This is a genomic window from Pseudomonas sp. (assembly GCF_040514055.1).
Classification (GTDB): Bacteria; Pseudomonadota; Gammaproteobacteria; order Pseudomonadales; family Pseudomonadaceae; genus Aquipseudomonas.
In genome coordinates this window covers 1-56,990 of the sequence record NZ_JBEVDL010000076.1, presented here as the reverse complement: position 1 = coordinate 56,990, position 56,990 = coordinate 1, and the positions used below count along the sequence as shown (strand labels likewise).

At 64.2% G+C, this 56,990-nt stretch carries 51 protein-coding genes and 1 pseudogene (1 of these 52 running past the window's edge); 25 read left to right on the top strand and 27 right to left on the bottom strand.

All coding sequences use genetic code 11. The features are described 5' to 3' along the window. The 3 genes from ABWY06_RS19820 to ABWY06_RS19810 all read left to right on the top strand — a co-directional run. A protein-coding gene (locus ABWY06_RS19820; protein WP_353927297.1) for an acyl-CoA dehydrogenase crosses the window boundary here: on the top strand, nt 1-912 show its 3' end. It extends 1,563 nt beyond the left edge of the window; the window shows 912 of its 2,475 coding nt (coding positions 1,564-2,475); its start codon lies beyond the left edge, outside the window; the stop codon is at nt 910-912. A 73-nt stretch (nt 913-985) separates the two neighbouring features. Beyond that, a complete protein-coding gene (locus ABWY06_RS19815; RefSeq protein WP_353927296.1) occupies nt 986-1,396 on the top strand; it encodes a PA2817 family protein in 411 nt (136 codons plus the stop codon). 55 nt (nt 1,397-1,451) lie between these two features. Further along, on the top strand, nt 1,452-2,183 hold the full coding sequence (locus ABWY06_RS19810; protein WP_353927295.1) for a glycerophosphodiester phosphodiesterase: 732 nt from the start codon (nt 1,452-1,454) through the stop codon (nt 2,181-2,183). Between the two features lie 138 nt (nt 2,184-2,321). Here the strand turns inward: ABWY06_RS19810 and sthA are convergent, their stop codons facing one another. The 3 genes from sthA to ABWY06_RS19795 form a co-directional block, all read right to left on the bottom strand. Next, nucleotides 2,322-3,716 (bottom strand): Si-specific NAD(P)(+) transhydrogenase, encoded by a 1,395-nt coding sequence (sthA, locus tag ABWY06_RS19805; RefSeq protein ID WP_353927294.1) that lies wholly within the window; start codon nt 3,714-3,716, stop codon nt 2,322-2,324. A 114-nt stretch (nt 3,717-3,830) separates the two neighbouring features. Next, nucleotides 3,831-4,049, bottom strand: coding sequence for a hypothetical protein (locus ABWY06_RS19800; protein WP_353927293.1), 219 nt, complete (start codon nt 4,047-4,049; stop codon nt 3,831-3,833). After that, complete coding sequence (locus ABWY06_RS19795) at nt 4,046-5,086, bottom strand: FAD:protein FMN transferase (protein WP_353927361.1); 1,041 nt, start codon at nt 5,084-5,086, stop codon at nt 4,046-4,048. Before ABWY06_RS19795 ends, ABWY06_RS19800 begins: the two co-directional genes overlap by 4 nt. A 294-nt stretch (nt 5,087-5,380) precedes the next feature. On the opposite strand from ABWY06_RS19795, the gene ABWY06_RS19790 reads away from it, so the two are divergent. Beyond that, complete coding sequence (locus ABWY06_RS19790) at nt 5,381-5,938, top strand: chalcone isomerase family protein (protein WP_353927292.1); 558 nt, start codon at nt 5,381-5,383, stop codon at nt 5,936-5,938. Nucleotides 5,939-5,953: 15 nt separating this feature from the next. Here ABWY06_RS19790 and ABWY06_RS19785 read toward each other — a convergent pair whose 3' ends face one another. After that, nucleotides 5,954-7,351: an amino acid permease gene (locus ABWY06_RS19785; protein ID WP_353927291.1), complete on the bottom strand. Its 1,398-nt coding sequence runs from the start codon at nt 7,349-7,351 to the stop codon at nt 5,954-5,956. A gap of 121 nt (nt 7,352-7,472) precedes the next feature. Beyond that, complete coding sequence (locus ABWY06_RS19780; protein ID WP_353927290.1) at nt 7,473-8,921, bottom strand: glyceraldehyde-3-phosphate dehydrogenase; 1,449 nt, start codon at nt 8,919-8,921, stop codon at nt 7,473-7,475. 152 nt (nt 8,922-9,073) lie between these two features. On the opposite strand from ABWY06_RS19780, the gene mfd reads away from it, so the two are divergent. After that, nucleotides 9,074-12,520, top strand: a complete 3,447-nt coding sequence (gene mfd / locus ABWY06_RS19775) for a transcription-repair coupling factor (protein WP_353927289.1) — start codon at nt 9,074-9,076, stop codon at nt 12,518-12,520. A gap of 84 nt (nt 12,521-12,604) precedes the next feature. Continuing rightward, the gene (locus ABWY06_RS19770; RefSeq protein WP_353927288.1) at nt 12,605-13,129 is read left to right on the top strand and encodes a CsiV family protein; all 525 of its coding nucleotides are present in this window, start codon (nt 12,605-12,607) and stop codon (nt 13,127-13,129) included. An 83-nt stretch (nt 13,130-13,212) separates the two neighbouring features. On the opposite strand, the gene ABWY06_RS19765 is transcribed toward ABWY06_RS19770, so the two are convergent. From ABWY06_RS19765 to ABWY06_RS19750, 4 genes are all read right to left on the bottom strand, one after another. Further along, nucleotides 13,213-13,965 carry an S-methyl-5'-thioinosine phosphorylase gene (locus ABWY06_RS19765; RefSeq protein WP_353927287.1) on the bottom strand — a complete coding sequence of 251 codons (753 nt, stop codon included), beginning with the start codon at nt 13,963-13,965 and terminating at the stop codon, nt 13,213-13,215. A gap of 20 nt (nt 13,966-13,985) precedes the next feature. Further along, nucleotides 13,986-14,984, bottom strand: a complete 999-nt coding sequence (gene nagZ, locus ABWY06_RS19760) for a beta-N-acetylhexosaminidase (RefSeq protein ID WP_353927360.1) — start codon at nt 14,982-14,984, stop codon at nt 13,986-13,988. A 29-nt stretch (nt 14,985-15,013) separates the two neighbouring features. Beyond that, a complete protein-coding gene (locus ABWY06_RS19755) occupies nt 15,014-15,538 on the bottom strand; it encodes a L,D-transpeptidase (RefSeq protein ID WP_353927286.1) in 525 nt (174 codons plus the stop codon). A gap of 108 nt (nt 15,539-15,646) precedes the next feature. Next, nucleotides 15,647-16,354, bottom strand: a complete 708-nt coding sequence (locus tag ABWY06_RS19750; RefSeq protein WP_353927285.1) for a TetR/AcrR family transcriptional regulator — start codon at nt 16,352-16,354, stop codon at nt 15,647-15,649. 266 nt (nt 16,355-16,620) lie between these two features. On the opposite strand from ABWY06_RS19750, the gene lexA reads away from it, so the two are divergent. Together lexA and sulA are read left to right on the top strand one after the other, a co-directional pair. Beyond that, a complete protein-coding gene (gene lexA / locus ABWY06_RS19745) occupies nt 16,621-17,229 on the top strand; it encodes a transcriptional repressor LexA (protein WP_353927284.1) in 609 nt (202 codons plus the stop codon). A 10-nt stretch (nt 17,230-17,239) separates the two neighbouring features. Next, nucleotides 17,240-17,710: an SOS-induced cell division inhibitor SulA gene (gene sulA, locus ABWY06_RS19740; RefSeq protein WP_353927283.1), complete on the top strand. Its 471-nt coding sequence runs from the start codon at nt 17,240-17,242 to the stop codon at nt 17,708-17,710. 183 nt (nt 17,711-17,893) lie between these two features. On the opposite strand, the gene ABWY06_RS19735 is transcribed toward sulA, so the two are convergent. From ABWY06_RS19735 to ABWY06_RS19705, 7 genes are all read right to left on the bottom strand, one after another. Beyond that, the gene (locus ABWY06_RS19735) at nt 17,894-18,130 is read right to left on the bottom strand and encodes a hypothetical protein (RefSeq protein ID WP_353927282.1); all 237 of its coding nucleotides are present in this window, start codon (nt 18,128-18,130) and stop codon (nt 17,894-17,896) included. 202 nt (nt 18,131-18,332) lie between these two features. After that, nucleotides 18,333-18,845 (bottom strand): DUF6586 family protein, encoded by a 513-nt coding sequence (locus ABWY06_RS19730; protein WP_353927281.1) that lies wholly within the window; start codon nt 18,843-18,845, stop codon nt 18,333-18,335. Between the two features lie 50 nt (nt 18,846-18,895). Then, entirely contained in the window at nt 18,896-21,502 is a 2,607-nt protein-coding gene (topA, locus tag ABWY06_RS19725) for a type I DNA topoisomerase (protein WP_353927280.1), read from the bottom strand. A 112-nt stretch (nt 21,503-21,614) separates the two neighbouring features. After that, nucleotides 21,615-21,851 carry a DUF1653 domain-containing protein gene (locus ABWY06_RS19720; RefSeq protein WP_353927279.1) on the bottom strand — a complete coding sequence of 79 codons (237 nt, stop codon included), beginning with the start codon at nt 21,849-21,851 and terminating at the stop codon, nt 21,615-21,617. 101 nt (nt 21,852-21,952) lie between these two features. Further along, the gene (gene fadA, locus ABWY06_RS19715) at nt 21,953-23,128 is read right to left on the bottom strand and encodes an acetyl-CoA C-acyltransferase FadA (RefSeq protein ID WP_353927278.1); all 1,176 of its coding nucleotides are present in this window, start codon (nt 23,126-23,128) and stop codon (nt 21,953-21,955) included. Nucleotides 23,129-23,158: 30 nt separating this feature from the next. Next, nucleotides 23,159-25,306: a fatty acid oxidation complex subunit alpha FadB gene (gene fadB, locus ABWY06_RS19710; RefSeq protein WP_353927277.1), complete on the bottom strand. Its 2,148-nt coding sequence runs from the start codon at nt 25,304-25,306 to the stop codon at nt 23,159-23,161. An 818-nt stretch (nt 25,307-26,124) separates the two neighbouring features. Next, on the bottom strand, nt 26,125-26,562 hold the full coding sequence (locus ABWY06_RS19705) for a hypothetical protein (RefSeq protein WP_353927276.1): 438 nt from the start codon (nt 26,560-26,562) through the stop codon (nt 26,125-26,127). Between the two features lie 85 nt (nt 26,563-26,647). On the opposite strand from ABWY06_RS19705, the gene ABWY06_RS19700 reads away from it, so the two are divergent. Next, the gene (locus tag ABWY06_RS19700; RefSeq protein ID WP_353927275.1) at nt 26,648-27,085 is read left to right on the top strand and encodes a universal stress protein; all 438 of its coding nucleotides are present in this window, start codon (nt 26,648-26,650) and stop codon (nt 27,083-27,085) included. Nucleotides 27,086-27,153: 68 nt separating this feature from the next. On the opposite strand, the gene ABWY06_RS19695 is transcribed toward ABWY06_RS19700, so the two are convergent. Together ABWY06_RS19695 and ABWY06_RS19690 are read right to left on the bottom strand one after the other, a co-directional pair. Next, nucleotides 27,154-27,840 carry a DUF6901 family protein gene (locus ABWY06_RS19695; protein WP_353927274.1) on the bottom strand — a complete coding sequence of 229 codons (687 nt, stop codon included), beginning with the start codon at nt 27,838-27,840 and terminating at the stop codon, nt 27,154-27,156. Nucleotides 27,841-27,862: 22 nt separating this feature from the next. After that, nucleotides 27,863-29,770, bottom strand: coding sequence for an ATP-binding cassette domain-containing protein (locus ABWY06_RS19690; protein WP_353927273.1), 1,908 nt, complete (start codon nt 29,768-29,770; stop codon nt 27,863-27,865). 188 nt (nt 29,771-29,958) lie between these two features. On the opposite strand from ABWY06_RS19690, the gene ABWY06_RS19685 reads away from it, so the two are divergent. Next, complete coding sequence (locus ABWY06_RS19685; protein ID WP_353927272.1) at nt 29,959-31,884, top strand: transglycosylase SLT domain-containing protein; 1,926 nt, start codon at nt 29,959-29,961, stop codon at nt 31,882-31,884. A gap of 69 nt (nt 31,885-31,953) precedes the next feature. Here the strand turns inward: ABWY06_RS19685 and ABWY06_RS19680 are convergent, their stop codons facing one another. Continuing rightward, nucleotides 31,954-32,757, bottom strand: a complete 804-nt coding sequence (locus ABWY06_RS19680; RefSeq protein ID WP_353927271.1) for an MOSC domain-containing protein — start codon at nt 32,755-32,757, stop codon at nt 31,954-31,956. Between ABWY06_RS19680 and ABWY06_RS19675 the strand changes: the two genes are divergently transcribed. Then, nucleotides 32,756-33,253 carry a DUF1499 domain-containing protein gene (locus ABWY06_RS19675; RefSeq protein WP_353927270.1) on the top strand — a complete coding sequence of 166 codons (498 nt, stop codon included), beginning with the start codon at nt 32,756-32,758 and terminating at the stop codon, nt 33,251-33,253. The genes ABWY06_RS19680 and ABWY06_RS19675 overlap by 2 nt on opposite strands. A gap of 28 nt (nt 33,254-33,281) precedes the next feature. Here the strand turns inward: ABWY06_RS19675 and ABWY06_RS19670 are convergent, their stop codons facing one another. After that, a complete protein-coding gene (locus ABWY06_RS19670) occupies nt 33,282-34,217 on the bottom strand; it encodes a chemotaxis protein (protein WP_353927269.1) in 936 nt (311 codons plus the stop codon). A gap of 742 nt (nt 34,218-34,959) precedes the next feature. Between ABWY06_RS19670 and ABWY06_RS25980 the strand changes: the two are divergent. The 10 genes and pseudogenes from ABWY06_RS25980 to ABWY06_RS19620 all read left to right on the top strand — a co-directional run. After that, nucleotides 34,960-35,526, top strand: a pseudogene (locus tag ABWY06_RS25980) (methyl-accepting chemotaxis protein); the annotation flags it as partial. A 13-nt stretch (nt 35,527-35,539) separates the two neighbouring features. Then, complete coding sequence (locus tag ABWY06_RS19660) at nt 35,540-35,905, top strand: response regulator (protein WP_353927267.1); 366 nt, start codon at nt 35,540-35,542, stop codon at nt 35,903-35,905. 1 nt (nt 35,906) lies between these two features. Beyond that, nucleotides 35,907-36,230: an STAS domain-containing protein gene (locus ABWY06_RS19655; RefSeq protein ID WP_353927266.1), complete on the top strand. Its 324-nt coding sequence runs from the start codon at nt 35,907-35,909 to the stop codon at nt 36,228-36,230. Nucleotides 36,231-36,244: 14 nt separating this feature from the next. After that, nucleotides 36,245-38,464 carry a chemotaxis protein CheA gene (locus tag ABWY06_RS19650; protein WP_353927265.1) on the top strand — a complete coding sequence of 740 codons (2,220 nt, stop codon included), beginning with the start codon at nt 36,245-36,247 and terminating at the stop codon, nt 38,462-38,464. Then, nucleotides 38,461-40,095: a methyl-accepting chemotaxis protein gene (locus ABWY06_RS19645; RefSeq protein WP_353927264.1), complete on the top strand. Its 1,635-nt coding sequence runs from the start codon at nt 38,461-38,463 to the stop codon at nt 40,093-40,095. The genes ABWY06_RS19650 and ABWY06_RS19645 overlap by 4 nt, the downstream gene beginning before the upstream one ends. Nucleotides 40,096-40,155: 60 nt before the next feature. Beyond that, on the top strand, nt 40,156-40,677 hold the full coding sequence (locus ABWY06_RS19640; RefSeq protein ID WP_353927263.1) for a chemotaxis protein CheW: 522 nt from the start codon (nt 40,156-40,158) through the stop codon (nt 40,675-40,677). Further along, nucleotides 40,674-41,480 (top strand): CheR family methyltransferase, encoded by an 807-nt coding sequence (locus ABWY06_RS19635; RefSeq protein ID WP_353927262.1) that lies wholly within the window; start codon nt 40,674-40,676, stop codon nt 41,478-41,480. The genes ABWY06_RS19640 and ABWY06_RS19635 overlap by 4 nt, the downstream gene beginning before the upstream one ends. Then, nucleotides 41,477-42,022 carry a chemotaxis protein CheD gene (locus ABWY06_RS19630; RefSeq protein ID WP_353927261.1) on the top strand — a complete coding sequence of 182 codons (546 nt, stop codon included), beginning with the start codon at nt 41,477-41,479 and terminating at the stop codon, nt 42,020-42,022. The genes ABWY06_RS19635 and ABWY06_RS19630 overlap by 4 nt, the downstream gene beginning before the upstream one ends. After that, entirely contained in the window at nt 41,997-43,049 is a 1,053-nt protein-coding gene (locus tag ABWY06_RS19625; RefSeq protein ID WP_353927260.1) for a protein-glutamate methylesterase/protein-glutamine glutaminase, read from the top strand. Before ABWY06_RS19630 ends, ABWY06_RS19625 begins: the two co-directional genes overlap by 26 nt. A gap of 257 nt (nt 43,050-43,306) precedes the next feature. Continuing rightward, nucleotides 43,307-43,945 (top strand): response regulator, encoded by a 639-nt coding sequence (locus ABWY06_RS19620; protein WP_353927259.1) that lies wholly within the window; start codon nt 43,307-43,309, stop codon nt 43,943-43,945. 57 nt (nt 43,946-44,002) lie between these two features. Here the strand turns inward: ABWY06_RS19620 and yegS are convergent, their stop codons facing one another. From yegS to ABWY06_RS19585, 7 genes are all read right to left on the bottom strand, one after another. Next, nucleotides 44,003-44,917 carry a lipid kinase YegS gene (gene yegS / locus ABWY06_RS19615; RefSeq protein ID WP_353927258.1) on the bottom strand — a complete coding sequence of 305 codons (915 nt, stop codon included), beginning with the start codon at nt 44,915-44,917 and terminating at the stop codon, nt 44,003-44,005. A gap of 114 nt (nt 44,918-45,031) precedes the next feature. Beyond that, nucleotides 45,032-46,357, bottom strand: coding sequence for an ATP-binding protein (locus tag ABWY06_RS19610; protein WP_353927257.1), 1,326 nt, complete (start codon nt 46,355-46,357; stop codon nt 45,032-45,034). 33 nt (nt 46,358-46,390) lie between these two features. Continuing rightward, entirely contained in the window at nt 46,391-47,005 is a 615-nt protein-coding gene (locus tag ABWY06_RS19605) for a hypothetical protein (protein ID WP_353927256.1), read from the bottom strand. Beyond that, the gene (locus ABWY06_RS19600) at nt 47,005-47,364 is read right to left on the bottom strand and encodes a response regulator (protein ID WP_353927255.1); all 360 of its coding nucleotides are present in this window, start codon (nt 47,362-47,364) and stop codon (nt 47,005-47,007) included. Before ABWY06_RS19600 ends, ABWY06_RS19605 begins: the two co-directional genes overlap by 1 nt. Nucleotides 47,365-47,738: 374 nt before the next feature. Beyond that, nucleotides 47,739-49,298: an FGGY-family carbohydrate kinase gene (locus ABWY06_RS19595; RefSeq protein ID WP_353927254.1), complete on the bottom strand. Its 1,560-nt coding sequence runs from the start codon at nt 49,296-49,298 to the stop codon at nt 47,739-47,741. Between the two features lie 121 nt (nt 49,299-49,419). Beyond that, nucleotides 49,420-51,030, bottom strand: a complete 1,611-nt coding sequence (locus ABWY06_RS19590) for a glycerol-3-phosphate dehydrogenase/oxidase (RefSeq protein WP_353927253.1) — start codon at nt 51,028-51,030, stop codon at nt 49,420-49,422. Continuing rightward, nucleotides 51,027-52,616 carry an FAD-binding oxidoreductase gene (locus ABWY06_RS19585; RefSeq protein WP_353927359.1) on the bottom strand — a complete coding sequence of 530 codons (1,590 nt, stop codon included), beginning with the start codon at nt 52,614-52,616 and terminating at the stop codon, nt 51,027-51,029. Before ABWY06_RS19585 ends, ABWY06_RS19590 begins: the two co-directional genes overlap by 4 nt. Nucleotides 52,617-52,755: 139 nt before the next feature. On the opposite strand from ABWY06_RS19585, the gene gliR reads away from it, so the two are divergent. From gliR to ABWY06_RS19565, 4 genes are all read left to right on the top strand, one after another. Continuing rightward, entirely contained in the window at nt 52,756-53,778 is a 1,023-nt protein-coding gene (gliR, locus tag ABWY06_RS19580; RefSeq protein ID WP_353927252.1) for an AraC family transcriptional regulator GliR, read from the top strand. A gap of 199 nt (nt 53,779-53,977) precedes the next feature. Then, the gene (locus ABWY06_RS19575) at nt 53,978-55,414 is read left to right on the top strand and encodes an undecaprenyl-phosphate glucose phosphotransferase (protein WP_353927251.1); all 1,437 of its coding nucleotides are present in this window, start codon (nt 53,978-53,980) and stop codon (nt 55,412-55,414) included. A 12-nt stretch (nt 55,415-55,426) separates the two neighbouring features. Continuing rightward, entirely contained in the window at nt 55,427-56,800 is a 1,374-nt protein-coding gene (locus tag ABWY06_RS19570) for a sugar phosphate nucleotidyltransferase (protein WP_353927250.1), read from the top strand. Next, nucleotides 56,800-56,990 (top strand): glycosyltransferase (locus ABWY06_RS19565; protein ID WP_353927249.1); only part of this gene is annotated, 191 nt, incomplete at its 3' end. The genes ABWY06_RS19570 and ABWY06_RS19565, both read left to right, overlap by 1 nt.

The window sequence follows — 56,990 nt, the reverse complement described above, 5'->3', positions numbered from 1 at the left end:
TATGTACTCAAGGAAATGGCCCTGGCCAGCCGACCCGACCAGGATCAGGCGCTGCTGGAATTCGACGCGCTGCTGCTGCAGCATATCGGCTTCGCCGTCAGCAACGCCGCCAGCTCGCTGTTGTTGAGCCTGAGCTTCGGCTTGTTCGGCGCGGCGCCGGGCGACCGCGTCAGCCGCCCCTACTTCCGTGCGCTCAACCGCCTGGCGGCGGCCTTCGCCATGCTGGCGGACATGAGCATGATGCTGCTGGGCGGTGAACTGAAACGCCGCGAGCGCCTCTCGGCGCGTCTGGGCGACGTGCTCAGCCACCTGTACCTGGCATCCGCGGCCCTCAAGCGCTACCACGACCAGGGCAGTCCGGAGCACCTGCAACCGCTGCTCGACTGGGCCATGGAAGAAAGCCTGGGCAAGGCCGAACAGGCGCTGGACGCACTGCTGGCGAATTTCCCCAACGCCCTGATCGGCGGACTGCTACGGGTCCTGGTGTTCCCCTTCGGCCGCCGTCACGCCGGGCCCTCGGACGCCCTCGACGCCGAGGTGGCGGGTATTCTGGGACGCAAACGCGGCGACCCCGCGCTGGAGGAACTGCTGACCGGTTGTTTCCGCCCGCAACAAACGGAGGCAGTGGCCGGCGATACGGTGGCCGGCGACCCGGTGGCGGCACTGCAGTACGCCGTCGACCAGCTGGACGCGGTGCAGCCCTTGCAGAAAAAACTGCACAAGGCGGTGCGCGACCAGGTGCTGCAGCCCGCCCCGGGCGAGCCCTTGCTGGCGGCCGCCCTGCGCCAGGGCCTGCTCACGGCCGATGAAGCCGAACGCCTGGGCGCCGCCGAAGCGGCCCGACGCGTCGTCATCGACGTCGACGACTTTGACCCCGAAGTGCTGCAACTGGCGGCCGGCAAGGTGCGTTAGGGCTCAGCACGCAGGACAGCGGGCGTGTGGGGTTTTATACTCGCGCGCCCGTTTTGCATTCAGGATCACCACCATGGCCATGTCCCACCTCGAGCACCACCTCGCCCTGCTCGCCCACCTGCGCAGCATTCTGGTCGCCCTGGGCGAAGCCGAACAGGTCCCTGAGGAAAGCCACGACCTGTTCCTCGAGCGCTTCGACGAGCTGCTCGGACAACTGCCCGCCGACCCCGAGGGCAGTCTCTACCTGGGTCAGGACCTGATCAGCCAGGTGTTCCATCGCTACCCGCAGATTGCCCATCTGGTGCCACGCGACCTGCTGTGGTTCTTCGGCGGCGACTGCCTGCACTTTATGCCCGACGAGGAAATCGCCCTGTTCCAGGAGCTGGACGAGCGCCGGTTCACCGCCGAAGAGGACGACCTGCCGTTCGACTGGAACCAGGAAAAACAACTGCTGGCGATGCCTGTCGACAGCAGCAAGCACTGATAACCGACCCGGCACGGCGCCCCCCTACCGTCCATCTTTGAGGCAGATTCCCGCAATGGATACCCCCAAGACCCTGATCTACGGTCACCGCGGCGCCAAAGGCGAAGCGCCGGAAAACACCCTGGCCAGTTTCCAGCGCTGCCTGGAGCACGGCGTACGCCGCTGTGAACTGGACCTGCACCTGTCGCGCGACGGCGAGCTGATGGTGATCCACGATCCGACCCTCAAGCGCACCACCGGCCGGCGGGGCAAGGTGGTCGAGCACGAGGCCAGCGCCCTGGCGACCTATGATGCGCGCAGCAGCGGTCCGGCCTGGCCGCAGCCCTGTCCCATCCCGCGCCTGGACGAGCTGTTCGAGCAGTGCGCGTTCGATCACTGGCAGCTGGAAGTCAAGAGTGCCTCGCGGGTTCGCGCGGCGCGCACCGTGCAGGCCATCCAGGCACTGGCCGAGCGCCATGGCCTGCTGGACAAGGTCACCGTCACCTCCAGCTCGCGGGAGGTGCTACGGGCGCTGAACGAGCTGACGCCCGACCTCTCCCGCGGGCTGGTCGCCGAGTACGCCTGGCTGGATCCGCTGAAGGTGGCGCGCCATTACGGCTGTGACCTGCTGGCGCTGAACTGGACCCTGTGCACCCCGGAACGCCTGCAAAAAGCCCAGCGCCAGGGGCTGCACGTGTCGGTCTGGACGGTCAACGAACCGGCATTGATGCGGCGATTGGCCGATTTTGGCGTGGACAGCCTGATCACCGACTTCCCGGGCCTGGCCGTGAAAACGCTGAACGCCTGAGCCCGACCCGAAAAAAAACCGGCCCCAGGGCCGGTTTTTTTATGCCGCCTGTTCAGAAACTCTCGCGGTTTGGCCAACGCCAGTGGCCAGAGTCACTGAAACACTCCCCGACCGGCTCAGGCCACCGGTCGGAGCCGCTCAAAAAAGCCGGTTGAGGCCATCGAACGCTGCCACCCGATAGGCCTCGGCCATGGTCGGGTAGTTGAACGTGGTGTTGACGAAGTACTTGATGGTGTTGGCCTCGCCCGGCTGGTTCATGATCGCCTGGCCGATATGGACGATTTCCGAAGCCTGGTAGCCGAAGCAGTGAACACCCAGCACCTGCAGGGTCTCGCGATGGAACAGGAGCTTGAGCATGCCCACCGGCTCACTGGAAATCTGCGCCCGCGCCATGCTTTTGAAAAATGCCTTGCCCACTTCGTAGGGGATTTTCGCCTGGGTCAGTTCGCGCTCGTTCTGGCCGATCGAGCTGATTTCCGGAATGGTGTAAATGCCGGTCGGCACATCGTTGACGAAGCGCCAGCTGTCATTCTCGATAATGCTGCCCGCCGCCGAGCGGCCCTGGTCGTAGGCGGCGCTGGCCAGGCTCGGCCAGCCGATCACGTCGCCGGCGGCGAAGATGTTCGAGACGCTGGTGCGGTAATGCTGGTCGACCTCGATCTGGCCGCGGCCGTTGACCTTGATGCCGATGTTTTCCAGGCCCAGCTTGTCGGTATTGCCGGTGCGACCGTTGCACCAGAGCAAGGCGTCGGCCTTGATCTTCTTGCCGGACTTGAGGTGCAGAATCACCCCGTTATCCATGCCCTCGATGCGCTCGTACTCCTCGTTGTGACGGATCAGCACGTTGTTGTTGCGCAGGTGATAGCTGAGCGCGTCGGAGATCTCCGCGTCGAGAAAGCTGAGCAGTTGGTCGCGGTTGTCGATCAGGTCGACCAGCACGCCCAGGCCGCTGAAAATCGACGCGTACTCACTGCCGATCACCCCGGCGCCGTAAATGATCAAGCGCCGCGGGGTGTGACTGAGGGTCAGGATGGTGTCACTGTCGTAAACCCGCGAATGGGTAAAGTCCACATCCGCCGGCCGATAAGGCCGCGAGCCGGTGGCGATGACGATTTGCGGCGCCACCAGCTTTTCCACCACGCCGTTGGGACAGACCACTTCGATGGTCTGCTCGTCGGCGAAACTGCCGGTGCCGAAAAACAGGTCGATGCGGTTACGGGCGTAGTAGCCGGTGCGCGAAGTGACCTGCTTGCCGATCACCCGCTCGGCGCTTTTCAGTACATCGGGAAAGGAAAACCAGCGCGGTTCGCCGATCTGGCGAAACAGCGGGTTGGTGTTGTACTGCATGATCTGCCGCACCGAATGGCGCAACGCCTTGGACGGGATGGTCCCCAGGTGGGTGCAATTGCCGCCGACTTCGCGCCGGGTGTCGACCACCGCCACTTTCTTGCCGGCCTTGGCCGCGTTCATCGCCGCGCCCTCGCCCGCGGGCCCCGAACCCAGCACCACCACGTCGTAGTTGTAGACAGCCATGCTTACTCCTTTGAGAAAACCCAGGATGCCACAGCGTCCTGGAAATGCCTCAGCCCTGGGCCGTCGGCAGGTTGAGCGGTGACGCGGTCTGGGCGCGTCATTTTGCGCTGCACATTAGCGCTTGCTGGCAGCGTAGGCGAGGCCTGTCTGCACTACATCCTTGCCCGATTCGTCGTCAGCCGCTGGGGCCTCGCATTGCTTCGGGGGCCGCCCCCAGATCGACCCGATGTTTTTCACTGCCCAGGACGCGATGTCGCCGCAGGAGCCAGAGACCGGTTTACACCCAGCAGCACCAGCCCCGGTTTCAAAAAAAAACACCAGTTGCCCGATCATGGCCGCGCTCCTTCGCCAAAACGTAGATTGAAGAACGAAGTACCATGGGCAACGAACCCCTGCCCGGACCGACTGACGAAAAAAGCCATGATGCCGGCCTGTTCGGCAAACGCCAAACCGCGCTCGGGCCCCAGCACCATCAGTAAAGTCGACAGGCCGTCGGCGCGCAGGGCCGAGGCGTCGACCACCGTGACCGCCGCCAGGGGATGACGGATAGGCGCACCGGTCTGTGGATCTAGGGTATGGGAAAAACGCTGGCCGTCGCGCTCGAAATAGTTGCGGTAATCGCCCGAGGTCGAGACCGCCAGGCCGTCCAGCGCCAGGATCCTCTGCGCCGCCTGCCGGTCGTCCCGCGGCGCCTCGAGGGCGACCCGCCAGGGCGAGCCGTCGGGTTTGCGGCCCACGGCTTTAACCTCACCGGTGATATCCAGCACGTAGCTGCGAATCCCCAGCGCCTGCAAACGTTCGCCCAGGCGGTCGACGGTGTCGCCGGCGGCGATGCTGTTAAGGTCCAGCTGCAGCGCGACATCCTTGCACAGACGCTCGCCTTCGAGGCGCAGGTGCTGGTGGCCGACGCGGCTGCGTGCTGCGGCAATCTGCTCGGCGCTGGGCACCTGCTGGTCGCGGGACTGCGGTCCGAACCCCCAGAGGTCGAGCAAGGGTTCCAGGGTCAGGTCGAAGGCACCGTCGCTGTCCTGTGACAAACCTTCACCGAAACGCACCAGCGCCAGCACCGGGGCCGGCATGGCCTGGCAGGCGCCCGCGGGAAGCTGATTGAAGCGCGACAGGTCCGAGTCTGCGCGCCAGGTGGACATCTGCCGGTCGACCTCGTCGAGCAACTGCCGGACCTCGGCCTGCACCCGCTGCGGCGCCGGCACGCCATCGGCGACGACATACTTGAGCGAGTACTGGCTGCCCATCGTCGGTCCGCTAAGGGTTTCGATTCGTTGCTCACAGCCGCTTAACAGCAGGCTGAGCAGCAGGCCCGCGCCCGTGCCCCACAGGCGCGGCGTCAAACCGCGGCCGTCGCCCGCCATCGGCACAACGCTGCCTGGCGCACGGAGCGTTTGCAGGCGTGCCATCAGCCCACGGGATCCGCCGTTGTTGTCGATCACAGGAACGTCTACATAACTCAATCGATGTTTGTCCTGACTGGCCACTGGTTGTTGGACACCACTTGCCTGGCACGCGCGGAATGCTGAGTGACCGCGGCTAAACCGGAGGGTAAACACGCCTGGTAAAGCGAATCTCCCGGGGAGGCTGCCGTGCTCAGCCGGGAAGGCTATGATGGGCCGCCGGTACACGTGATCAGTTTCCCGCTGGAGTCGACCATGCGCCCTTTGCTGTTCTCCCTGCTACTGGCCAGCGCTCCCCCGCTCGCCCAGGCCACTCAGCCGCTGGAACAAGCGGCCTTCGCCCCACGGTATGAGCACGTCGGCATGGCCCTGGAACGGCGCAACCAGACCTTGCTCAACTACTTGTGGGTGGATGTCTACGCCGCCGCCTTCTACACCGCGCCCGGAGTGAGCCCGCGGCAGGCAATCGAACGCCCCGCGGCCCAGCGCCTGGAGCTGTACTACTTTCGCGCGATCGACCGCGAGGACGTGATCAAGGCGGCCTGGACCACCCTGGAGCGGCAATACAGCCCGGCGCACCTGGCGCCGTTGCGTGCCGAAATCGATCGTTTGCACCAGCAATTCCAGGACATCGCCCCGGGCGACCGTTATGCCCTGGACTTCGACCCCCGCAGCGGGCTACGTCTGGAGCGCAACGGTCAGACCCTGTTCAGCAGCCCCGACACTGCCCTGGCCAAGACCTACCTGGGCATCTGGCTGGCAGCGGACGGCCTGTCCGAGGTGCTGCGCCAGGCCTTGCTGGCAGGCTCCTGAGCTGGCTTCCCGGGTTCAGGCCTGGACCGAGCGGGCTGCCGAGCGTTTGGCCAGGTAGCACAGGCCGATAAAGCCCAGCCAGAACGGGATGGCGTAGACCGACACGTTAATGCCCGGAATCTGCAGCATCACCCAGAGGATCAGCCCGACGAACGCCAGGCACAGGTAATTGGCGAAGGGGAACCAGAACGCCTTGAAGAACGGCTCGATGCCCTGCTTGCGCATGGCCTTGCGGAACGCCAGGTGCGCCAGGCTGATCATCGCCCAGTTGATCACCAGCGCCGCCACGGTCAGCGCCATCAGCAGTTCCAGTGCCTGCTGCGGCGCCAGGTAGTTGACCAGCACGCAGAGCAGGGTTACCAGGGCCGACACGCCGATGGCCAGCACCGGCACGCCGCGCCGATCGACCTTCATCAGCGCCTTGGGCGCATCGCCCTGCTCGGCCAAGCCGTAGAGCATGCGGCTATTGCAGTAGACGCCACTGTTGTAGACCGACAGCGCGGCGGTCAGCACCACGAAGTTGAGGATATGCGCGGCGGTGTCACTGCCGATCAGGGAGAATATCTGCACAAAGGGGCTGGCACTGTAGGGGTCGCCCGCAGCGCCCAGGGTTTTCAGCAGTTCATCCCAGGGATAGAGCATCAGCAACACGCTAAGGGCGCCGATATAGAAAATCAGGATCCGGTAGATCACCTGGTTGATCGCCTTGGGGATGACTTTCTTCGGCTCCTCGGCTTCGGCCGCCGTGATGCCGATCAGCTCAAGGCCGCCGAAGGAAAACATGATAATGGCCAGGACCATCACCAGCCCTTCGAAGCCGTTGGGGAAAAAGCCACCGTGACTCCACAGGTTGCTCACCGCCGCCTGGGGCCCGCCGTCACCGCTGGCCAGCAGGTAGATCCCCAGCAGGATCATGCCGATGATAGCCACCACCTTGACCAGCGCGAACCAGAATTCGGTTTCACCGAACACCTTGACGCTGGCCAGGTTAATGCCGTTGATCAGCAGGAAAAACACCACGGCGGTCGCCCAGGTCGGCACCTCCGGCCACCAGAACTGCACGTATTTGCCGACCGCGGTCAGCTCCGCCATGCCCACCAGGATATAGAGCACCCAGTAGTTCCAGCCGGAGAGAAAACCCGCGTAACCCCCGCAGTACTTGTGCGCGAAGTGCCCGAAGGACCCCGCTACCGGCTCTTCTACGATCATTTCGCCGAGCTGGCGCATGATCAGGAAGGCGATAAAACCAGCAATGGCATAGCCCAGGATCATCGAGGGGCCGGCCGACTTGAGCACCCCGGCCGAGCCGAGGAACAGGCCGGTGCCGATGGCGCCGCCCAGGGCGATCAGCTGAATATGACGGTTTTGCAGACCGCGCTTGAGCGGGCCGGTGTGCAGCGATTGTCCATCCATCGAGCGGTCCTCAGGCGGGGTGCCTAGTACGGAGGAGAAACAGGCAGGGGCATAGTGAAATAAAAGCCATAACCGAATAAAAACGGGAGCTCGAAAGCTCCCGTGTACTCACTGCCTCAGCTTAGCGCGGGAAGGCTGGCGGGTTGACCCCGGCCATGTCTTCCATCACCCGCACGACCTGGCAGCTGTAGCCGAACTCGTTGTCGTACCAGACATAGAGCACGACGCGGTTGTCGTTGCAGATGGTCGCCTCGGCGTCCACCACACCGGCATGGCGCGAGCCGACGAAGTCGGTGGAAACCACTTCCTGGGAATTGACGAAATCGATCTGCTTGTGCAGATCCGAGTGCAGCGCCATGTAGCGCAGGTACTCGTTCATTTCCTCACGGGTGCTGGCTTTCTCCAGGTTCAGATTGAGAATGGCCATGGAGACGTTCGGCGTGGGCACCCGGATCGCGTTGCCAGTCAGCTTGCCGGCCAGTTCCGGCAGGGCCTTGGCGGCGGCGGTGGCGGCACCGGTCTCGGTGATCACCATGTTCAGCGCCGCGCTGCGGCCGCGACGATCGCCCTTGTGGAAGTTGTCGATCAGGTTCTGGTCGTTGGTGTAGGAGTGCACGGTCTCGACGTGGCCGTTGACGATGCCGAACTTGTCGTTGACCGCCTTGAGCACCGGCACGATGGCGTTGGTGGTGCAGGAGGCCGCGGAAATGATGCGGTCGTCGCTGGTGATTTCGGCATGGTTGATGCCGTGCACGATGTTCTTCAGCTTGCCCTTGCCCGGCGCGGTCAGCACCACGCGGTCGATACCCGGGCAGCTCAGGTGCTGGCCCAGGCCCTCGGCGTCACGCCAGACCCCGGTGTTGTCCACCAGCAGGGCATCATGGATGCCGTACTGGGTGTAGTCGACTTCCTTGGGATCCTTGGCATAGATCACCTGGATCAGGTTGCCGTTGGCGGTCAAGGTGTTGTTGGCTTCATCGATGGTGATGGTGCCGTCGAACGGGCCGTGCACCGAGTCGCGACGCAACAGGCTGGCGCGTTTGACCAAGTCGTTGCTGGCGCCCTTGCGTACCACGATGGCGCGCAGCCGCAGGCCGTCGCCGCCACCGGTTTTTTCGATCAGGATACGCGCCAGCAGGCGACCGATACGGCCGAACCCGTACAGCACCACGTCGGTACCCTTGCGCGCCTTGCCGTTCTGTTGACCGACCACAGGGGCCATTTCGTCACGTACGAACTGCTCGATCGAACGACCCTGGCCGTCCTGCTTGAACTTGCTGACCATCCGCCCCAGGTCGACCGAGGCCGCGCCCAGCTTGAGCTCGCTCATGGCCTTGAGCAGCGGGAAGGTGTCATGCACCGACAGCTCGGCGTCGTCGGCCAGGCGGTGACGGGCGAAACGGTGGGCCTTGAGAATCGCGATCACCGACCGATTGATCAGGCTGCGACCGTAGATGGAAGTCACCACATTGTTGTTGCGGTAGAGCTGGCCGATCAGCGGAATCATCGCCTCGGCGAGGGCTTCACGGTCAATCCACTCACTGAGACATTGGTCAGGCTTCTGAGTCACAGGCGATACCTTCCACGATAATGTAGGGGCGTTAAAAAGGGGCTACATTATGACGGCGCACGCAAGCGGGGGCAATGCACGGCTGTCGAGACTGACACCGGGTTCACGGCCCGCTACAATCGCGGCCCCGTCTCAACGACCGCGAGCCGCCCGTGTCCGTACTGCGCCTACCGACTCTGCCTGCCGTCTCCGGCAAACAAACCTGGGGCAATCTGCCCGGGGCCGCCCTTAGCCTGGCGGTCGCCGAAGCCGCCAGTGCCGCCAAACGTTTCACCCTGCTGCTGACCGCCGACAGCCAGAGCGCCGAGCGTCTGGAGCAGGAGTTGAGTTTTTTCGCCCCCGAGCTGCCGGTGCTGCACTTTCCCGATTGGGAAACCCTGCCCTACGACCTGTTCTCGCCGCACCAGGACATCGTCTCCCAGCGCATCGCCGCCCTCTACCGGCTGCCTGAGTTGTCCCACGGCATTCTGGTAGTACCGATAGTCACCGCCCTACATCGCCTGGCGCCTACCCGCTTTCTGCTGGGCAGCAGCCTGGTGCTGGATGTCGGTCAGAAGCTCAATGTCGACCAGATGCGCCTGCGCCTGGAGGCCACCGGCTACCGCTGCGTGGACACGGTCTACGAACATGGCGAATTTGCCGTGCGCGGCGCCCTGATCGACCTGTTTCCCATGGGCAACCCGCTGCCGTACCGCATCGACCTGTTCGACGACGAGATCGAGACGCTGCGCACCTTCGACCCGGAAACCCAGCGTTCGATCGACAAGGTCGACTCGATCCGCCTGCTGCCGGCCCGGGAATTCCCGCTGAACAAGGAAGCGATCACCGGCTTTCGCGCTCGCTTTCGTGAGCGCTTCGACGTCGATTTCCGCCGCTGCACCGTCTACCAGGACCTCAGCAGTGGCATTACCCCGGCCGGCATCGAGTATTACCTGCCGCTGTTCTTCGAGGAAACCGCCACCCTCTTCGATTACCTGCCCAGCGACACCCAGGTGTTTTCCCTGCCCGGCGTGGAAAAAGCCGCCGAGCAGTTCTGGAATGACGTGCGCAACCGTTACGAAGAGCGCCGGGTCGACCCGGAGCGCCCCCTGGTCCCGCCCCTGGAGTTGTTCCTGCCGGTGGAGGACTGTTTTGCCCGCCTGAAAAGCTGGCCGCGGGTGGTGGTCAGCCAGCAGGACGTGGACAGCGGCATCGGCCGCGAACGTTTTGCCGCCCAGGCCCTGCCGGAGCTGGCGATCGAGGCCAAGGCCAATCAGCCGCTGGCGCACCTGCAGCGTTTCCTCGACGAATTTCCCGGTCGTGTGCTGTTCACCGCCGAATCCGCCGGTCGTCGCGAGGTGCTGCTGGAACTGCTGGCGCGTCTGCACCTGCGCCCGCAGGCGGTGGAGGGCTGGACCGACTTCGTCACCAGCGCCGAGCGCCTGGCGATCTGCATCGCGCCGCTGGACGATGGCCTGCTGCTCGACGAGCCGGCCCTGGCGCTGATCGCCGAAAGCCCGCTGTTCGGCCAACGGGTGATGCAGCGCCGCCGCCGGGAAAAACGCAGCGACCAGCACGACGCGGTGATCAAGAACCTCACCGAACTGCGCGAAGGCGCGCCCGTGGTGCATATCGACCACGGGGTCGGCCGCTACCTGGGCCTGGTGACCCTGGAGATCGACGGCCAGGCCGCCGAGTTCCTCGCCCTGATGTACGCCGAAGAGGCCAAGCTCTATGTGCCGGTGGCCAGCCTGCACCTGATCGCCCGTTACACCGGCAGCGACGATGCCCTGGCACCGCTGCACCGCCTGGGCTCCGAGCATTGGCAAAAGGCCAAGCGCAAGGCCGCCGAGCAGGTGCGCGATGTCGCCGCCGAGCTGCTGGACGTCTATGCACGGCGTGCCGCGCGGGAAGGTTATGCCTTCAAGGATCCGCTGGCCGACTACGCCAGTTTCAGCGCCGGTTTCCCCTTCGAGGAAACGCCGGACCAGCAAACCACCATCGATGCGGTGATGGCCGACATGCTCGCGCCCAAACCCATGGACCGCCTGGTCTGCGGCGATGTCGGCTTCGGCAAGACCGAGGTGGCCATGCGCGCCGCCTTTATCGCGGTGCACAGCGGCAAGCAGGTGGCGATCCTGGTGCCGACCACCCTGCTCGCCCAGCAGCACTACAACAGCTTTCGCGACCGCTTCGCCGATTGGCCGGTGACCGTCGAAGTGATGAGCCGCTTCAAGTCGACCAAGGAAGTCAACGCGGCGGTGCAGAAGCTCGCCGAAGGCCAGATCGATATCGTTATCGGCACCCACAAGCTGCTGCAGGACGATGTGAAGATCAAGAACCTCGGTCTGGTGATCATCGACGAGGAGCACCGCTTTGGCGTACGCCAGAAGGAACAGCTGAAGACCCTGCGCAGCGAGGTGGATATCCTCACGCTGACCGCCACGCCGATCCCGCGCACCCTCAACATGGCCGTCTCGGGTATGCGCGACCTGTCGATCATCGCCACCCCACCGGCCCGTCGACTGTCGGTGCGCACCTTCGTCATGGAGCAGAACCAACCGGTAATCAAGGAAGCGCTGCTGCGCGAGCTGCTGCGCGGTGGCCAGGTCTATTACCTGCACAACGACGTCAAGAGCATCGATAAATGCGCCGCCGACCTGGCCGAACTGGTGCCCGAGGCACGCATCGGCATCGGCCATGGGCAGATGGGCGAGCGTGACCTGGAACAGGTGATGAGCGATTTCTACCACAAGCGCTTCAATGTGCTGATCGCCTCGACCATTATCGAAACCGGCATCGACGTGCCGAGCGCCAACACCATCATCATCGAGCGCGCCGACAAGTTCGGCCTGGCGCAACTGCACCAGTTGCGCGGCCGGGTCGGCCGTAGCCACCACCAGGCCTATGCCTACCTGCTGACACCGCCGCGCAAGCAGATGACCCCGGATGCGGAAAAGCGCCTGGAAGCCATCGCCAACACCCAGGACCTCGGCGCCGGCTTCGTCCTCGCCACCAACGACCTGGAAATCCGCGGTGCCGGCGAGCTGCTGGGCGACGGCCAAAGCGGCCAGATCCAGGCGGTCGGCTTTACGCTCTATATGGAAATGCTGGAACGGGCGGTGAAAGCCATTCGCAAAGGCGAGCAGCCCAACCTCGACCAGCCCCTGGGTGGCGGTCCGGAAATCAACCTGCGGGTGCCGGCACTGATCCCCGACGCATACCTGCCGGACGTACACACCCGGCTGATCCTGTACAAGCGCATCGCCTCGGCCGCCGACGAAGAAGGCCTCAAGGATCTGCAGGTGGAAATGATCGACCGCTTCGGCCTGCTGCCGGAGCCGACCAAGAACCTGGTGCGCCTGACGCTGCTGAAGCTGCAGGCCGAACAGTTGGGCATCAAGAAGGTCGATGCCGGCCCTCAGGGCGGGCGTATCGAATTTGCCGCGCAGACCCCGGTCGACCCCTTGACGCTGATCAAGTTGATCCAGAGCCAGCCCAACCGTTACCGTTTCGAGGGCGCCACGCATTTCAAATTCCAGGTACCGATGGAGCGCCCGGAAGAGCGCTTTAATACCCTGGAGGCACTGTTCGAACGGCTGCTGCCGAAAACCGCCTGAGGCGCTGGCTGCCCAGGCGGTACCCCACGACCGTCACGCCGCCATTACCGGCGGCGTGGCTCGGACCCGAAAAAGGACTGGCCCATGCGCGCGTTACGTCACCTGACCCTGCTACTGACCCTGCTCACGCCGATGGCATTGGCCGATGGCCTGTATCAGGTCGAGCTGATTCTGTTTCGCCAGGCGGCCGAGCCGATCTCGGCCGGCCAGGTCGCCCCCGACGACTGGGCTGGCGGCGCGCCTGCGCTGGCGGCGGAGAGCCTGCGCGGCATCAGCCTGGACAGCGAAGCGGCGCGGCTGACGCCGGACAAGGGCTATCAGGTGCTGCTGCACAAGGCCTGGCAACAGAACCTCAGCGCCACGCCGAGCAAGGTCGCCCTCAGCGAAGGCACCAGCCAGTTCGGCCACGCGCCGATCGAGGGCACATTGAGCCTGCAACAGGCGCGCTTCGTCGACGTGCAGGCCGATTTCTGGATCAACCAGTTCAGTGCGGACGGCTTGCTCAGCGGCAGCGAACGACTGAAGCAGAGCAATCGCCTGAAAACCGGCGAACTGACCTTTCTTGACCACGGCCACCTGGGCCTGCTGATCAAGGTCTCGCCGCTTTAAGAGCAGCTACAAGCGGACAAAAGCAGCTACAAGCGGCAAGCTATAAGCCTCAAGCTTGTGGCTTGTGGCTTGAGGCTTGAGGCTTACAGCTTATCGCTGCCGTTAACCAACACCCGGGCCAGCGTCGCCTTGACCTGGCCCATGCCCTGGGCCAGGGCCAGCTCGATCTCTGCCATGGTGATGATCGCGGTCGATTTGCCCGCCGCCGGATTGACCACCAGCGCCAGGCAGGCGTAGGGCAAGTCGAGCTCACGGGCCAGCGCCGCTTCCGGCATGCCGGTCATACCGACGATGTCGCAGCCGTCGCGCTCCAGCCGGGCGATTTCCGCCACCGTCTCCAACCGCGGCCCCTGGGTACAGCCATACACCCCGTGCCCGCTGAACGCACACTGCTCGGCCCGCAGCGCCGCGATCAGGCGCTCGCGCAACCCGGCATCATAGGGATGGCTGAAGTCGATATGAGTGACCTGCTCCAGGTCACCGGCAAAAAAACTGTGCTCGCGGCCCCAGCTGTAATCGATCAACTGGTGCGGCACGCAGAAGTGCCCGGTCCCCATGGCCGCGTGGATGCCGCCGACCGCGTTGACCGCCAGCACCGCCTCGGCGCCGGCCTGCTGCAGGGCCCAAAGATTGGCCCGGTAGTTCACCTGGTGCGGCGGGATGCGATGAGGGTGACCGTGGCGAGCCAGGAACAGCACCTCGCGCCCGGCGTAATCGCCGCGCTGGATAGGCGCCGAGGGCGCGCCGTAGGGCGTATCCAGCTCCACTGCCTGGCGCAGGGTCAGGCCTTCCAGCTGGGTCAGGCCGGTGCCTCCGATAATGGCGTAAACAGTCATGGCTTATCCTAGAAAGAGGGTCAATCGATCAGTTGAGCGGCGCGCAAGGCGGCCAGTGCCGCCGACCAGCGGGGATCCTGACGGTATTCGCTGCCGGGCCAGGCCGATGCACGCATGCGCGCCAGGCGCGGCGAGGGCGTCGCGCCCAGGCGTTGCAGCGCGGCCAAGGCCAGCTCGGCAGCGCCGCGGTCGTTGCAGACCAGGCCCATGTCACAGCCGGCGGACAGGGCGGCCTCGATTCGACTCGCCGCGTCCCCCACCACATGGGCGCCGGCCATGGACAGGTCGTCGCTGAAGATCACGCCCTGGAAGCCCAGCTCGCCCCGCAGGATATCCTGCAGCCAACGCTGGGAAAAACCGGCCGGCCGGGCATCCACCTGGGGGTAAATCACATGGGCCGGCATCACCGCGGCCAGCTGCTGGCTCAAGCGGGCGAAGGGCACCAGGTCCTGGGCCCGCAGCTGCTCGAGACTCCGCTCGTCGACGGGGACCGCCACGTGGGAGTCCGCCTCCGCCCAGCCGTGACCCGGGAAGTGCTTGCCGGTGGCCGCCATGCCCGCGCTGTTCATGCCGCGAATAAAGGCCCCCGCCAGCAGGCAGGCGCGCTCCGGGTCGGCCTCGAAGGCCCGGCTGCCGACCACCGCACTGCGTTGGTGATCCAGGTCGAGCACCGGTGCGAAGCTCAGGTCCAGGCCCACGGCCAATACTTCAGTGGCCATCAGCCAGCCACAATGCTCGGCCAGCGCCTCGGCGTCGGGGCTATCGGCCAGGGCACGCATCGCTGGCAAGCGCACGAACCCCTGGCGCAGACGCTGCACCCGACCGCCCTCCTGATCCACCGCCAGCAGCAGGTCGGGGCGAATGGCCCGGATCGCGGCGGTAAGCTCGCGCACCTGGCGCGGGTGCTCGATATTACGGGCGAACAGGATCAGGCCCGCCACTTCGGGCTGGCGCAGCAAATGGCGATCTTCCGAGGTCAGCCAGGTACCGCTGACGTCCAGCATCAAAGAGCCCTGCAGGGCAGTGGTCATAATCAGTCCTTGGAAACTTAACGGAGGTCGGCGGCGGCCCAGGTCGGGCACGGCGCTTCGTCGATCAGCACCGCGCAATGCAGCGGCACGCGATCGAAGAGCTCGAGCAGGTCGGCGTTGCGTAACCGCACGCAGCCATGGGACAGCGGCACGCCCATGGGTTCGCTGTCAGGCGTGCCGTGCAAGTAGATGTAGCGGGAAAAACTGTCGACGCCGTCGCCTTGGTTGAAGCCGGGCTGGCAACCGGTCAGGCGCAGGATACGCGTCAGTATCCAGTCTCGTTGCGGCCATTGCGCCTGCAACTGGGGACTGAAAACCTCCCCGGTCCAGCAACGGGCCTTGAATACCGCTCCGCTGGGCAGACCGTCGCCGATTTTTTCCTCGACGCGGTGTGGGCCCCGAGGCGTGCAGCCGGAGTCTTGGGCTTCACCGGCACCGTTGAGTGCGGTGGAAACGCTAAATCGAAGCAATAGTCGCCCCTGGGCAAAGCCATACAGGCATTGGTCGGCGAGGGAGATATGCAGGAGGTCAAGTGCGCTCATGGGCGGCTAGCTTAGCCGATCAACGGCGCCGCGCACAGCGCCGCGGGACCAGGACTAGGGTGCCTGGCAGCCGCGGTAACGGCGCGATCCGTGCCGACTCGCGTGCTATCACACCTTGACGGGCTGGGCCGGTACCTTGCTCCGGGGCCTGGGCTGCGCGCTGGCAAGCGCCTCATCGGTCACACCGGTCTCCGAACGCATACCCGCCGCCAGAAAGGGCACCATCAGACGCATGACCTGCTCGATGGAGGTGCTGACACCAAAATCGGTTTCGGCAATGGCGCGCAGCGCCTTGATCCCGGACATGCTGAACGCCGCGGCGCCCAACATGAAATGCACCCGCCAGAACAACTCTATCGGCGGTATGCGTGGCGCGGCCTCGTGCACCAACTGCATATAGCGGCGAAACACCTTGCCGTACATGTCTTCCAGGTAACGGCGCAAGTGCCCCTGGCTCTGGCTGAAGGCCAGGCCCAGCAGGCGCATAAAGATCGACAGGTCGTTGCCACTGCGCGGTTTCACCGCCAGGGCCTGCTCGACCAGAATTTCCAGCAGGTCCTCCAGACTGGCCTTGGCCTCAGGTTTCGCCTGACGTCGCTCAAGCTCACGCTCCAGGCTGCTGCAGAACGGGCCGAGAAAGCGCGAGAACACCGCCTGGATCAGGGATTTTTTCGAGCCAAAATGGTAATTCACCGCTGCCAGGTTGACCCCCGCCTTGCTGGTGATCAAACGCAGCGAGGTTTCGGCAAAACCTTTTTCCGCAAACAGCTGTTCCGCCGCATCAAGAATGCGTTCAACGGTTTCCGATTGAGCCATTGGAGTTTTCACCTGACAAACACTTGTTTGAAACATACGTTTCATTCCACCTGCTTGTCAAGGCGCATCGGACGTTTTTAGGCCAGTCAGTCATAAATCTACCCGGTAGAACCTACAGACAGACGTCGCGCCTGGCCGACAGGTAACACTCAGGTGGACGGACGGCCCGATCAGCGATGGCCGCTCCAGCGGACAAATGGTGGATTGCCAAGCGCACATCACTGTATATAATCCCAGTCACTGTATAAAAAGACAGAGCGCCCATCATGCTTAAACTGACTCCACGCCAGGCTGAAATTCTCGCGTTTATCAAACGCTGCCTGGAAGACAACGGTTACCCTCCGACCCGTGCGGAGATTGCCCTCGAGCTGGGCTTCAAGTCGCCCAACGCGGCCGAAGAGCACCTCAAGGCATTGGCCCGCAAAGGCGCGATCGAAATGACGCCGGGCGCCTCCCGCGGGATCCGCATTCCCGGCTTCGAACCCAACACCGAGGACGAAGGATTGCCCATTATCGGCCGGGTCGCCGCCGGTGCGCCCATCCTGGCCCAACAACATATCGAAGAGTCGTGCCGGATCAACCCCGCCTTCTTTCACCCGCGCGCCGATTACCTGTTACGGGTCCGCGGCATGAGCATGAAGGATGTCGGCATCTTCGACGGTGACCTCCTAGCGGTCCACAGCACCAGCCAGGCGCATAACGGCCAGATCGTGGTGGCCCGCCTCGGCGATGAAGTTACCGTAAAACGTTTCAAGCGTGAAGGCGCCAAGGTTTGGCTGTTGGCTGAAAACCCCGAGTTCGCGCCCATCGAAGTCGATCTGACCGAGCAGGAACTGGTGATCGAAGGTCTGAGTGTCGGCGTCATCCGCCGCTAGAGGAGTGTTTATGCAGTTGCCGCAGTCGCTGAACCGTGCACAACTTCCCTTGTTCGAGGCCTTTTTGGCGCAACCTGTGGCACCCCTGCTAAACACCGGAGCGCATGCGGCCTGGGCCGAACCGGACAGCTTTAGCGAGCTGTCCCTGCGCGGCGCTGCCGGGCACTGCCTGCACCTGCTGGCCCCCATCCTGCGTGAATTGAGCCAGGCCCAGGATGCCCGCTGGCTGACGTTGATCGCACCGCCCAACAGCTTGACCCAGGCCTGGTTACGCGAAGCCGGCCTGAACCGCGAACGTATTCTGCTGCTGCAAGCGCGCGGCGAAAAAAGCGCCGAAGAGCTCGCCTGCGAAGCCTTGCGCCTGGGCCGCAGCCACACGGTGATCAGCTGGCTCCATCCCCTGGATGCGCACAGTCGCCGCAGCCTGGCAGAAGCGGCGCAAGCCGGCGGCGCTCAAAGCCTGAATATTCGCCTGGGGTAAATCGACGCCGGGAGTCTGCACTGAACTAGTGCGGGTACTTGGGCGAAGTTTTCCAATACGGGACTCCCTGGCCTTGGACAAGCCCGGGCCAAGCACGACGCGATCGGCTGTTGCGGGGCCGCGGCCGTTCGAGGTTTTTGCTTTAGGTGTCTTGCCGCCCCTTACAAGGCGTGAGCCGACGGTTTAATGCAGGACGCGGGCACCCTCTTCATCCCGCTCCAACTCGCCTTCGGCTAAACGACCGGCCATCTGCACGCCGACATTGAGCATGGCCTTGGCCACTTCGACGTGCTGACCCTGCAGAAACGCTTTGGCGTCGGCGGAAAAGGCCAGAATAACCAGAGCCTCCTCTTCCTCGCTGCGGCGCAGGGCAATGCGGCCGTCGGGCAGTTCCACGATTTCCAGAAAGGATGTAGGCATAGGGTTCTCCACGAAAGGCGACCATTGTACCAGTGCCAAGCGCTCCGGCCCTAGGCCCGGTTGACCTATCGCGTGCACCAAGTGCGGGTGCGTCGTGTCCACGAACCCGTCAGACGCAGGTTAAACCGCGCGTCAGCTGCAAGCAGGATCTGACCGGTGGTACCCGCCAGCCTTCAGGCCGCCGCGCCAGCCCCGGACCGGCTCACCATTCGACCATGCCCTCACGGAAACGCTGCGCCAGGCCTTTTAGGGACTGACGCCAGGCTTCCAGTTCAGCGCGCGACACGGGCTCCACCTCGGACTCCAGACTGACCGCCTCGATCAGCGAGGGGCCGCTGGCAGCCTTGGCCGGCTTGGGCGCGATCAGGGGCACGTACAACGCCCGGTAGGCACCGAGCAATTGCGCCAGCCACGTACCGGGCTGCTGCGCCAGCTCCACCAACTCTGCAAGCTCAGGGCTGGGGGCTTCCACCAACAACGCCGGATCCAGCAAGGCTTCAGCCCGCGGCGAGTCGTTGCCGGGCAGACGGTAGTAACCCGCGATTTCCTGGCAGAGACCGAGCAAGGCACCGTACAGGTGAAACAACGCCGTCTCACGCTCCGCCTGCAGCACGCCGGGCGCGCCGCCCTGCAGCTCGGCCTTGCGCCAGCTGTCGAGGGTCAAGCCGGCGAAATACAGTTTCTGGTTAGTCCGGGTGTAACGTTCCTGAGCCATAAGGGCGCCCTCTCCAGCCCGCGCCGCCAGCGACGGGCGCAGCATCGATATCAGCGTTTGTCTTCGACCTGCCAGGCACCGTTGGCGTAAAACGCCTTCCAGCCTGTCGGCTTGCCGTCCACTTCCGTCTGCACATACTGCTCCTTGGTCTTGCGGCTGTAGCGAATCACCGCTGGACGGCCGTCCGGATCCTTTTTCGGCGCCGCGCAGAGGAAGTGATACTTGGCATCGATCTCGTCCTTGTGCGGAATGATTTCCAGTACCAGGGGAGCCCGTGTCTCACGGTTCTTCGGAAATTGGCTGGCGGCCAGGAACAGGCCCGAGGCACCATCGCGCAGGATATAGGTGTCGTTGACCTTCTCGCACTTGAGTTCGGGCATCTTCACCGGGTCCATCTTCGGCCCGGCCGGCTCGCCACTTTTGAGCAGCTTGCGGGTATTTTTGCAGTCACCGTTGGTGCAGCCGAAGAACTTGCCGAAACGGCCGGTCTTCAGCTGCATCTGGTTGCCACACTTGTCGCACTCCAGGCTCGGGCCTTCATACCCCTTGATCCGGTACTGGCCCTGCTCGATTTCGTGGCCGGCGCAGTCGGGGTTGTTGCCACAGATGTGCAGTTTGCGGGTTTCATCCAGCAGGTAGGCGTCCATGGCGGTGTCGCATATCTTGCAACGGTGCTTGCCCAGCAGCACCCGCGACTCGGACTCGCCCTCATCGTCGGCGGCGATTTCGTCGCCCGGCACGAGATTAATGGTCGATTTGCAGCGCTCTTTCGGCGGCAGGCTGTAGCCCGAGCAGCCGAGGAATACGCCGGTGGAGGCGGTACGGATCATCATCGGCCGGCCGCACTCGCGGCAGGCGATCTCGGTGGGAGTCGGCTGATTGGCCCGCATGCCGCTGTCGCCTTCGGCCGCCACTTCGAGCTTTTTCTTGAAGTCGCCATAGAACTCGTCGAGCACGTTCTTCCAGTTGCGCTCGCCCTGGGCCACATCATCCAGGTGCTCTTCCATGCCGGCGGTGAAGCCGTAGTCCATCAGATTGGCGAAACTCTCGTCGAGGCGACCGGTGACGATATCGCCCATTTTCTCCGAGTAGAAACGCCGGTTGTGCAAGGCGACGTAGCCGCGCTCCTGGATGGTGGAAATGATCGCCGCATAAGTGGATGGCCGGCCGATGCCGCGCTTTTCCATTTCCTTGACCAGGCTGGCTTCGGAAAAACGCGCCGGCGGCTTGGTGAAATGCTGGGTGGGGTCGAGCTTGTGCAATTTCAGCACTTCGCCCTGGAGCATGTCCGGCAGCACATCGTCGTCGCCGGGTTTGCTGACCTGGGGCAAAGCCCGGGTATAACCGTCGAACTTGAGGATACGACCCTTGGCGCGCAGTTCGAAGTCGCTGGCGGCCACACTGACGGTGGTCGAGAGGTACTCGGCCGGCGGCATCTGGCAGGCCACGAATTGGCGCCAGATCAACTCATAGAGCCGCTCGGCATCGCGCTCCATCCCCGACAACTGGGTCGGCTTGAGGTTGACGTCGGAGGGACGGATCGCTTCGTGCGCCTCCTGGGCACCTTCCTTGCTGCTGTACAGGTTCGGCTTGGCCGGCAGGTACTTCTTGCCGAACTCGCCTTCGATAAAGTCGCGCACCATGCCGATCGCATCGGCCGACAGGTTGGTCGAGTCGGTACGCATATAGGTGATGTAGCCCGCCTCATAGAGACGCTGAGCCATCATCATGGTCTTTTTCACCCCGAAGCCCAGCCGGTTGCTCGCGGCCTGTTGCAGGGTGGAGGTGATAAAGGGCGCCGACGGCTTGCTGCTGGTCGGTTTGTCTTCGCGCTTGACGATGCTGTAGCTGGAGGCCTTGAGCTTCTCCAGCGCAGCCATGGCCTGGGCTTCGTTCAGCGGTTTGAAGGCCTCGCCCTTCTCGCGGGCGACTTCGAAACGCACGGTCGCGCCTTTGGCGGTGCCCAGGTCAGCATGGATTTCCCAGTACTCTTCGGGATTGAACGCGCGGATTTCACGCTCGCGCTCAACCACCAGCTTGACCGCTACCGACTGCACACGCCCCGCCGACAAGCCCCGGGCAATCTTGGCCCACAGCAGCGGCGAGACCATATAGCCCACCACCCGGTCCAGGAAGCGCCGCGCCTGCTGCGCGTTGACCCGGTTGATGTCCAGCTCGCCAGGACGGGAGAAGGCTTCCTGGATGGCTTTTTCGGTGATTTCGTTAAACACCACACGCTTGTAGCGATCATCATCGCCGCCAATGGCTTCGCGCAGGTGCCAGGCAATGGCTTCCCCCTCGCGGTCCAAGTCGGTTGCGAGGTAGATGACGTCGGCTTCCTTGGCCAGGCGTCGCAATTCTTCGACGACCTTTTCCTTGCCCGGCAGAATTTCGTAGTGCGCCTTCCAGCCGTGCTCGGGGTCGACGCCCATGCGCGCCACCAGCTGACGCTTGGCTTTGTCCTTGGGCGAGAGCACGGGCCCTTCGGCCGCGGCCTTGCCGCGTTTGACCGGCTCTTTACTGGCACTGGCCGAACCGCTGGTAGGCAGGTCACGGATATGGCCGATGCTCGACTTCACCACGTATTGGTTACCCAGATACTTGTTGATGGTCTTGGCCTTGGCCGGGGATTCCACGATGACCAGCGATTTGCCCATGGATCGGAAATTTCCTGAATTCGATAAATGCGAGGCGGGGCGCCTCACGCGGCACCGCTATATATAGTGGTGACCAAGGCCAGGTCAAGCGCGGGGCTTGGATGACCTTAGCTTAAGGTGCGGGAAAAGGCTCGGGCTCGGGCTGAATCAAGGCGAAGCGTGGCAAGGTTTCACCGTTCACCTCGACGGTTTCGCGAAACATGCTCAGCGGCCGCACCCACAGGCCGTAGTCGCCGTAAAGCGCCTGGTAGACCACCAGCACCTCCTCGGTCTCCGAGTGAGTGGCGACGCCGAGGACACGGTACTCGGGGCCCTTGTAATGACGGTACAGACCCGGCTGCAAGCGCATGTTCGGCTCCCTGTGGCAAAAAACGCTGTCGATAAAAATGAATTTCAGACCCGAAAATAAAAAACCGGGGCACCTGGCCCCGGTCAGGCACCCCTGAACCCTTACAAGCGTTCGAAGACGGTGCTGATGCCCTGGCCCAAGCCAATGCACATGGTCGCAACGCCGAGGGTACCGCCGTTCTGCTTCATCACATTCAGCAGGGTACCGGAGATACGCGCACCGGAACACCCGAAGGGGTGGCCCAGGGCGATGGCGCCGCCGTGCAGGTTGACCTTCTCTTCCATCTGCGCAAGTACTTTGAGGTCCTTGAGCACAGGCAGTGCCTGGGCCGCGAAGGCTTCATTGAGCTCGAAGAAATCGATGTCGGAGATGCTCAGACCGGCACGCTTGAGCGCTTTCTGCGTGGAAGGAACCGGACCGTAACCCATGATCGCCGGATCCACACCGGCAACCGCCATGGAACGGATCACCGCCATGGGCTGGATGCCCAGATCCTGGGCGCGCTGGGCGGACATCACGATCATGCAGGAGGCGCCGTCGGTGATCTGCGAGGAGGTACCCGCCGTCACAGTGCCGCCCTTGGGGTTGAACGCAGGTTTCAACGCGGCCAGGCTGGCCAGGGTGGTCTCCGGACGAATGGTTTCGTCGTAGTCGAACACCTTCAGGAAGCCATTCTCGTCGTAGCCTTGCATCGGGATGATTTCATCCTTGAACTTGCCTTCGACGGTAGCCTTGTGCGCCAGGCGGTGCGAACGCTCGCCGAACGCATCCTGCTGCTCACGGCTGATGCCGTGCATCTTGCCCAGCATTTCGGCGGTCAGCCCCATCATGCCCGACGCCTTGGCCGCATACAGCGACATGCTCGGGTTCGGATCGACACCGTGCATCATGCCCACGTGACCCATGTGCTCCACGCCGCCGATGACGAACACGTCGCCATTGCCGGTCATGATCGCCTGGGCGGCGGTGTGCAGCGCGCTCATGGACGAGCCACACAGACGGCTGACGGTCTGGCCAGCCGAGGTGTGCGGGATCTGGGTCATCAGCGACGCCATGCGCGCGATGTTCCAACCCTGCTCCAGGGTCTGGTTGACGCAGCCCCAGATCACGTCTTCCACTTCGGCCGGATCGACCTTGGGGTTGCGCGCCAGCAGGCCGCTGATCAGATGCGCCGACATGTTCTCGGCGCGGGTATTGCGGTGCATGCCACCCTTGGAACGACCCATCGGGGTGCGACCGAAGTCGACAATCACCACGTCTCTCGGATTCAGGCTCATAAATTCACTCTCGCTCTAGTCGTTCCGCGCTTAACCGAAGAAGCTCTGGCCGTTTTTGGCCATCTCACGCAGCTTCGCGGTGGGGTGGTACAGCGCGCCCAGTTCAGCGTATTTGTCGGCCAGGGCGACGAATTCGGCCACACCGATCGAATCGATATAGCGCAGCGCACCGCCACGGAAGGGCGGGAAGCCGATGCCGTAGATCAAGCCCATATCAGCCTCGGCCGCGGTTTCGACGATGCCGTCTTCCAGGCAGCGCACGGTTTCCAGGCACAGCGGAATCATCATGAAGTTGACGATATCCTCGTCGGTCACTTCACGGGCACCGGCAACGATGGACTTGAGCAGTTCGTACGCCTGGGGATCGATGACCTTCTTCGGCTTGCCGCGCTTGTCCATCTCGTAAGCGTAGAAACCCTTGCCGTTCTTCTGACCCAAACGGTTGGCGTCGTACATCACGTCGACGGCGGTACGACCTTCCACGGCCATGCGGTCCGGGAAGCCTTCGGCCATGACGTCACGGCCATGGTGACCGGTGTCGATGCCGACCACGTCGGAGAGGTAAGCCGGGCCCATGGGCCAGCCGAATTTCTCCATCACCTTGTCGATGCGCACGAAGTCGACACCCAGTTCGAGCAGCTTGGAGAAGCCGCCGAAGTACGGGAACAACACACGGTTGACCAGGAAGCCCGGGCAGTCGTTGACCACGACCGGGGTCTTGCCCATCTTCTTGGCATAGGCCACGGTGGTGGCGATGGCGACGTCGCTGGACTTCTCGCCACGGATCACTTCCACCAGGGGCATCATGTGCACCGGGTTGAAGAAGTGCATGCCGCAGAAGTTTTCCGGACGCTTGAGCGCCTTGGCCAGCAAGCTGATGGAGATGGTCGAGGTGTTGGAGGTCAGGATCGCATCGTCCTTGACCAGGCCTTCCACTTCGGCCAGCACAGCCTGCTTGACCTTGGGGTTCTCGACCACGGCTTCGACGACGATGTCGACGTTGCCGAAATCACCGTAGGACAGGGTCGGACGGATGGCGTTGAGGGCTTCCGCCATCTTCGCTGCGGTCAGACGACCTTTTTCCACACGGTTGCCGAGCAGTTTGCTGGCTTCGTTCAGGCCCATCTGGATACCGTCTTCACGGATATCCTTCATCAGAATCGGCGTGCCCTTGACCGCGGACTGGTAGGCGATACCGCCACCCATGATGCCGGCGCCCAATACCGCGGCCAGTTTCACGTCCTTGGCGATTTCGTCGTACTGCTTGGCTTTTTTCTTCAATTCCTGGTCATTCAGGAACAGGCCAACCAGGCTCTGGGAGGCCGGGGTCTTGGCCATCTTGACGAAGCCGGCGGCCTCGACTTCCAGCGCCTTGTCACGGCCGAAGTTGGCCGCTTTCTGGATGGTCTTGATCGCTTCGACCGGTGCCGGGTAGTTGGGACCCGCCTGGCCGGCGACGAAACCCTTGGCGGTTTCGAAGGCCATCATCTGCTCGATGGCGTTGAGCTTGAGCTTGTCCAGTTTCGGCTGGCGCTTGGCCTTGAAGTCCAGCTCACCGGAAATGGCGCGCTTGATCAGGTCCAGTGCGGCGGCTTGCAGCTTGTCGGCCGAAACCACGGCATCGACGGCGCCGGCTTTCAGCGCGTCGGCGGCCTTGTTTTCCTTGCCCGAAGCGATCCACTCGACCGCATTGTCGGTACCGATCAGCCGCGGCAGGCGCACAGTCCCGCCGAAACCGGGATAAAGGCCCAGTTTGACTTCCGGCAGGCCCACCTTGGCGTCTTCCGCCATTACGCGGTAGTCGGCAGCCAGGCACATTTCAAAACCACCGCCCAGGGCGATGCCATTGATGGCCACGACGGTCGGAACGCCGAGGTCTTCGAAATCACTGAAAATCTTGTTGGCTTCGAGGTTGCCGGCAACGAGCTCTTCGTCGGGCAGCTTGAAGTTATCGACGAACTCGGTGATGTCGGCACCAACGATAAACACGTCCTTGCCACTGCTGACAATCACGCCCTTGATCGAACCATCGGCTTTGATGGCGTCCACGGCCTGGCGCAGGTCGGTCAGTGTGAGACGGTTGAACTTGTTGACGGACTCACCCTTGAGGTCGAAATTCAATTCGACAATGCCACTTTCAAGAGCCTTAACCGTGATGGCTTTACCTTCGTAAATCATCAACTGATCTCCACGGTATGGAAGCTGAACAGTACACGTCGGACGTCTGAGCAGCGGACTTGACCGCTACAGAGCAATCGAGGATAGCCTCAACCAGCCTGACACACCCACCGACGCGATAATCGGGCTGCGATAACGAGTCGTCGCACACGGCAAACGCTCAATTCATACGCCCGTTTGATTTGGGTGTGCCCACCTTCAGGGAAAAGCCCGCACTTGTCAATTGGGCAACATGATGGCCAGGTGACCCCCAGAGGGGCTGCCCCACGTCCTCAACGGCCGCTCGTCTCTGTCCATAGGACCACAATTGGTCCGAAATCCGCCGTGCCCGCGCCCCTATAAAGCAGATTCGGCGCGCCCGCCGGACAATCGGCGCACTTTTCTGCACTATCGTCCAATAACGCTCCAGCACCTTGGATACAGAGCGCTGCACAACTACGACAAAAACGCAGAAAAATGTGCAAATCCCAAACAAATACTCACAATCACCGCGCTCTGACCCTGGGATGCTCGGAAACCAGGGTAAAAACGCCTATGCTGAGCAACGATTTCATCGGCGGCTCACCGCCGCCGGCCAAGGATTTCCGGCCTGCCTGGCCAACTCCTGGCCCGTTGCCTGCAACGGGCTTTTCTTTGTTTTCGAGCCTCGCCCGATTAACAACCGAAGATGGTCGCGTCGGGGCCAGCGAGCCGTCTGAAGGGGCGACATGACCCAAATCTTAAGATGGCGGCAAGGGAATGATCATTGCCTGCATCCCGCGCCTGGCCTGGGCAACTTTTCGCAGCATTGCGGCACCTGTGGCTAGTGCCCACGGGTCCTAGGCGAGCGCCTTAAGCACCGCCGCGATCCGTTGCAGCATGGCTTCATCACCGCGTTCGCCCCAACAGAGCGCAAGCATGCGCGGCCCGGCTTCAATCATGTAAACGTCGCCTGGCAGGGTTGCAAATTGCTCGATCAGGAGCGGATCGGTACAGGGTTCGCGCCAGCGGTTAACCCATTGCCCCGGAGCCTGCTGCCAGTAACACCAGCTGTCCTGCCGGTCTCGGCGCCGGGGTCGGTGGTACTGGGCACAGGAATTGGGCGGCTCCGGCACCAGCCAGTGCGGCCATTCCTGGCGTGACAACTGCATGGCCAGCCCGCCGCGCCGCGCCGCCAGGCGCAGGTTCATCTGCCCCTGCTGGCGCCGAGAAGGCACCAACCACACCAACGGACTGAGCATCACGATCAGCAATGCGCCGACGATCCAGACTGTCATACCCTGTGTCCCCTCGGAAAAACCCGCCGCCTGTCGCCAAGGCGGCCATACTGGTGAGCAATCGCAACGCTCAGGAGGAATCGCCATGCCCTACCATCATATCCTGGTCGCCGTCGACCTTACGGAAGAGTGCCACCCGGTCATGCAACGCGCCCAAGCGCTGGCCTTGTGCAGTCAGGCTAAATTGTCGCTGGTGCATATAGTCGAACCCATGGCCATGGCGTTTGGCGGAGACGTCCCCATGGACCTGTCGATGCTGCAGCAGCAACAGTTCGATCAGGCCCGTGAACGCCTGGACAGCTTTGCCGGCACCTACCCACAACTGGCTACCGAACAACGCCACCTGACCTACGGCCAACCGCGCCAGGAAATCCATCGCCTGGCCGAAGACCAGGGCTGCGACCTGATCGTCGTCGGCAGCCACGGCCGCCATGGCCTGGCCCTGCTGCTCGGCTCCACCGCCAACGACGTGCTGCATGGCGCGCCCTGCGATGTACTGGCCGTACGCCTGAAAAAATCCTGAGCTCAGCAGGACGACAGGCGGTCACCCTGGGGTGAGCCGCCTATCGCCATGTAAAGCTAAAGCCGCCCTTATTCGAAGGTATCGCCCGCACTCATGACCAGCGGGCGGATTTTCTGCAGCTGAGTCTCCAGCGAATAGGTCATGCTGGTGGACATGGAGAAGAAGGTCAGGAACGCCTTGAGGTTGGAGTCCCCCTCGCAGGTGTCATGGATGCGTTGCCAGAACGCCTGATTGACCAATTGCAACTGCTTGAACAGCCGCACCAGACCCTTGAGCTCCCAGTCCGCCTCTCGCCCCTCGCGCATATTGAAGTACTGCCGCGCCAGGTACAGCGAAACGGCCCGCAGGGCGAATTCCTGGTTGCTGGCGAACGGCAGGTGGTTATGCGCCATCGGCTTGAGCTTGCCGAGCATGGGACAGGCACTGGTCGCCATGATCACCCCGAGCAGCGAACGCAGGCCTTCTTCCAGCCCCACCTGCTTGGTGTATTCACGTTCGGGCGTGCGCACCCAGACCAAGGCCTTCTTGAACGCCGGCAGGCCGTTGAAGTCCTCAATCACCCGGTGCAGGTCTACCGCTGCCGGGCAATGGCTGTACTCTTCCTTGCGCAACGGGCAGTTGCTGCACTGCTGGTACTCCAGCCGTGTCCACTTCGGTGCGGCAGCCGCGACGACCGGATCGTAGGCGCGATCGAGTTCGATGCGATAACTGAACTCATGATTGTCGTCGAGGGTAATGCGGTACTCGAGGGCCATGCACGTCTCCGAGAGACTTCGTTTAGGCTTCCAGTTCGGCCCAGCGCTCCAACAGGCGGTCCATATCCCGTTGCAGCCCCTCCAGACGAGCCAGCACCGCGCTGGTTTCGCCCGAGGAGCGCTGATAGAACGCGGGCTCGGCCATTTCCTGCTGCACCTCGGCTATCTGCCGCTCCAGGACGTCGATCTCACCTGGAAGGGCCTCCAGCTCACGCTGCAACTTATAACTTAGCTTTTTCTTCGCCACTGCGGGTGGCGAGTCGCTCACAACTGGCGCGGCGACCACTGCCGCGATCTCGGCTTTGCCAGATTTACTCTCGGTCACCCCGAGCAAACGCGGCGAACCGCCCTGGCGCAACCAGTCCTGATAACCGCCGACGTACTCGCGCACCTGACCTTCGCCTTCGAACACCAGGGTGCTGGTGACCACGTTGTCGAGGAATGCCCGGTCGTGGCTGACCATCAGCACGGTACCCTGGAAGGTTTGCAGCACTTCCTCCAGCAACTCCAGGGTTTCGACGTCCAGATCGTTGGTCGGCTCGTCCAGCACCAGCAGGTTGGCCGGCTTGCTGAACAGCTTGGCCAGCAGCAAGCGCGCGCGCTCGCCACCGGACAAGGCTTTTACCGGTGTCCGCGCGCGCTGCGGGCTGAACAGGAAATCGCCCAAGTAACTCAGTACATGCCGGCTCTGACCATCGATATCGATGAAATCGCGCCCTTCGGCGACGTTGTCGATCACGGTTTTTTCCAGGTCCAGCTGGTGACGCAGCTGGTCGAAGTAGGCCACATCCAGTCGCGTGCCGACCTCGACCGTGCCTTGGGTCGGCTTCAGGTTGTCCAGCATCAGCTTGAGCAAGGTGGTCTTGCCGGTACCGTTGGCGCCCAGCAGGCCGATACGGTCCTGACGCTGCAGCACCATGGAAAAATCCTTGATCAGCAGCGGCCCGCCCGGGTGCGCGAAGCTGACATTCTCCAGCACCATCACCTGCTTGCCTGACTTGTCGGCGGTGTCGAGCTGGATATTGGCCTTGCCGGTGCGTTCACGCCGCTCGCTACGCTCGACGCGCAAGGCTTTCAGCGCGCGCACGCGCCCTTCGTTGCGGGTGCGGCGCGCCTTGATACCCTGACGGATCCACACTTCTTCCTGGGCCAGGCGCTTGTCGAATAACGCGTTGGCGGTTTCTTCCGCGGCCAGTTGCGCCTCCTTGTGCACCAGGAAGCTCGCGTAATCGCCGTTCCAGTCGATCAGCCCGCCGCGGTCCAGCTCGAGGATGCGGGTGGCCAGGTTCTGCAGGAAGGCCCGGTCGTGGGTAATAAACAGCACCGCGCCCTGGAAGCCCATCAAGGCTTCTTCGAGCCACGCGATGGCACCGATGTCCAGGTGGTTGGTCGGCTCGTCGAGCAACAGCAAGTCCGGCTCGGACACCAGCGCCTGGGCCAGCAATACCCGCCGGCGCCAACCGCCCGACAGCTCGGCCAGGGTCTTGTCGGCCGGCAGCTGCAGGCGACTCAGGGTACTGTCGACCAGTTGCTGGAGACGCCAGCCATCGCGCGCTTCGAGGTCCTGCTGGACATGCATCAGTTTGTCCAGGTCGGCATCGGTGTGAATGTTCTGGCTCAGGTGATGGTATTCGGCGAGCAAGGCGCCGACTCCGTCCAAACCCTCGGCCACCACGTCGAACACTGTCCGCTCGTCGGCCAGGGGCAACTCCTGTGGCAGCTCACCGATTTTCAGCCCAGGGGCACGCCAGACGGAGCCTTCATCACCCAGCTGATCGCCCTTGACCAGTTTCATCAGGCTGGACTTGCCGGTGCCGTTGCGGCCGATGATGCACACGCGCTCGCCGCGGCCGATCTGCCACGAGACCTTATCCAGCAGCGGCATTGCGCCGTAGGCCAGGGACACATCGGTGAACTTGAGCAGCGTCATGGGCATCTCCAAAAACAGGGCGCGTATTCTACCCGAAATTGGCCTGTCCCAGGCGGGCATTTTTTCCGGGCGTTTCGCCAGTCGGCGCGGCGCTTTGCCGGCCACCGGCAACAGGCTAAGCTAGGGCCTTGCGGCGCCGATAGCCCCGGTGTCTTTTTAGTGATTTTTGTTTTTTGTCCGGAAGTGTCATGCGCGGTCGCCTGTTCAGCCTGTTGTCCTGCCTCGTTCTTTCCACCCTCACCTTCAGCGCCCAGGCAGCCAGCCTGGCCCAGCAGCGTCAGTACTATGACGAGGCCAAGCGTGCCCTGGCCAAGGGCGACAGTGGCCCTTACCGGCGTTATGCCCAGGCTCTGGACGACTACCCGCTGGAGCCCTACCTGGCGTACGACGAACTGACAGCGCGCCTGAAGTCGGCGAGCAACGCCGAAATCGAGGCATTCCTCGCTGAGCACGGTGACCTGCCCCAGGCCAGTTGGATGAAGCTGCGCTGGCTGCGCTGGCTGGCCGAGCGCGGCGACTGGCAGCCGTTCCTCAAACACTACGACCCAAAACTGAATTTCACCGAACTCGATTGCCTCTATGGCCAGTACCAGCTGGGCCACGGCATGAGCGCGGAAGGCTACAAGACCGCCGAACGGTTATGGCTGGTGGGCAAGTCACAACCGGAAGCCTGCGATCGACTGTTCGATCGCTGGGCCGCCGAGGGTCAGCTGACCGAAGCTCGGCGCTGGCAACGCACCAAGCTCGCCGCCGAGGCCCGCAACTATGGCCTGGCCTCCTCCCTGGGCAGCAAACTGCCGACCCTGGGCGCCACCGCCAAGTTGATGGTCGAGGTCGCACAGAAACCGCGCCTGCTGACCCAGACCGCACGTTTCGCGCCGGCTAACCAGGCCATGGCCGATGTGGTCGGGCTTGGCCTGCGGCGCCTGGCGCGCGAAGACCCGGAAAAGGCCCTGAGCCTGCTGGACAGCTACAGCCAGCGCCTGCCGTTTTCGGTGGAGGAAAAAGTGGCGATCGCCCGGGAAATCGGCTTGACCCTGGCCAAGCGTTTCGACAGCCGCGCGCTGCCGCTGATGACCCAGTACGACCCGCAGTTGCTGGACAACACGGTGTCCGAGTGGCGGATGCGCCTGCTGCTGCGCCTGGGCCGCTGGAGCGACGCCTACCAGCTAAGCCTGCGCCTGCCGGCCGAGCTGGCCAGCACCAACCGCTGGCGCTACTGGAAGGCACGCGCCCTGCAATTGTCCGAGCCCAACAGTGCGCAGTCGGCCGCCCTCTATCAGCCAGTGGCCGCCGAGCGGGATTTTTACGGCTTTATGGCCGCCGACCAGATCAAGGCCCCCTACCAACTGAACAACAAGCCGCTGGTGCTCGCGCCCAGCCTGGTACAGAAGGTACGCAACACCGCCGGCATTCGCCGCGCGCTGGAGTTCCACGACCGCGGGCAAATCGTCGATGGTCGCCGCGAGTGGTACCACGTCAGCCGCTTGTTCAGCCGTGACGAACTGGTGGCGCAGGCACGCCTGGCGTATGAGATGGAGTGGTATTTTCCGGCGATCCGCACCATCAGTCAGGCCAAGTACTGGGACGATCTGGACGTGCGTTTCCCCATGGCCTACCGCCCGACCCTGGTGCGCGAAGCCAAATTGCGCGGCCTGCATTCCAGCTGGGTGTTCGCCATCACACGCCAGGAAAGCGCCTTTATGGCCGATGCCCGTTCGGGCGTCGGCGCCAGCGGCCTGATGCAGCTGATGCCGGCCACGGCCAAGGAAACCGCCAAGCGCTACGACATCCCGCTGAGCTCGCCGCAGCAGGTACTGATTCCCGAGAAGAACATCCAGCTCGGCGCCGCTTACCTGAGCCAGGTGCACGGCCAGTTCAACGGCAATCGCATCCTCGCCTCGGCGGCCTATAACGCCGGTGCCGGACGCGTGCGCCAATGGCTCAAAGGGGCGGATCACCTGGCCTACGATGTCTGGGTGGAAAGCATTCCATTCGACGAGACCCGCCAATACGTGCAGAACGTGCTGGCCTATTCGGTAATCTACGGGCAGAAACTCAACGCCCCCCAACCCTTGATCGACTGGCACGAGCGCTACTTCGACGATCAATAGCCTCGGATCGGAACCGCCGAGGTCACTTAGGGCGGCCTCGGCGCGCGGTTCAACGACAGCCTGCCACCGTTATTCCAGCACTTCCACCGGCATGCCGAGCTGCAACTGGCCACGCCCCAGGGCGATCAGGTTCTGCCCGAAGTACACCGCCCCTTCCCGCTCGCGGTAGGTCTTGAGGGTGGCGAGCGGCTCGCGGTCTTCGCTGCGTTCGCCCGTCGCGGGGTCCAGGGTCGTCATGATGCAGCGCGAGCAGCCCTTGGCCACGCGAAACTCCAGGTCGCCGATCCGAATACGCCGCCACTGGTCCTCGGCATAGGCTGCCGCCCCCTCCACCACCAGATTGGGACGAAAGCGCAGCATCTCCAGCGGCCGACCGACCCGTGCCGCCAGGTCGTCCAGCGAGCCCTGGCCGATCAACAACAGCGGAAAGCCATCGGCAAAGGCGACGCGGTCGCCGACATCGGCATAGGCCGTATCGACCTGACGGGTACGGGCCCGCGGCACCTGGACCAACCGACAGGGACGCGCGAGAAAATCGCTCAGCCAGGCGGCCGCGGCATCGCCAGCATCCGGCACCCGCAGGCTGTCTTTCCAGATGGTGACGCCGCGCAGCGCCGCGTCCGCGTCCGGCACCTCGACAATGAGCGGCTGCAAGCCAGGGGCCTGCAGCCGCAGGCATGTGGTGCCCTGCCAGAGCGCCTGCAGTTGGGTCATTTGTGGCAACAGGCGCTGGGTCAGGAAGCGTCCACTCTCGGCATCGACTACCATCCAGCGACGATCGCCAGTGAGCCCCAGGGCGTCCACGCTGCTGTGCTGCAGGGGCTCGCCCTGGGCGGATTTGAGTGCATAACGATACAACGCGGAGAGACGCATGAGCCCGGTTCCTGTCGGCCAAACTGCCCTTATACGAGGTGCCCGGGATGCCCACAAGTTTTTCTTGGGCGCGGCCCTGACCCTGTGGCTGACGGCCTGCGGCAGCAGTCCTGCCGCCCCCCTTGGCGTGCGCAACGGCCAGCTGGCGCCATGCCCCGCCTCGCCCAACTGTGTCAACAGTCAGGCCGTCGACAGCAAGCACCGAGTGGCCGCCCTGGCATTGGGCGGCAGCCCCGACGACACCCGTGAGCTGCTGCTGCAGGTACTGCGCGACGAACCAGGCGCCGTAGTGGTTGAGCAGCAGGCGACCTATCTGCGGGTCGAATACACCAGTCGGCTGCTGCGCTTCGTCGACGACCTGGAGCTGTTGATCGGCCCGCGGCAGGTCGAAGTGCGCTCGGCCTCGCGACTGGGCTATGGCGATTTCGGGGTCAATCGGGCACGGGTCGAACAGCTGCGCCAGCGCCTGGCCGACGCCGGCCCCAAGGCCCCGTAAACGGCCAAGCAGGCCGCCCCAGCGTGCGTCAGTCCTGCGGTTCGTCCAGCAGCAGACGTTCGCGGACCATATCCACCAGCTTGTCTGGCTGGAACTTGGAGAGGAAGTTGTCACAACCGACCTTCTTCACCATGGCTTCGTTGAAACTGCCGGACAGCGACGTGTGCAGCACCACATACAGGTCCTTGAGCCGCGGGTCGTTGCGAATTTCGGTGGTCAGCCGGTAGCCGTCCATTTCCGGCATTTCCGCATCGGTGATCACCATCAATAGCTTGGCCGTCACGTCGACACCGGCATCGGCCCAGCTTTTCAGCAAATTCAGGGCGCGCAGCCCGTCACTGGCGGCATGCGAACGGATATCCAGTTGCGCCATGGTGCCCTTGAGCTGGCTCATGGCGACATTCGAGTCGTCCACCAGCAGCACCTCGCGGCCCCGGGCTTTTTCCAGCAGTGGATCGGCCAGCTTTTCCGGAGACACCTTGCTGCTCATCGGCGATATTTCCGCCAGCACCTTCTCCACATCGATCACTTCGACGATCTGGTCGTCGACCTTGGTGATGGCCGTAAGATAGTGCTGGCGGCCAGCACCGCCAGGCGGTGGCAGGATCGATTCCCAGTTCAGGTTGAGGATGCGCTCCACACCGCCCACCAGGAAGGCCTGCACTGAGCGATTGTATTCAGTGACGATGATGGTGCTGCCCGCGTCCGGGACAATCGGGCGCATACCGATGGCTTGTGACAGGTCGATCACCGGCAGGGTCTGCCCGCGCAGGTTGACCACCCCGCAGACAAAGGGATGGCGCTGGGGCATCAAGGTCAGCTTGGGCATCTGCAGCACCTCCTGCACCTTGAATACGTTAATCGCGAACAACTGCCGCCCCGCCAGACGGAACATCAGGATTTCCAGGCGATTCTCGCCCACCAGTTGGGTACGTTGGTCGACCGAGTCGAGAATGCCAGCCATTGCGCGCTCCTACAGATGGTTCGATGCCTGGTAACCCAGGCGTCTATGTTCAAGGGTTATCGGCCGCCAAACGGATTACCACAGCATAGCTGCTGCAGATCATGCCTGGCAGCCGACCGGCGCGCCAGCCACCCGTACCCTCCACCCCTAGACCGCCCTAGGGGAAACCCCGATTTCGCCCCGGGCACTCGCCTTCTATCGTCAACCCCATGACCACCACAGAGAGCCGCCCATGCCCGTGTACGTCTTATTGTGGCTGGGCATCGTGCTGGGCTTGACCGGCGTGGGCGTTGAGCGGCCGTGGCTGGCCGCCAGCGGTATGGGCCTCAGTGCGCTGGCTGCCCTGTGGCTACGCCCGGCCCGCGGCCCGACGGCGCAGCTGCCCGCCTCGCCGACGGCGGACACGCCGGACAGCGGGGTCGAACCGCTGCTGGTGGAGGTACTGCCGGCCTGGCAACACAGCCTGGAGCAGGTCCGCCAGTTGCTGCAGGACAATATCCGTCAGCTGTTCGAGCGTTTCGCCGAACTGTCCCAGCGCCTGGAGCACAGCCTGTCCAGCGTCGACGGGGCGATCGGCGACGCCAGCCTGGCCGCCAGCTTGCGCCTGGCTCAGGAGCGCCTCGACCAGGTGATCGCCGGGTTCCACGGCGGCAGTGCGCGAAACAAGGCGCTGTTCACCTCCATCGGCCACTTCAATGGCTACGCCAGCGAACTGCAGGGCATGTCCAAACGGGTGCAGGATATCGCCAGCCAGACCAATCTGCTGGCCCTCAATGCGGCGATCGAGGCGGCACGGGCCGGCGAATATGGCCGCGGGTTTTCAGTAGTGGCCGACGAAGTGCGCAAGCTCTCCAGCCTGTCTGCCGAAACCGGCCAGCGTATGGACGAAAAGGTCAATGAGATCAACCAGGCGATCCGCGCCACCGTGACGGCGTCCGAAGAACTGGCGGTGGGTGAACAACATAACCAGGGCTACCTGGACCAGGTCAGTGGCCAGGTCATGCAGGTGCTCAACAGCAGCCTGGAGGAGCTGACCGGCACCTCGCAGCAATTGCAACAGGACACGCGCCTGACCCAGAGCACCCTGCAGGAAATAGTCGTCGCCCTGCAGTTTCAGGACCGCGCCGACCAGATGGTCGACCACCTGCAGATGGACCTCGAGCGGCTGTTGCAGGCCGTGCGCACCCGGGACGCCAGCCTGCAGCATCCACAGCGCTGGCTGAACGAGCTGCGAGCCCAGTTCACCACCGACGAAGAACGCCACGGCAGTCGCCGCAGCGCGGCGAGCAACGACGTCACTTTTTTCTGATCAGGAGCCTTTCATGGGCAAGACCATAATGATCGTCGACGACTCCCTGTCCATGCGCCAATTGGTCAAGATGACCTTGACCGGGGCCGGGCACCAGGTGATCGAAGCGGTCGACGGGCGCGACGCGCTGAGCAAGCTGACCGGGCAGAAGATCAACCTGATCATCAGCGACGTCAACATGCCCAATCTCGACGGCATTGGCTTCGTCAAGGAGGTCAAGGCGCGCAGCGAGTATCGCTTCACCCCCATCGTCATGCTCACCACCGAGAGCGAGCAGGGTAAAAAAGCCGAAGGTCAGGCCGCCGGTGCCAAGGCCTGGATCGTCAAACCCTTCCAACCCCAGCAACTGCTGGCGGCCGTCGACAAGTTGGCCAGCTGAGATGTTCGCTCTGGAGCACGACAGTCAAGCCGACCCCGCCTCGTTGCGCATGCGCGGCAATCTGACCATTTACGAGGTCAGCCAGGCCCATTCCGCCCTGCTGGCGGTTCTGCAACAGCACCCTGAGCGCCACTGGCAGCTGGACATGACCGAGATCGACGAGGTCGACAGCGCGGGCGCCCAGTTGCTGCTGGCGGTGCAGCGCCACCTGGGCGAGCAGCAGGGTCGATTGCAGGTCCTCAACCCCAATGCGGCGCTGCTGGAACTGTTGGAGTTGCTGCAGTTGCAGGTGCTATACCCCGATGTGCTGCCGGCCCAGGGCTGAGCCAGGAGAAACGGATGCTCGACGCTGAACAATGGACGCAGCTGCTGCAAGGGTTTCTCGAAGAGGCCCGCGACCTGGCCAAGCAGGCCGAGGAACACCTGCTGCAGCTCGATGAGCAGCCAACCGACGAAGAGGCGATCAATGGCCTGTTTCGTGCCATGCACACGCTCAAGGGCTCGGCGGGCTTGTTTTCGCTGACGCCCCTGGTCAGTTTCACCCACCAGCTGGAAAGCCTGCTGATGGCGGTTCGCGACGGCGAGCGCAGCCTCACTCCCAACCTGATTTCACTGATGCTGCGCTGCCTGGACGAGATCGGTTCGATGGTCGAGCTGATTGACGTGGCCACGGGCGAGCTGCCGGTGGACGCCGCCCACCAGGCCCAACTGCTGGACGAACTCGATGCCTTGCTGGGCACCTCTCACGCCCCCCCCTCGACGGTCGTCGCGCCGCGTGCCGGGGTGCTGGAAAAACCCCTTGAACAGGACATGCAGCAGGCCTGGCACATCTCGTTGCGCTTTCACGGCGACCTGCTGCGCAACGGCTTCGACCCGGCCGCCTTTGTCCGCTACCTGAGCCGCCTGGGCGAGATCCTGCACCTGGAAACCTTGGCCGACACCCTGCCGCCGCTGGCCGACCTGGATCCGGAAAGCTGCTACCTGGGGCTGGAAATCTCCCTGCGCAGCCAGGCCAGCAAGAGCGAGATCGAGGAAGTCTTCGAATTTATCCGCGATTTCTGCACCTTGCGCATCCTGCCACCCGACAGCGCGCTGGAAGACTACCTGCAATTGATCCAGGCCCTGCCGGAAACCGAGGCGCGGATCGGCCAGATCCTGGTCGCCAGCGGCCTGCTGACCGAGCATGAGCTGCAGCAGGGATTGGCCCAGCAAGCAGCGCGGGCCACGGCCGACAAGCCGCCCTTGGGCGAAGTCCTGGTCGAGGAAGGGGTGGTCGCACCGCAGGCGGTCAACGCCGCACTGCTCAAGCAGCAAGCCACCCGCGAGCGCCGTGCCCAGGAAAGCAGCCAGATTCGCGTACCGGCACAGAAACTCGACGACCTGATCAACCTGGTCGGCGAGCTGGTGATCAGCGCCGCCGGCGCCCAACTGCGTGCCCAGGTGCAAGGCGATGCCGGCTGCATCGAGACCACCCAGACGGTCAACCAGCACGTCGAGTTGATCCGCGAGGTGGCGCTCAAGCTGCGCATGATCGAGATCGGTGACACCTTCAGCCGCTTCCATCGCGTGGTGCGCGACGTCAGCCAGCAGCTGGGCAAGGCCATCCGCCTGCAGATCCAGGGGGCGGAAACCGAGCTGGACAAGTCGGTGATCGACAAGCTCGCCGATCCCTTGACGCACCTGGTGCGCAACGCCATCGACCATGGCATCGAGTCGGCCGAGGAGCGGCTGGCGGTGGGCAAACCCGCCGAAGGCCACCTGAGCCTGAACGCCTATCACGAATCGGGGCTGATCGTGATCGAGGTCAGCGATGACGGGCGCGGCCTGAACACCACCCGTATTCGTGAAAAGGCGGTGGCCCGCGGCTTGATCGATGCCCAGGCCAACCTGCCGGAAGCGGACATCCACGGGCTGATCTTCGCCGCCGGCTTTTCCACCGCGGAAAGCGTTTCCGACCTGTCCGGTCGCGGTGTCGGTCTGGACGTGGTGCGCAGCGCCATCGACCAACTGCGCGGCAGCATTGAAATCGAATCGCGTCTCGGCCAAGGCTGCACCTTCCGCATCCGCCTGCCGCTGACCCTGGCGATCATCGACGGTTTTCTGGTCAGCCTGGGCGAAGAGTATTTCGTCGTGCCCCTGGACCTGGTCACCGAGTGCATGGAGCTGGATGCCGCGGTGCTGGCCGGCCAGGCCTACGGCTACCTGAACCTGCGCGGCAAACCCCTGCCCTGCATCGACCTGGGCGCGCATTTCGACCGGCCGGCGAGCTCGGCGAAACGACGCAACATCATCGTCATCAGCCTGGGCCGACAACAGGCCGGCCTGGTGGTCGACCACCTGCACGGCGAGTTCCAAACCGTGATCAAACCCCTCGGTCTGATGTTCCAGCACCTGCAGGGCATCGGCGGTTCCACCATCCTGGGTTCCGGGCGCATTGCCCTGATCCTCGATATCCCCAGCCTTTTGCGCCACCTCAACACCCACATCGAGGCCAGTGCCGGCGACAGCCGGCTACTGGCACGCCAGGAATTTCAGGGCAGTCAGGAGAAACACCCATGAGTCTGATACGCAACATGAAGATCGGCGTCCGCTTGATCGCCGGTTTTTTCCTGGTGGTCGTCCTGACGGTTGCGGTCGGACTGATCGGCATCCGTAACCTGGGCCACGTCAACGAACTGTCGAGCCTAATGTACAGCCGGGACCTGACCGGGTTGAACGACATGCAAACCGCCAACTACCACCTGATCGTCGCCGGCCGGGCCTTTCGCAACACCCTGCTGGCCGCCACGCCCCAGGACCGCGACAACGCCGCGCAAATCGCGCGAAAAGCCCTGGCCGACACCAAGGCCACGGTGGAAAAAGCCAAGGCCAGTTTTCACAGCGATGAAGCCAAGGCCGTGGTCAACAAAGTTGACCAGCCCTTGACCGACTACGCGACCTTGCTCGAGGAGTTGCTTAAGGCCTATACCGATTCGGGTGCCGTGCAAACGACTTCGGTGGTCAGCGAGCGGATGCCGCTGCTGGCCCAGAAAGGCCTGCTCGTCGACGACCTGATGACCGACGCAACCAACTACCGGCGTGACCGAGCCAACGAGGCGAACCAGGAAATCGGTGCGATCTACCTGAGCTCGCGCACCCAGATGATCGCCCTGATCGCGGTCGCCGCTGTACTTGGTTTCGCCATCGGCCTATTGGTCACGCGCAGCATCACCGCCCCCCTGGGCCGGGCGGTGGCGGTCGCCGACAGCCTGGCGGCCGGTGACCTCGGGGTCGAGGTACGCGTCGACAGCAAGGACGAGACGGGCCGTCTGCTCAACGCCATGAAACAATTGACCGAACGCTTGCGCAGTATCCTTGGCGACGTGCGCAGCTCGGCCGACTCCCTGTCCTCGGCGTCCGAGGAGGTCAGCGCCACCTCCCAGTCGCTCAGTCAGGCGGCCAGCGAACAGGCCGCCAGCGTCGAGGAAACCACCGCCTCGGTCGAGCAGATGTCCGCCTCCATCGCGCAGAACACCGACAGCGCCAAGGTCACCGACGGCATTGCCGGCAAGGCCGCCAACGATGCGGTCGAGGGTGGTCGCGCCGTGCGTGACATGGTGGTGGCCATGAAACAGATCGCCGACAAGATCGGCATCATCGACGACATCGCCTACCAGACCAACCTGCTGGCGCTGAATGCCGCCATCGAGGCGGCCCGCGCCGGCGACCATGGCAAGGGCTTCGCCGTGGTGGCCGCCGAGGTCCGCAAACTGGCCGAACGCAGCCAGGTCGCCGCCCAGGAAATCGGCGGGGTGGCCAGCAACAGCGTGCAGCTGGCCGAGCAGGCCGGCAAGTTGCTCGATGAAATCGTACCCAATATCCAGCGCACCTCGGACCTGGTGCAAGAGATCACCGCCGCGTCCCAGGAACAGAGCAGCGGCGCCAGCCAGATCAATATCGCCATGGGCCAGATGAACCAGATCACCCAGCAGAACGCCTCGGCATCGGAACAATTGGCCGCCACCGCGGAGGAGATGAATGCCCAGGCCAGCCAGTTGCAGGAGCTGATCAGCTTCTTCCAGCTCGACGGCAACCCGCCAGCCGCCGGACGTCCTGCCCCACGGGTGCAGGCGGCCGGCGGTTCCGGCCGGCTGACCCAGAAAGCCCACAAGGCACCGGCCAGCGAAGGCCAGTTCGTCAGTTTCAACTAGGCCGGGAGTGACCAGCATGTGCCCATCCGCAACGCGATCGCTCCCTGGAGGCCCCCATCCATGAGCCTGCCCCAGACCACGACGCCAGCGCGCGGCCAAGACGTCGCACCGCACAGCGTGCAGCACCTGTCGTTTCGTGTACGCCAGGCGCGTTACGCACTGCCCATCGAAGGTGTGCGGGAAATCATCGAGTACGGGCAGATCACCACCGTCCCCATGATGCCGGCCTTTATCCATGGCGTGATCAACCTGCGCGGCAACGTGGTGCCGGTACTCGACCTGGCCGCGCGTTTCGGCTTCGAGCTGACGCTGCCGGGTAAACGCACCTGCATCGTCATCATCGAGCTGGAACAGGACGAGCAGCAACAACGCATCGGCCTGGTGGTCGACGCGGTCGATGCGGTGCTGGACATCGAACTGAGCGAGGTTGAACCGGCGCCGCCCTTTGGCGCCGGTCTGCGCACCGACTTTATCGCCGGCATGGCGCGCGACGAACAGGGCTTCACCATCATTCTGGATGTGCGCCGGGTGCTCTCGCTGGACGATATCCGCCAGCTCAGCCTGGCCATCGCCGGGTCATGAGCGGCAACAGCGCGCCGGCCATGGCCGATGCCGATTTCCGTCGCCTGCAGACGCTGATGGCCGAGGTGTCGGGCATCCGCCTGAGCGAGCAGAAACGGCCGCTGGTGGCCGGGCGGTTGATGCAGCGCTTGCGCGTCCACGGCCTGCACAGCTACGGCGACTACGTGCGATTACTCGACGCGCCCGACCAACTACAGGAACGGCGTCTGCTGATCGACCTGCTGACCACTAACGAAACCTATTTTTTCCGCGAACCGCAGCACTTCGAATTTCTCGCCGAATGGTTCGCTCAACGGCGTGAGACGACCCGTTTGTGGAGCGCGGCCTGCTCCTCGGGCGAGGAACCCTACAGCCTGGCGATGGTGGCCAGCGAACACGCGCGAGGCGAGTGGAGCGTGCTCGCCAGTGACCTCAGCCAACGCATGCTGGAAAAGGCCCGTGAGGGCGTCTACCACCTGGACCAGGCCCGACGCTTTCCGCCGGGCTGGTTGAAACGCTACTGCCTGCGCGGCATCGATGAGATGGAGGGGCGTTTCGCCGTGCATCGCCAGCTGCGCGACAGGGTCAAATTCCAGGAGTTGAACCTGACCCGCCCAGTACCCCAGGGCCTCGGGACCTTCGACCTGATCTTCTTGCGTAATGTGCTGATCTACTTCGAACCGGCGGATAAAAAAAGCATCATCGAGCGCCTGATCGAGCGTTTGACGCCCCAGGGCCTGCTGTTCGTCGGGCACGCCGAGAGCTTGCACGGGCTGAACCTGCCGCTACGCGCCATACGCCCGTCGGTCTACCAGCGTTTATGAGCGCCCCGCTGTTTCTGCGCCCCGGCGAGTATTTCTTCGGCCGCTGCGAGGGGTCGGTGGTGACCCTGCTCGGCTCCTGCGTGGCGATCATCCTGTGGCACCCCCAACAGCGCCTGGTCGGGGTGTCGCACTACCTGTTACCCCGTCGCCTGCAGCATCACCCGGACCCGGCAGACCCCGCGTACGAACCTGACGGCGACGAGCAGGACACCCGCTACGGCAGCGCGGTGTTTCAGCGCCTGCTCGGCGACATCCGCGCCAGTGGCGTCCCGGCCAGCCATTACCGTAAGGGCATTTTCGGTGGCGGACGCCTGGTGCAGGACGCCAGCAGCCCGATCGCGCGGATCGGCCAGAACAATATCCAGTTCGCCCGGCGCTGCTTCGAGCAGTTGGGCTGGGCCATCGACCAGCAGGATGTGGACGGTGCCGCCTACCGGCGCCTGCAGGTCGACGGTCTTAGCGGACGCGTCAGTTGCGAGTGCCGGCCCAGCCTGGGCCTGCCACCAGGAAAACCCCATGATCAAAGTCTTTATCGTCGATGACTCGGCGCTGGTGCGCCAGGTGCTGACCAGTTGTCTCGAACAACACCCGAACATCCAGGTCATTGGCCAAGCCGCCGACCCCCTGTTCGCCCTGGAAAAAATGCACCGCAACTGGCCGGACGTGCTGGTGCTGGATGTGGAAATGCCGCGCATGGACGGCATCACCTTTTTGCGCAAGCTGATGGTCGAACGCCCGACCCCGGCCATTATTTGCTCAACCCTGACCGAAGCGGGCGCGGCCATTACCCTGGAAGCGCTGGCGGCCGGCGCGGTCGGCATCTTCACCAAAGCCCGGCTGGGACTCAAGGACAGCCTGCAGCAACTCTCCGGCGAGCTGATCAAGCAGATTGAAGCAGCCGCTCGCTGCCGGCCCCAGGCAATGCCGAGTCAACCACTCAAGCCCACGGCCAAGTCCGCGGCCACGCCGGAGCGCCCTGCCGCCCTGCTCAGCACCACCGACCGCATCGTCGCCCTCGGCACCTCGACCGGTGGCACCCAGGCCCTGGAGGTGGTGTTGCGCCAGCTGCAGCCCGACTGCCCGGGTATCGTCATCGTGCAGCATATGCCGGAGAAGTTCACTGCCGCCTTCGCCCAGCGCCTCAACGGCCTCTGCGCCATCGAGGTGCGCGAGGCCTGTCACCTGGATCGGGTCCGCGCCGGGCAGGCGCTGATCGCGCCCGGCGGCCGACATATGCAGCTCAAGCGCAACGGCGCGCAATATTGCGTGGAAGTGCTGGACGGACCGCCGGTCAACCGCCACAAACCTTCGGTGGATGTGCTGTTTCGCTCGGTGGCCAAGCAGGCCGGGCAGAACGCCCTGGGCATCATCATGACCGGCATGGGCGACGACGGCGCGCGCGGCCTGCTGACCATGCGCGAAGCAGGCGCACGCACCGTGGCCCAGAGCGAAGCCAGTTGCGTGGTGTTCGGCATGCCCAAGGAAGCCCTGCGCATGGGCGCCGCCGACAGCAGCGAAGCCCTGGACCAGCTTCCCCAGCTGATCACTCAGTACGGTCGAGCACGTTAGGCCAAATACCCACGCGGAATAGGGTTTTTAGGATGACCGGTCACTCCGTTGCCGTTTCTGCCGACTACCCTTCCTGTGCGCACCCCCGCAACCAACGCTGACCCGCATGACTTGGATGTTCACCGTGCCACGCTTTATCAGGTAACGGCGACAAGGACCGACCCGCCGCATAGGGTGCAGAGCCACAACGCACCCCGTCCTTGATGCCACTACGCCCTCGGCTGTAGGGCGCTCTTGTCTTGGATGGGAAGTACCCGATGACCTGCCGTTTATTGCTCGCCGACGACCATGCCCTGATCCGCGCTGGCGTGCGCGCCATGATTTCCGATTTTGACGGTTACGCCATCGTCGGCGAGGCCGAGGATGGCCAGGAGGCTGTGGACCTGGCCCTGGAATTGGCCCCGGACATCATCCTGCTGGACATCTCGATGAAACAGGTCAGCGGCTTGCGCGCCTTGCAGTTGCTCGGACAAAGCTCGCCGCAGTGCAAGGTGCTGATGCTGTCGATGCACACCGACGCCGACGTGGTGCTCGATGCCCTGCAAAAAGGCGCCCATGGCTACCTGCTCAAGGATGCCGCCGCCGCGGAGTTGCAACTGGCCCTGGAGGCGGTGCGCAGAGGCGAACGCTACCTGAGCTCGGCGGTGCTGCAGCCGATCATCGAACAGGCGGTCAACCGCTCTCACGGCGGAATCGAACTGACGCCGCGGCAGCTGGAAATCCTCCGGCTGATCACCCGAGGGGCCTCGACCCGTTCGATTGCCAGCGGGCTGCATCTGAGCATCAAGACCGTCGAAGCGCACCGGGCACAGATCATGAAACGCCTGCATATCCATGACGTCGCCGGCCTGGTGCTCTATGCAGTACGCGAGGGGATCATCAACACCGACGACTAGCTCGCCCGGACCAGGGCCTGCCAAGGGGCCAATCACAGGGCAGACCCCGGGACACACTCAGGCCAGCGGCTGGTTGCTTTCGCCCAGCAATGGCGAACCCACGGGCAGGTGCACCAGCAGGGCGGCCGGGCGCGCGCTGAAGCGCATGCGCTGGCTTTCGTAAGGCTCACCGTCCAGGTTCAGGTCCAGCCCCTCGGGGGCCTCCACCTCGATCCAGGGCAAGCGGGCGCTGAGCGACACCGATTCCAGCCCGAGAATGCCGCCGGACAACAGGGTGCCCAGGGTACCCACCACATCCTGGGGGGCCGGAATGATGCACAGCTCCAGCAAGCCATCGTCCACCTGCGCCTGGGGACACAGCAAATGGCCACCGCCGGCCTGCCGGCCATTGCCGATGCCCAGCGCCAGGAACTCGCCCTCCCAGCTGAAATCCGGCCCGCGAAAGCGGCCGAACGCCGAATGCACTTCGGAAAAACGGGTCAGCCCGGTGAGAAAATAGGCCGCGCCCCCCAGCACTTTTTTCAGGTCTTCCGAGGTATTGGCGGTGATCTTCGAGCCGAAGCCACCGGTAGCCATATTAAGGAACAGCTGGCCGTCCACCTCGCCCAGGTCGATACGCCGGGGCGCAGTGTCCAGCAAGGCCAGGGCCTCGCCCGGGATCAAGGGCACCGCCGCGGCGCGGGCGAAGTCATTGGCGGTACCCAGGGGCAACAGCGCCAGGCTGGCGTCACCCTCGGCCAACGCCAGGGCTTCGGCGACATCCCGCAAGGTCCCGTCGCCGCCGCCGGCGATGATGATCGGATAACCGGCCTGCAGCGCTTCCCCGACCAGGCGCTGGGCGTCACCGCCCTCCCAGGTGACGCGCACCGCGATCTCCCAGCCATCCTCGCGACGCGCGGCTACCGCGGCCCGCACCTCCTCGTTAAGGGCCTGTTTGCCGTGCAAAATCAAGCATGCCTTGCGCTCATCCATAACCCGCTCCAATAGCCCAGGGGCCGAGTGTATGTGGACAACGGATTATTCCCAACGGCAGGTTTTATTCATCGGCTCGTGGCGAAGCGTGCAGCGGGCGGCTATCCGGAGGGGTCAGCCGGCAGGACTCGGGGCCGGCGGATCGGCGGGCGCCTGCCGCACGGGCAGCCAGACGGTAAAGGCCGCCCCCTGGCCAGGCAGGCTCTCCACCTCCAGTCGCCCCTGGTGCTTGGCAATGATGCTGTAGGACACCGACAGGCCCAACCCGGTGCCCTGCCCCACCGGTTTGGTGGTGAAAAAGGGTTCGAAGAGCCGGCTCAAGTGCTCGGGCGCGATGCCACTGCCACTGTCACGCACCCGCACGAACACCCAGTCACCCTGGGTGCCGGTCTCCAGCCAGATGGTGCCCTGCTTGTCGATCGCATGGGCGGCATTGATGATCAGGTTCATAAACACCTGGTTGAGTTGCGAGCCCAGGCACTGCACCGAGGGCAACTCGCCGTAGTGCTTGACCACCTCGGCCTTGAACTTGATTTCGTTCCAGATCACGTTGAGCGTACTGTCCAGCCCTTTGTGCAGGTCGGCCAGTTGCCAGTCACCCGAATCGATATGGGAGAAATCGCGCAGGTCCTGGACGATCTGCTTGACCCGCTCCAGCCCCTGGCGGGATTCCCGCACCAGGGCCGCCATGTCGCTGCGCAGAAACTCGTAGTCCAGCGCCTGGGTGGCCTGTTCAATCTGCCCACGAAAGGCCGCGTCCTGCTGCTGCGAAGCGAGCTGAAAGGTATCGATCAGGCTGAACAGGTCCCCCACGTAGCTTTCCAGGCTGCTGAAATTGGAATACACATAACCGACCGGATTATTGATTTCATGGGCCACGCCCGCGGCCAATTGGCCGATCGCCGCCATCTTCTCGGATTGCAGCAACTGCGCCTGGGCGTCCTCGAGTTTATGGATCAGCCTCGACTGCTCGTCTTTTTCCGCCTGCAGCAGCTCATTCAGGCGCTCCAGTTCCAGCTGCTGCGCGGCCGTCTCGGTGGCATCGGCAATGGTCAGGCAGACATACTTCATCGTGCCACTGGCGTCGATCACCGGGCAAAAGGTGCAATTCTGGAACATCCGCTCGACTTGACCGGTGATCGGTCGACTGCCGCAAAAATTGAACAGGTGCGGCCGCTGCTGCCAGGAGGTGAACGCCAGATTTTTCAGGGCAAAGACGCCGTCTATTTTTTTCTGCAGCCACAGCCGCGGCAACTCGGGAAAGACCTCGAACAGCGACTGGCCGAGGACCTCATCGCTGTCCTTGCCACTGTTGACCGCCATAAAGTCGTTCCAATAGCTGACCCGGCACTGCTCGTCGAGCAACAGCACGCCAAGGTTGATGTGCTGCAACACCGCCCCCAGTTCCGCGTGCAACATTTCGCCCACTATTACCGTCATTGCCGGGTCCCTTGTCAGGCGTCGCCGTCCGAATCAAATATCGCTGAGCAGTTTATCGATCACCTCGATCACCGTGGCCACGGTGTCCTCGGTGATGCAAACCAGCAAATCGCAGTAGAAACTGTGAGTGGCCACCTCGAAATGGATCTCCAGCACCAGCGCCTGGTGCCCACGCAATACCTGGCTACCCAGCACCTCCTGCAACGAACGGCCCCGGGAAAACAGCGAGGGCGAGCCGTAACTGACCTTGATGTCCACCTGCTCCGCCAGACCGCTGATGCAGGCACCGGTGAGGATATTGGTCACATCCAGCATCAGCTCGTCCTGCACACTGCTTTTTTCGTCACCCTCATAACCCATCAGGCCCGCCAGCTGATCGGCGCCATTTTCGCCGAAACAGACCATCACCTCGCCGCGCAAACGACCGAGAAACGACTGCCGGGTGATGATTGCCGGTTGACTGGCAATCATCAGCTTGTCCAGCAGCCCGGCATTGCTGACGTCCACCGGATGGATCAGCGGTACCGAGAGGGTGACGAAGGTCTCGGTCAGTCGCGCCAGCCGATCCGCCCCCTGCCCCATGGCCACGTTCATCAGCTCCTGCAACGCGTCGCGCTGGTCTTCGCTCAGGTTCGCCAACTGGCTCATCAGATCAGTCCTATTTCAAACAGGGCCGCCTGCATGGCCTCGGGGGTGATCGGCTTCTTGACGAAGGCCGCCGCGCCGAGGTCGCGCACCCGTTGCTGGGCCTGGGGTTGGATATCGGCGCTGATCACTATGACCACCGCATTGGCATCCTCGCCCTTGAGCAACTCCAGCGCACGAAAGCCGTCCATCACCGGCATGGTCAAATCCAGAAAGATCACTTCGGCGTGCCCGGCGTGATACGCCGCCAGGGCCTCCTCGCCATTGGCGGCCTGGGTGACCACCGCATTGAGCTCGGCGGGCAACGCCTTCATCACCAGTTTGCGCGACATGGCGGAGTCATCGACTATCAATACTTTCAAGCTGGCTGTCCTTTACGTGGGGAGACGCGCGGCGGATCCAGGCGCGAACCGCGACGGGCGGCAGCAGAGCTGCTGCGCCACCGTTCCTTTCCAACCTTAGACGAGCAATAGCCATTCGGCCTAAATCATCGTCAGCGCCTGACGATAAACGGGGGGTAGCAGGAGGTCCGACCCGTTCGCGGCAAGTGCCAGGCCATCGGTCGGGATGCGATTCCACCCGCCCTTATGTCCGCAGCGGGCCGGTAGCCAGCCCTGACGGCAAAGCACCATTGCCGGGGTAAGCGCGGGCCTCCCGCGGACAAGGCGCAAGCCCTGGTGGGGAATCAGCGGGAAAAGGCAGCCGTAACCCACCGGCAGGTTGTCCGCCCCCCCGCTTAGGCCGGGTACCCGGTGATCTCGCGAATCTTCAGGTACAGCGGCTTAAGCTGTTTGTACATGCGCTGGTAGACCTCACGGTACAGGCGGTCGTAGGTGCGTTGTGCCTCGACCTGGGGCTGGAACACCTGGCCGACCCGGGTCATGGCCGCCATTGCAGTGGGAAAGTCCGGGTACAGGCCCAGACCGACGGCACAATCGATGGCCGCGCCCAGCCCCGAGGTTTCGTAGGTGTGCGGACGCTCGGCCGGCAGGCCGAAGATATCGGCCGTCAGCTGCATCGCCGCATCGCTTTGCGAGCCGCCGCCGGAAACCCGCAGGCGGGTGATGGCGTTGCCGGAGCGTTTTTCGATCTGTTCCTTGCCTTGGCGCAGGGCATACGCCAGGCCTTCGAGAATGGCCCGGTACAGGTGCGCACGAGTATGCACGTCGCCGAAGCCGATGATCGAGCCCTTGGCCTCCAGGCCCGGCTCGCGGATACCCGGCGACCAGTAGGGCTGCAGCATCAGGCCCATGGAGCCGGCCGGCACGCCGTTGACCAGCTCATCGAACAGCGCCTCGGGTTCCACGCCCAGCGCCTTGGCCCGTTGCATCTCCCGCAAGCCGAACTCCTGCTTGAACCAGCTGACCATCCAGAACCCGCGGTAAATCATCACCTCGGTGTTGTAATGGTCAGGAATCGCCGAGGGGTAAGGCGGTATCAGCGGGATGGTCTCCAGGTACTTGGCGCGGGTGGTGTTGATGGTCGCCGTGGTGCCATAGGACAGGCACGCCGTGCCCGGCTCCACGCCACCGGCGCCAAGCACCTCGCAGGCCTTGTCGGCCCCCGCCGCGATCAGCGGCAGGCCTTCGGGGATGCCGGTCAGCCGGCTGGCCTCGGCGCTGATATGGCCCAGCAGCTCGCCCGGCTTGCGCAGGTCGGGCAATTGTTCGCGGCGCACCGGCATCGACAGCCATTTCCAGTCCCGCGGACCGGCCCAGTCCAGGGCCTTGTAGTCGAACGGCAGGTAGGCGACGCAGCAGGCCACCGAATCCAGGTACTGCCCAATCAGCCGATGGGTCAGAAACCCCGAGAGCAACAGCAACTTGTGGGTCCGCGCCCAGACCTCGGGCTGGTGCTGGGCGATCCAGTTGACCTCCGCCTGGGCGCGAAAATAATCCACCGTCGCCTCTTCACGGATCAACTTGAACAGCCATCCCCAGGGGCCCTTGATCCGTCCACGCACCTCGGCCCGCCGCTGGTCCAACCAGAGCATGGCCGGACGCAGCGGCACACCTTCGGCGTCGACGTTGATCACCGTGCCGCGCTGGGTGGTCAGGGACACGCCCTGGATCAGGCGTTTGTCGATATCGACCTGCTGCCACAGGCGGCGGCAGGCCTCGCCCAGGTTCTGCCAGTAGTATTCCGGGTCCTGTTCCGCCCAGCCCGGTTGCCGGGAGTAATAGGCCTGCAGCTCGACCTTGCCCTTGCCCAGCAAATTGCCCTGCAGGTCGAACAGCAGCGCGCGCACGCTCTGGGTACCGTTATCGATGGCCAGCAGGTAACGTTGTTCACTCAAGGCACAGCCCCTTCTGCAGTATTGGTGTGCCTCGCCCCTGCGGGGCGATTGCGAGGGCCTGCTGACACAATGCGCACGGCAACGCGGCGCGTGTGGCTAGTGTCAAAAGGCCCTAGATCGTTCACGACGTTGCCGCCCCGCTTGCTGGCAGGCTGTAGCAGCGCTGCCAGAGCGCGAGGTAACGCTGTTCTTCCGCGGTCCAGCGCTGATCGTCCCAACCCAGCCGTGCCTGGCACAGCTGGCGTAGGCGCGGCAGTTGCGCCCGCGCACCGTCGGCGAGCAGCAACCCCAAGCGGGTGCGGCGCAGCAGCAGGTCGTCCAGGTGCAGCACCAGCTCCTGTTCGGCGGCAAAGGCCAGTTCGACCCAGAGTGTGTCGCTGCCCGCCACCGCCTCGCGCCCCGCCGCGCCCAGCTGCCCGAGCAGCGTCGCCAGCTGTGGCAGCGCGCGGCCGTAACGACCGCCCAGGCGCCGTTGCTGCTGAGGCGACAGGGGCCCCAGGTCCGGCGACGCAAGGGGCGCGAACAACCTGCCAGCGGCGGCGGCCAGCGGTTGCTCGAGCATCGGCGCACAGGCGCGCAGGACCTCCAGGGCCAGCAGGCGAAAGGTGGTCAGCTTGCCGCCCGCCAGGGTCACGCTGCCGGGCTCGACCCACAGCATATGCTCGCGTTTCTCATCCGAAGGACGGGTACCGGCGACCCCGTCGCTGACCACCGGACGCACCCCGGACCAGGTCGACAGCACATCCTCACGGGCCAGCCGCGCCGACGGAAACTGCTGGGCACAGGCGGCCAGCAGGTAGTCCACTTCCCCGGCGCTGATGCGGGCTTCGCCCCCCGCGGGCTGATCGTGATCCAGGTCGGTGGTGCCGATCACCGTGGCGCCTTCCCAGGGAAACACGAACACCGGCCGTCCATCCTCGGCATGCATGAAGCTGAACGCGTGGGCCACCGGCAAACGCCAGGCCGGCACCAGCAGGTGGCTGCCGCGCAGCGGGCGGATGCGCTCGGGGCCGTCCTTGCGCCGCAGCTCGTCGGCCCAGGCACCGGTGGCCTGGGCCACCACCTGGCTGTTGAAACGCCAGCGCTGGCCCGTGTCGGCGTCCTCGACCAGCACACCGACCACCCGACCCGCCTCGCGGCACAACTCCACCACCCGCAGGCCATTGACCGCCTCGGCGCCTTCGGCCCGCGCTTCGCCCAGCACCCGCATCACCAGCCGCGCATCGTCGGTCACCGCGTCGCCAAAGCGCGAGGCGCCCAGCAGGTCCTGCTCGGCCAGGCCGGGGGCCAGGAAGCGCAATTGCGCCAGCGGGTAATAACGGTGATTGGCCTGACCGGCCAAGGCATCGTAAAGGCCCAGCAACCCGCCAAACACCCTGGGTCCCGGAAAACGGCCACGGTAATGGGGAAACAGAAAACTCAGGGGTTCGACCAGCCCTGGGGCCTCGTCCAGCAAGCGCTGGCGCTCGCGCACGGAGTCGCGGGTCAGGCGCAGCTGCCCTTTGGCGATGTAACGCAACCCGCCATGGACCATTTTCGACGAACGACTGGAGGTGCCCCAGGCGAAGTCGCGCTGCTCGATCAACAGGCAACTCAGGCCGCGCCGGGCGGCTTCGCGCAGGATACCGGCACCGCAGATGCCACCGCCGACCACGATCAGGTCCCAGCGCCGGCTGGCCAACGCCGGCAAGGCCTGGTCGCGCCAGCGGGCATTCCAGTCAGGCGCACTCACGGCTGCAACAGCACGCCGGGGTTCAACCGCTGCTGCGGATCGAAATGCTCGGCCAGCACGTGCAGGGCCGCCATGCCCAGCTCGCCCTTCTCCACCGCCAGGTAGGGGGCGTGGTCACGGCCGACGCCGTGCTGATGACTGATGGTGCCGCGGTTCTCCACTATCGTGCGGCTGGCCGCATGCTTGAGCCGCTGCCAGCGCGCCAGGGTCGCCGGATAATCCTCGGCGGGCCGGAACACATAGGTGGTGTACAGGCTCGAGCCCTCGCCATAGACATGGGACAGGTGGGTGAACACATGCACGGCTTCGCCCGCCAGCCCGTCACGCAGGCTGCGCTCGACCTGGTTCATCAGCGCATCCACGTTACCCCAGTCGGTGGCGGTCTCCAGGGTGTCCACCGCATAGCCGGCCTGCCACAGGCCTTCACGCAGGTAGGGGAAGCGAAAGCGGTTCTGCGCCCACTTCTTGCCCAGCAGGGTGCCGGTAAAGATGCCGCCGAAGCCCTTGAGCAGGCGCTTGGCCTGGCGCAACGACACGGCGTTCTGGGTGCGATTGCCGGTCACGCCAAAGGTCAGCATGCATTTGCCGGCGCGCACGCCGCGCAAGGCCAGGTACTTTTCCAGCCAGGCGATCTGCTCCGGATGGCCGGCCAGGGCCAGCTGGGTCTCGGTCTCCACGGCATTCGACAGGCGCAGCATGGACAGCGGCACCCGCGCCTGCGTCAGTTCGCGGATCGCCTGCAGGGCACGCGGCCAGTCGGGCAGGAACACCGCGTAGAAGTCCTCGCGCTCGGCCAGCCGGGTGACCCGCACCTTGACCTCGGAGATCACACCGAAACGGCCTTCCGAGCCCATCACCATTTCCCGCAGGTCCGGGCCGGCCGACGAGGCCGGAAAGGTGGGAATCTCCAGGGTCCCGGCAAAGGTCTCCAGGCTGCCGCCGGCGAACAGTTGCTCGATCCGCCCGTAGCGCAACGATTGCTGGCCGCTGGAACGGCTGGCGACCCACCCCCCCAGCGTCGACAGTTCCCAGGACTGGGGAAAATGCCCCAGGGTGTAGCCACGGGCGCGCAGCTGGCTTTCCACCTGCGGGCCGTTGGCACCGGGGCCGAAGGTGGCGATCAGGCTCTGCTCGTCCAGCTCGATCAGGCGGTTCATCCGCGCCAACGACAGGGTCAGTACCGGCCGTTCGCCGGCCTGGGGGTTGATATGCCCAGCCACCGAAGTACCGCCGCCGTAGACGATCAGCACCACGTCCTTGGCGCAGGCCCAGGCCATCAGCTCGCGTACCTGGGCGGGGGTCTCGGGGTAGGCGACCCCGTCGGGAAACACGCCAAAGTCACCGGCGCGCATCGCCAGCCAATCCGGCAGGCTCTGGCCGCGCGCATGGCGGACACGGTCCTCGGCCGCGGTAACGACCAAGGGATGCGCCTGCAGGCGCGAGACCGGGACCTGGGCCAGCACACTGGCCAGGTCGGCATCGGCCAGGCAGTGGCCGCTGCCGATGCGGGCCGCCAGAAACGCGCCGCCGTGAGCCGGCAGTTCCACCACGGTGGCCTCGTCGCCCCACCCATTCCAACGCCGCATGCCATTCTCCTCGATTTGCCACAAGCCGGTTTCGAACCCCATTCAGGGCACCCTATACTAGCCAGCCCTGGCCGCGGGTCACTGTCGGATCGAGCCAGGCACGGTTGCCAATCAAGCCAGCAGAACAAGAAAAAACGCCATGCACGCTTTGGGCTACAGCTCCATCCCCGCCATCCAGCAATACCTCAAGCACGCCGACAGCCTGGGCCTGCCCTGCGCCGCGGCGCTGGCCGCCGCCGGCCTCGACCAGGAGGCGCTGCAGGACAACAGCCAGCGGGTCGCCGGCGAGGTCCTGCAAAAACTCCTGCGGCATTTGCTCGATGCCTCGGGCGACCCGTTGTTCGGCCTGCATTCGGCGCGGTTCGTGCAGCCGGGCTCCTACAGCGTACTGGGTTACATCACCATGAACTGCGCGACCCTGGGCGAGGCGATGAGCCGTATCGTGCCCTACGAGAAGCTCGTCGGCGACATGGGCACCAGCCGCATCGAAGCCCGTGGCGACGACATCCTGCTGTCCTGGCACTGCCGCTACCTGGATCCGCTGGTGCGGGTGCACATGGTCGACAACGTGCTGGCGTCCTGGCTGCTGTACGCGCGCTGGATCGGCGACAGCGAGCAGTCGCCCCACGAAGTCTGGCTGGAACACCGCCTGCCCGAGGGGGCCGACGAGCAGGCCTACACGCAGCTGTTCGGCTGTCCGGTACGCTTCGAGCAACCGGTGAGCGGCCTGCTGATTCCCCAGCGCTACCTGGCCATGCCGCTGCGCCAGTCCGATGCCAACCTGCTGCGTACCCTGGAAGAACACGCCTTGACCCTGATGGCCGGGTTGGATGGCAACGAGCCCTTGCCGCAGCGGGTGAAAAACGCCCTGCGCCTGCTGCTCAAGGACGGCCTGCCCCGCAAGGAACGGGTCGCGGAAAAATTCGCGATGACGGTGCGCACCCTGCAACGGCACCTGCAACACGCGGGGACCAGCTACCAGGAGATTCTCGATCAGCTGCGCCAGGAATTGGCCGAGCACTACCTGACCCGCAGTACCCTGGCGGTGCAGGATATCGCCCAATACCTGGGGTTCACCGAGTCGCGCTCGTTCCACCGCAGCTTCAAGCACTGGACCGGCATGACCCCCGGCGAGTACCGCGAGCGGCAATCGAAGGCATAAGCCGGTCCCGAGCGCAACGCTATTGATCTGCCAGCAAGGGTTGTGTAAGTTGACTGCGCACCTACGGATAGGTGCGTCGTTCGGCAAGCCTGCTTGGCCTTGCCGCAAGAGCTCCACCCGTTGGTTTTTTGCCGCACCCTAGCACTGTAGTCATGGCTCGGAGAGCCATTGTGATGCGCTTACGCTCGGAGAGCTAATCATGCGCTTGCAACCCGTCGACAGTCTCGTTTTGACGCGCCCCGGTTTTGTCGAATTTTTCCTGACCGGCGTCCGCCTCCTCCATGCCTTGACCGCGATCCTCCCCGGCTTGCTGCTGTTGTCCTGGCTGCGTGCGCAGGATCCGCAGCTGGACGACAGCTACATCGCCCTGCTGGTGTTTTTCGGTGCCTTGGCCGTGCTGGTGTTTCAGGCCCTGGACGTCTACTCCGACGCCATGTTCAGCAACCTGTTGCGCTTTCGCGCAATGCTGTTTGCCTGGTCGGCGGCGTTCGCCCTGCTGCTGTTCATGCACCAGGGGCTGTCGCTGTTTCGCTATATGTCCGAACGCCACCTGGCACTCTGGTTCACCGCCTCGCTGCTCGGCTTCGGCGTCGAGCGCCTGTTGCTGCTGGCGATCTTTCGCCGCCTGATGCGCCGTGGCCACTTTCTGCAGAACGCGGTGATTCTTGGCGCCACGGACAATGGCCTGCACCTGGCTAACTACCTGCAGGACCACCAGGACATCCGTTGCGGCGTACTGGGCTTTATCGATGACCGCCAGACCCGGCTGCCGGCAAACCTGGCCGGGCTGCCGCTGTTGGGCGATGGGCCAGAGCTGGAGAGACTGATACGCCGCGAAGCCATCACCCAGGTGTTGATCGCCCTGCCCTGGAGCGCGCAGCCGCGTATCCAGCGGATCGTCGAGCGGCTGCGCAGCCTGCCGGTGAACGTGCTGCTGGTGCCGGACCTGACGGCCTTCCGGCAGGCACATAACCACATCACCGACGTGGCCGGGCTACCGCTGTTCAGTGCCGCCCAGGTGCCACTGCGTGGCTGGTCACCCTCGATCAAACGCCTCGAAGACCTGCTGCTGGCCAGCCTGGCCCTGTCCGCGCTGGCACCGCTGATGCTGCTGCTGGCGCTGCTGATCAAGCTCGACTCCCCCGGCCCGGTGCTATTCCGGCAAAAACGCTTCGGCTACAACAACCGCCTGATCGAGGTGTACAAGTTTCGCTCCATGCACCAGCACCAGAGCGACGCCACCGCCGCCCGGCAAACCACCCGCGGCGATGAGCGCATTACCCGCATCGGCCGGTTTATCCGCAAGACCAGTCTGGACGAGCTACCGCAGCTGGTGAACGTGCTGCTGGGCAGCATGTCGATGGTCGGACCGCGTCCCCACGCCACGGCCACCAAGGCGGCCGGTGTGCTGTTCGAGGATGCCGTAGCGCGTTATTCCGCCCGCCACCGGGTCAAGCCGGGCATCACCGGCTGGGCCCAGGTGCACGGCTACCGCGGCGAGACCGACACCCTGGAAAAAATCGAAAAACGCGTGGAGTTCGACCTGGCGTATATCGAAAGCTGGTCGGTGTGGTTCGATTTTTACATTCTCTTTCGCACCATCCCGGCGGTCCTGCTGGCCCGCGAAGCCTACTGATCGAGAGCCGTCATGAGCCCATTGATTCCCTGCATCCTCGCCGGCGGAGCCGGCACGCGCCTGTGGCCGGTGTCCCGTGAAGCCCTGCCCAAACCCTTTATGCGCGTGGCCGGCGGCGACAGCCTGCTGCAACGCACCTTTCGCCAGGCGATCCAGCTCAAGGGCGTCAGCCAGCTGCTGACGGTGACCCACCGCGACCTGTTGTTCAGCACCCTGGACCACTACCGCGCGCTCAAACCCGGCGCGCTGGCCCTGGACTTCGTGCTGGAAGCCTGCAACCGCAACACCGCGCCAGCGATCATCGCGGCGGCATTGCAGGTGGCCCGGCAACAGGGACCGGACAGCCTGCTGCTGGTGCTGCCGGCTGATCACCTGATCGATGACCCCGCAGCCTTTGCCCGTGCCGTGGACCAGGCCCGGCACCTGGCCGAACAGGGGCAACTGGTCTGCTTCGGCCTGCCGCCAGCGGCGACGGCCAACACGGCGGCCCTGGCGCCGACGGCGTCACCCGCTCCGCACGGCACCGGACTGTTCTGCATGAAGGTCGACAGCCTGTTGCACGAGCTGCAGCTGCACGCCCCCGAACTGCTGGGGGCCCTGGAGGATTGCCTGGCCCGCAGCCACAGCCTGAGCGGGCCCCAGGCACGCCAGTGCGAGCTGCACGGCGAGCTGTTCGGCGCCCTGCCGGACCTCACCCTGGAGCAGGCGGTGCTGGACCGCTCGAGCCGCACCCAGATGTTGCCCTGCACCTTCGGCTGGCGCGGCATCGACTCCTGGCAGGCCCTCGGCGAGTTGACCGCTGCGGACACCCAAGGCAACCGGGTCCAGGGCGCCACGGTGCTGCACCAGGTCAACCATTGCCATATCCACGGCAGCGAACGGTTGATCGGCGCGGTCGGCGTCGAACACCTGCTGATCGTCGATACCGCCGATGCCCTGCTGATCGCCGATGCCCGGCGCAGCCAGGATGTCCAGCACCTGACCCGCCTGCTCAAGCAGAGCGATCACGCCTGCCATCGCTTGCCCAGCACCGTCGCGCGCCCCTGGGGCAACTACCGGGTACTGGAGGAAGGTCCCTGGTTCAAGATCAAGCGCATTCTGGTGCACCCCGGGGCATCGCTGTCCCTGCAGCTGCACCACCACCGCAGCGAACACTGGATCGTGGTCAATGGCACGGCCCGGGTCACCAACGGCGAGGCCGAGTTTCTGCTCAATACTAACCAGTCGACCTTTATCCCCGCCGGGCACCGGCACCGCCTGAGCAACCCCGGGGTGGTCGACCTGGTGATCATCGAAGTGCAGAGCGGCGAGTACCTGGGTGAGGACGATATCGTGCGTTTCAACGACCTCTATGGTCGCGTGCCGCTGGTCGAGGAGCCGGCCTGATGCGCACCGCCCTGATCATCCCCACGCGCAACGCCGGGCCCTGCCTGGACGCCCTGTTGCCCGCCCTCGCCGCCCAGACCCTGCAGCCTGACGAGTTCCTGGTGGTCGACAGCAGCTCCAGCGACGACAGCGTGGCGCGCCTGCGCGCCTTCGGCGCCCGGGTCGAGGTCATCCCCGCCGCCCGCTTCAA

Excerpts from the sequence above, each read along its gene's own strand:
- ABWY06_RS19815 (WP_353927296.1), top strand. The coding sequence starts at position 986 with ATGGCCATGTCCCACCTCGAGCACCACCTCGCCCTGCTCGCCCACCTG.
- ABWY06_RS19810 (WP_353927295.1), top strand. The coding sequence starts at position 1,452 with ATGGATACCCCCAAGACCCTGATCTACGGTCACCGCGGCGCCAAAGGC.
- sthA (WP_353927294.1), bottom strand. The coding sequence starts at position 3,716 with ATGGCTGTCTACAACTACGACGTGGTGGTGCTGGGTTCGGGGCCCGCG.
- ABWY06_RS19800 (WP_353927293.1), bottom strand. The coding sequence starts at position 4,049 with ATGATCGGGCAACTGGTGTTTTTTTTTGAAACCGGGGCTGGTGCTGCT.
- ABWY06_RS19795 (WP_353927361.1), bottom strand. The coding sequence starts at position 5,086 with ATGGCGGGCGACGGCCGCGGTTTGACGCCGCGCCTGTGGGGCACGGGC.
- ABWY06_RS19790 (WP_353927292.1), top strand. The coding sequence starts at position 5,381 with ATGCGCCCTTTGCTGTTCTCCCTGCTACTGGCCAGCGCTCCCCCGCTC.
- ABWY06_RS19785 (WP_353927291.1), bottom strand. The coding sequence starts at position 7,351 with ATGGATGGACAATCGCTGCACACCGGCCCGCTCAAGCGCGGTCTGCAA.
- ABWY06_RS19770 (WP_353927288.1), top strand. The coding sequence starts at position 12,605 with ATGCGCGCGTTACGTCACCTGACCCTGCTACTGACCCTGCTCACGCCG.
- ABWY06_RS19765 (WP_353927287.1), bottom strand. The coding sequence starts at position 13,965 with ATGACTGTTTACGCCATTATCGGAGGCACCGGCCTGACCCAGCTGGAA.
- ABWY06_RS19755 (WP_353927286.1), bottom strand. The coding sequence starts at position 15,538 with ATGAGCGCACTTGACCTCCTGCATATCTCCCTCGCCGACCAATGCCTG.
- ABWY06_RS19750 (WP_353927285.1), bottom strand. The coding sequence starts at position 16,354 with ATGGCTCAATCGGAAACCGTTGAACGCATTCTTGATGCGGCGGAACAG.
- lexA (WP_353927284.1), top strand. The coding sequence starts at position 16,621 with ATGCTTAAACTGACTCCACGCCAGGCTGAAATTCTCGCGTTTATCAAA.
- sulA (WP_353927283.1), top strand. The coding sequence starts at position 17,240 with ATGCAGTTGCCGCAGTCGCTGAACCGTGCACAACTTCCCTTGTTCGAG.
- ABWY06_RS19735 (WP_353927282.1), bottom strand. The coding sequence starts at position 18,130 with ATGCCTACATCCTTTCTGGAAATCGTGGAACTGCCCGACGGCCGCATT.
- ABWY06_RS19730 (WP_353927281.1), bottom strand. The coding sequence starts at position 18,845 with ATGGCTCAGGAACGTTACACCCGGACTAACCAGAAACTGTATTTCGCC.
- topA (WP_353927280.1), bottom strand. The coding sequence starts at position 21,502 with ATGGGCAAATCGCTGGTCATCGTGGAATCCCCGGCCAAGGCCAAGACC.
- ABWY06_RS19720 (WP_353927279.1), bottom strand. The coding sequence starts at position 21,851 with ATGCGCTTGCAGCCGGGTCTGTACCGTCATTACAAGGGCCCCGAGTAC.
- fadA (WP_353927278.1), bottom strand. The coding sequence starts at position 23,128 with ATGAGCCTGAATCCGAGAGACGTGGTGATTGTCGACTTCGGTCGCACC.
- fadB (WP_353927277.1), bottom strand. The coding sequence starts at position 25,306 with ATGATTTACGAAGGTAAAGCCATCACGGTTAAGGCTCTTGAAAGTGGC.
- ABWY06_RS19705 (WP_353927276.1), bottom strand. The coding sequence starts at position 26,562 with ATGACAGTCTGGATCGTCGGCGCATTGCTGATCGTGATGCTCAGTCCG.
- ABWY06_RS19700 (WP_353927275.1), top strand. The coding sequence starts at position 26,648 with ATGCCCTACCATCATATCCTGGTCGCCGTCGACCTTACGGAAGAGTGC.
- ABWY06_RS19695 (WP_353927274.1), bottom strand. The coding sequence starts at position 27,840 with ATGGCCCTCGAGTACCGCATTACCCTCGACGACAATCATGAGTTCAGT.
- ABWY06_RS19690 (WP_353927273.1), bottom strand. The coding sequence starts at position 29,770 with ATGACGCTGCTCAAGTTCACCGATGTGTCCCTGGCCTACGGCGCAATG.
- ABWY06_RS19685 (WP_353927272.1), top strand. The coding sequence starts at position 29,959 with ATGCGCGGTCGCCTGTTCAGCCTGTTGTCCTGCCTCGTTCTTTCCACC.
- ABWY06_RS19675 (WP_353927270.1), top strand. The coding sequence starts at position 32,756 with ATGAGCCCGGTTCCTGTCGGCCAAACTGCCCTTATACGAGGTGCCCGG.
- ABWY06_RS19680 (WP_353927271.1), bottom strand. The coding sequence starts at position 32,757 with ATGCGTCTCTCCGCGTTGTATCGTTATGCACTCAAATCCGCCCAGGGC.
- ABWY06_RS19670 (WP_353927269.1), bottom strand. The coding sequence starts at position 34,217 with ATGGCTGGCATTCTCGACTCGGTCGACCAACGTACCCAACTGGTGGGC.
- ABWY06_RS19660 (WP_353927267.1), top strand. The coding sequence starts at position 35,540 with ATGGGCAAGACCATAATGATCGTCGACGACTCCCTGTCCATGCGCCAA.
- ABWY06_RS19655 (WP_353927266.1), top strand. The coding sequence starts at position 35,907 with ATGTTCGCTCTGGAGCACGACAGTCAAGCCGACCCCGCCTCGTTGCGC.
- ABWY06_RS19650 (WP_353927265.1), top strand. The coding sequence starts at position 36,245 with ATGCTCGACGCTGAACAATGGACGCAGCTGCTGCAAGGGTTTCTCGAA.
- ABWY06_RS19645 (WP_353927264.1), top strand. The coding sequence starts at position 38,461 with ATGAGTCTGATACGCAACATGAAGATCGGCGTCCGCTTGATCGCCGGT.
- ABWY06_RS19640 (WP_353927263.1), top strand. The coding sequence starts at position 40,156 with ATGAGCCTGCCCCAGACCACGACGCCAGCGCGCGGCCAAGACGTCGCA.
- ABWY06_RS19635 (WP_353927262.1), top strand. The coding sequence starts at position 40,674 with ATGAGCGGCAACAGCGCGCCGGCCATGGCCGATGCCGATTTCCGTCGC.
- ABWY06_RS19630 (WP_353927261.1), top strand. The coding sequence starts at position 41,477 with ATGAGCGCCCCGCTGTTTCTGCGCCCCGGCGAGTATTTCTTCGGCCGC.
- ABWY06_RS19625 (WP_353927260.1), top strand. The coding sequence starts at position 41,997 with ATGATCAAAGTCTTTATCGTCGATGACTCGGCGCTGGTGCGCCAGGTG.
- ABWY06_RS19620 (WP_353927259.1), top strand. The coding sequence starts at position 43,307 with ATGACCTGCCGTTTATTGCTCGCCGACGACCATGCCCTGATCCGCGCT.
- yegS (WP_353927258.1), bottom strand. The coding sequence starts at position 44,917 with ATGGATGAGCGCAAGGCATGCTTGATTTTGCACGGCAAACAGGCCCTT.
- ABWY06_RS19610 (WP_353927257.1), bottom strand. The coding sequence starts at position 46,357 with ATGACGGTAATAGTGGGCGAAATGTTGCACGCGGAACTGGGGGCGGTG.
- ABWY06_RS19605 (WP_353927256.1), bottom strand. The coding sequence starts at position 47,005 with ATGAGCCAGTTGGCGAACCTGAGCGAAGACCAGCGCGACGCGTTGCAG.
- ABWY06_RS19585 (WP_353927359.1), bottom strand. The coding sequence starts at position 52,616 with ATGCGGCGTTGGAATGGGTGGGGCGACGAGGCCACCGTGGTGGAACTG.
- gliR (WP_353927252.1), top strand. The coding sequence starts at position 52,756 with ATGCACGCTTTGGGCTACAGCTCCATCCCCGCCATCCAGCAATACCTC.
- ABWY06_RS19575 (WP_353927251.1), top strand. The coding sequence starts at position 53,978 with ATGCGCTTGCAACCCGTCGACAGTCTCGTTTTGACGCGCCCCGGTTTT.
- ABWY06_RS19570 (WP_353927250.1), top strand. The coding sequence starts at position 55,427 with ATGAGCCCATTGATTCCCTGCATCCTCGCCGGCGGAGCCGGCACGCGC.